The 55,111-nt window shown below is 50.9% G+C and carries 63 protein-coding genes (1 of these 63 running past the window's edge); 41 read left to right on the top strand and 22 right to left on the bottom strand.

The features are described from left to right. Positions 1-118: 118 nt before the first annotated feature. The 3 genes from BLQ16_RS06285 to coaD are packed head-to-tail and all read left to right on the top strand — an operon-like array spanning position 119 to position 4,595. Positions 119-3,601: a DNA polymerase III subunit alpha gene (locus BLQ16_RS06285; protein WP_091791896.1), complete on the top strand. Its 3,483-nt coding sequence runs from the start codon at positions 119-121 to the stop codon at positions 3,599-3,601. After that, the gene (locus BLQ16_RS06280; protein WP_091791895.1) at positions 3,598-4,080 is read left to right on the top strand and encodes a phosphatidylglycerophosphatase A family protein; all 483 of its coding nucleotides are present in this window, start codon (positions 3,598-3,600) and stop codon (positions 4,078-4,080) included. Before BLQ16_RS06285 ends, BLQ16_RS06280 begins: the two co-directional genes overlap by 4 nt. 8 nt (positions 4,081-4,088) lie before the next feature. After that, a complete protein-coding gene (gene coaD, locus BLQ16_RS06275; RefSeq protein WP_091791894.1) occupies positions 4,089-4,595 on the top strand; it encodes a pantetheine-phosphate adenylyltransferase in 507 nt (168 codons plus the stop codon). Between the two features lie 55 nt (positions 4,596-4,650). Here coaD and BLQ16_RS06270 read toward each other — a convergent pair whose 3' ends face one another. Continuing rightward, the gene (locus tag BLQ16_RS06270; RefSeq protein ID WP_159428014.1) at positions 4,651-5,286 is read right to left on the bottom strand and encodes an HAD-IA family hydrolase; all 636 of its coding nucleotides are present in this window, start codon (positions 5,284-5,286) and stop codon (positions 4,651-4,653) included. A gap of 79 nt (positions 5,287-5,365) precedes the next feature. On the opposite strand from BLQ16_RS06270, the gene BLQ16_RS06265 reads away from it, so the two are divergent. Genes BLQ16_RS06265 through BLQ16_RS06250 form a run of 4 tightly spaced genes read left to right on the top strand, consistent with a single transcriptional unit; the run spans position 5,366 to position 8,931 of the window. Continuing rightward, positions 5,366-5,842 (top strand): GNAT family N-acetyltransferase, encoded by a 477-nt coding sequence (locus BLQ16_RS06265; RefSeq protein ID WP_091791892.1) that lies wholly within the window; start codon positions 5,366-5,368, stop codon positions 5,840-5,842. Then, the gene (recG, locus tag BLQ16_RS06260) at positions 5,826-7,838 is read left to right on the top strand and encodes an ATP-dependent DNA helicase RecG (protein ID WP_091791891.1); all 2,013 of its coding nucleotides are present in this window, start codon (positions 5,826-5,828) and stop codon (positions 7,836-7,838) included. The genes BLQ16_RS06265 and recG overlap by 17 nt, the downstream gene beginning before the upstream one ends. 8 nt (positions 7,839-7,846) lie before the next feature. After that, positions 7,847-8,398 (top strand): 16S rRNA (guanine(966)-N(2))-methyltransferase RsmD, encoded by a 552-nt coding sequence (rsmD, locus tag BLQ16_RS06255; RefSeq protein WP_091791890.1) that lies wholly within the window; start codon positions 7,847-7,849, stop codon positions 8,396-8,398. Positions 8,399-8,415: 17 nt separating this feature from the next. Next, a complete protein-coding gene (locus BLQ16_RS06250; protein ID WP_091791889.1) occupies positions 8,416-8,931 on the top strand; it encodes an ATP synthase subunit B family protein in 516 nt (171 codons plus the stop codon). Positions 8,932-9,206: 275 nt separating this feature from the next. On the opposite strand, the gene hpf is transcribed toward BLQ16_RS06250, so the two are convergent. Further along, positions 9,207-9,773, bottom strand: a complete 567-nt coding sequence (gene hpf / locus BLQ16_RS06245) for a ribosome hibernation-promoting factor, HPF/YfiA family (protein ID WP_091791888.1) — start codon at positions 9,771-9,773, stop codon at positions 9,207-9,209. Between the two features lie 109 nt (positions 9,774-9,882). Next, the gene (locus BLQ16_RS06240; RefSeq protein WP_091791887.1) at positions 9,883-10,224 is read right to left on the bottom strand and encodes an ArsR/SmtB family transcription factor; all 342 of its coding nucleotides are present in this window, start codon (positions 10,222-10,224) and stop codon (positions 9,883-9,885) included. A gap of 278 nt (positions 10,225-10,502) precedes the next feature. Here BLQ16_RS06240 and secA point away from each other — a divergent pair, with 278 nt between their 5' ends. The 3 genes from secA to BLQ16_RS06225 all read left to right on the top strand — a co-directional run bounded on the left by secA (position 10,503) and on the right by BLQ16_RS06225 (position 14,479). Beyond that, a complete protein-coding gene (secA, locus tag BLQ16_RS06235; protein ID WP_091791886.1) occupies positions 10,503-13,037 on the top strand; it encodes a preprotein translocase subunit SecA in 2,535 nt (844 codons plus the stop codon). Between the two features lie 43 nt (positions 13,038-13,080). Beyond that, positions 13,081-14,206 (top strand): peptide chain release factor 2 gene (prfB, locus tag BLQ16_RS06230; RefSeq protein ID WP_341443783.1). Its coding sequence is split into 2 segments (ribosomal slippage): positions 13,081-13,149 and positions 13,151-14,206, totalling 1,125 coding nucleotides; the frame shifts between segments, so codons are not numbered across the junction. A 63-nt stretch (positions 14,207-14,269) separates the two neighbouring features. Continuing rightward, positions 14,270-14,479, top strand: coding sequence for a hypothetical protein (locus BLQ16_RS06225; RefSeq protein ID WP_091791885.1), 210 nt, complete (start codon positions 14,270-14,272; stop codon positions 14,477-14,479). A 91-nt stretch (positions 14,480-14,570) separates the two neighbouring features. Here the strand turns inward: BLQ16_RS06225 and folK are convergent, their stop codons facing one another. Genes folK through BLQ16_RS06200 form a run of 5 tightly spaced genes read right to left on the bottom strand, consistent with a single transcriptional unit; the run spans position 14,571 to position 18,558 of the window. Then, positions 14,571-15,398 carry a 2-amino-4-hydroxy-6-hydroxymethyldihydropteridine diphosphokinase gene (gene folK, locus BLQ16_RS06220; protein WP_159428013.1) on the bottom strand — a complete coding sequence of 276 codons (828 nt, stop codon included), beginning with the start codon at positions 15,396-15,398 and terminating at the stop codon, positions 14,571-14,573. Further along, positions 15,385-16,206, bottom strand: coding sequence for a dihydropteroate synthase (gene folP / locus BLQ16_RS06215; RefSeq protein WP_091791883.1), 822 nt, complete (start codon positions 16,204-16,206; stop codon positions 15,385-15,387). The genes folK and folP overlap by 14 nt, the downstream gene beginning before the upstream one ends. A 29-nt stretch (positions 16,207-16,235) precedes the next feature. Further along, complete coding sequence (locus BLQ16_RS06210) at positions 16,236-16,712, bottom strand: HD domain-containing protein (RefSeq protein WP_091791882.1); 477 nt, start codon at positions 16,710-16,712, stop codon at positions 16,236-16,238. Then, a complete protein-coding gene (gene folE, locus BLQ16_RS06205) occupies positions 16,709-17,263 on the bottom strand; it encodes a GTP cyclohydrolase I FolE (protein ID WP_341443784.1) in 555 nt (184 codons plus the stop codon). Before folE ends, BLQ16_RS06210 begins: the two co-directional genes overlap by 4 nt. Next, complete coding sequence (locus tag BLQ16_RS06200; RefSeq protein WP_159428012.1) at positions 17,263-18,558, bottom strand: bifunctional folylpolyglutamate synthase/dihydrofolate synthase; 1,296 nt, start codon at positions 18,556-18,558, stop codon at positions 17,263-17,265. The genes folE and BLQ16_RS06200 overlap by 1 nt, the downstream gene beginning before the upstream one ends. A gap of 261 nt (positions 18,559-18,819) precedes the next feature. On the opposite strand from BLQ16_RS06200, the gene BLQ16_RS09655 reads away from it, so the two are divergent. From BLQ16_RS09655 to BLQ16_RS06160, 9 genes are all read left to right on the top strand, one after another. Beyond that, positions 18,820-18,993 (top strand): hypothetical protein, encoded by a 174-nt coding sequence (locus BLQ16_RS09655; RefSeq protein WP_159428011.1) that lies wholly within the window; start codon positions 18,820-18,822, stop codon positions 18,991-18,993. 69 nt (positions 18,994-19,062) lie between these two features. Continuing rightward, positions 19,063-19,401, top strand: a complete 339-nt coding sequence (locus BLQ16_RS06195; RefSeq protein WP_091791879.1) for a CGGC domain-containing protein — start codon at positions 19,063-19,065, stop codon at positions 19,399-19,401. Positions 19,402-19,479: 78 nt separating this feature from the next. Beyond that, complete coding sequence (locus tag BLQ16_RS06190) at positions 19,480-20,841, top strand: MFS transporter (RefSeq protein WP_091791878.1); 1,362 nt, start codon at positions 19,480-19,482, stop codon at positions 20,839-20,841. A 55-nt stretch (positions 20,842-20,896) separates the two neighbouring features. Further along, positions 20,897-21,163: a TM1266 family iron-only hydrogenase system putative regulator gene (locus BLQ16_RS06185; protein WP_091791877.1), complete on the top strand. Its 267-nt coding sequence runs from the start codon at positions 20,897-20,899 to the stop codon at positions 21,161-21,163. Continuing rightward, the gene (gene hydE / locus BLQ16_RS06180) at positions 21,153-22,208 is read left to right on the top strand and encodes a [FeFe] hydrogenase H-cluster radical SAM maturase HydE (protein WP_091791876.1); all 1,056 of its coding nucleotides are present in this window, start codon (positions 21,153-21,155) and stop codon (positions 22,206-22,208) included. Before BLQ16_RS06185 ends, hydE begins: the two co-directional genes overlap by 11 nt. Before the next feature lie 59 nt (positions 22,209-22,267). Then, entirely contained in the window at positions 22,268-23,707 is a 1,440-nt protein-coding gene (gene hydG, locus BLQ16_RS06175) for a [FeFe] hydrogenase H-cluster radical SAM maturase HydG (RefSeq protein WP_242868965.1), read from the top strand. 11 nt (positions 23,708-23,718) lie between these two features. Then, positions 23,719-24,906: a [FeFe] hydrogenase H-cluster maturation GTPase HydF gene (gene hydF / locus BLQ16_RS06170; protein ID WP_242868964.1), complete on the top strand. Its 1,188-nt coding sequence runs from the start codon at positions 23,719-23,721 to the stop codon at positions 24,904-24,906. Positions 24,907-24,997: 91 nt separating this feature from the next. After that, a complete protein-coding gene (locus BLQ16_RS06165; RefSeq protein WP_091791874.1) occupies positions 24,998-25,810 on the top strand; it encodes a hypothetical protein in 813 nt (270 codons plus the stop codon). Between the two features lie 157 nt (positions 25,811-25,967). Further along, positions 25,968-26,381 carry an OsmC family protein gene (locus BLQ16_RS06160; protein ID WP_091791873.1) on the top strand — a complete coding sequence of 138 codons (414 nt, stop codon included), beginning with the start codon at positions 25,968-25,970 and terminating at the stop codon, positions 26,379-26,381. Positions 26,382-26,761: 380 nt separating this feature from the next. Here the strand turns inward: BLQ16_RS06160 and BLQ16_RS06155 are convergent, their stop codons facing one another. The 3 genes from BLQ16_RS06155 to BLQ16_RS06145 all read right to left on the bottom strand — a co-directional run bounded on the left by BLQ16_RS06155 (position 26,762) and on the right by BLQ16_RS06145 (position 28,415). After that, positions 26,762-27,694 (bottom strand): DMT family transporter, encoded by a 933-nt coding sequence (locus tag BLQ16_RS06155; RefSeq protein ID WP_159428010.1) that lies wholly within the window; start codon positions 27,692-27,694, stop codon positions 26,762-26,764. Positions 27,695-27,894: 200 nt separating this feature from the next. Further along, a complete protein-coding gene (locus BLQ16_RS06150) occupies positions 27,895-28,077 on the bottom strand; it encodes a hypothetical protein (protein ID WP_091791871.1) in 183 nt (60 codons plus the stop codon). A 155-nt stretch (positions 28,078-28,232) separates the two neighbouring features. Then, positions 28,233-28,415 carry a hypothetical protein gene (locus BLQ16_RS06145; RefSeq protein ID WP_091791870.1) on the bottom strand — a complete coding sequence of 61 codons (183 nt, stop codon included), beginning with the start codon at positions 28,413-28,415 and terminating at the stop codon, positions 28,233-28,235. 399 nt (positions 28,416-28,814) lie between these two features. Between BLQ16_RS06145 and BLQ16_RS09790 the strand changes: the two genes are divergently transcribed. Next, positions 28,815-28,925, top strand: a complete 111-nt coding sequence (locus BLQ16_RS09790; RefSeq protein WP_341443782.1) for a DUF2158 domain-containing protein — start codon at positions 28,815-28,817, stop codon at positions 28,923-28,925. 445 nt (positions 28,926-29,370) lie between these two features. Here BLQ16_RS09790 and BLQ16_RS09720 read toward each other — a convergent pair whose 3' ends face one another. The 9 genes from BLQ16_RS09720 to BLQ16_RS06110 form a co-directional block, all read right to left on the bottom strand. Then, the gene (locus tag BLQ16_RS09720) at positions 29,371-29,538 is read right to left on the bottom strand and encodes a hypothetical protein (protein ID WP_200781891.1); all 168 of its coding nucleotides are present in this window, start codon (positions 29,536-29,538) and stop codon (positions 29,371-29,373) included. An 891-nt stretch (positions 29,539-30,429) separates the two neighbouring features. Continuing rightward, a complete protein-coding gene (locus BLQ16_RS06140; RefSeq protein ID WP_242868966.1) occupies positions 30,430-30,633 on the bottom strand; it encodes a YjcQ family protein in 204 nt (67 codons plus the stop codon). Between the two features lie 50 nt (positions 30,634-30,683). Continuing rightward, positions 30,684-30,806, bottom strand: coding sequence for a hypothetical protein (locus BLQ16_RS09875; protein ID WP_278308568.1), 123 nt, complete (start codon positions 30,804-30,806; stop codon positions 30,684-30,686). 43 nt (positions 30,807-30,849) lie between these two features. After that, positions 30,850-31,032, bottom strand: a complete 183-nt coding sequence (locus BLQ16_RS06135; protein ID WP_091791868.1) for a hypothetical protein — start codon at positions 31,030-31,032, stop codon at positions 30,850-30,852. Positions 31,033-31,188: 156 nt separating this feature from the next. Then, a complete protein-coding gene (locus BLQ16_RS06130) occupies positions 31,189-31,371 on the bottom strand; it encodes a hypothetical protein (protein WP_091791867.1) in 183 nt (60 codons plus the stop codon). A gap of 333 nt (positions 31,372-31,704) precedes the next feature. Continuing rightward, positions 31,705-31,890 carry a hypothetical protein gene (locus BLQ16_RS06125; protein ID WP_091791866.1) on the bottom strand — a complete coding sequence of 62 codons (186 nt, stop codon included), beginning with the start codon at positions 31,888-31,890 and terminating at the stop codon, positions 31,705-31,707. A gap of 209 nt (positions 31,891-32,099) precedes the next feature. Next, a complete protein-coding gene (locus BLQ16_RS06120; protein WP_091791865.1) occupies positions 32,100-33,239 on the bottom strand; it encodes a 1-propanol dehydrogenase PduQ in 1,140 nt (379 codons plus the stop codon). 175 nt (positions 33,240-33,414) lie between these two features. Continuing rightward, complete coding sequence (locus tag BLQ16_RS06115) at positions 33,415-34,254, bottom strand: DNA-deoxyinosine glycosylase (protein ID WP_091791864.1); 840 nt, start codon at positions 34,252-34,254, stop codon at positions 33,415-33,417. Further along, positions 34,247-34,780, bottom strand: a complete 534-nt coding sequence (locus BLQ16_RS06110; protein ID WP_091791863.1) for a cysteine hydrolase family protein — start codon at positions 34,778-34,780, stop codon at positions 34,247-34,249. The genes BLQ16_RS06115 and BLQ16_RS06110 overlap by 8 nt, the downstream gene beginning before the upstream one ends. A gap of 223 nt (positions 34,781-35,003) precedes the next feature. On the opposite strand from BLQ16_RS06110, the gene BLQ16_RS06105 reads away from it, so the two are divergent. From BLQ16_RS06105 to BLQ16_RS06095, 3 genes are all read left to right on the top strand, one after another. After that, entirely contained in the window at positions 35,004-36,236 is a 1,233-nt protein-coding gene (locus BLQ16_RS06105) for a dicarboxylate/amino acid:cation symporter (RefSeq protein WP_091791862.1), read from the top strand. Between the two features lie 151 nt (positions 36,237-36,387). Further along, positions 36,388-37,035 (top strand): ABC transporter ATP-binding protein, encoded by a 648-nt coding sequence (locus BLQ16_RS06100; protein ID WP_091791861.1) that lies wholly within the window; start codon positions 36,388-36,390, stop codon positions 37,033-37,035. After that, the gene (locus BLQ16_RS06095) at positions 37,028-37,840 is read left to right on the top strand and encodes an ABC transporter permease (protein ID WP_091791860.1); all 813 of its coding nucleotides are present in this window, start codon (positions 37,028-37,030) and stop codon (positions 37,838-37,840) included. The genes BLQ16_RS06100 and BLQ16_RS06095 overlap by 8 nt, the downstream gene beginning before the upstream one ends. A gap of 23 nt (positions 37,841-37,863) precedes the next feature. Here BLQ16_RS06095 and BLQ16_RS06090 read toward each other — a convergent pair whose 3' ends face one another. Further along, the gene (locus tag BLQ16_RS06090; RefSeq protein WP_091791859.1) at positions 37,864-39,033 is read right to left on the bottom strand and encodes an FAD:protein FMN transferase; all 1,170 of its coding nucleotides are present in this window, start codon (positions 39,031-39,033) and stop codon (positions 37,864-37,866) included. Between the two features lie 132 nt (positions 39,034-39,165). Between BLQ16_RS06090 and BLQ16_RS06085 the strand changes: the two genes are divergently transcribed. From BLQ16_RS06085 to rbr, 13 genes are all read left to right on the top strand, one after another. Then, on the top strand, positions 39,166-39,801 hold the full coding sequence (locus BLQ16_RS06085; protein ID WP_091791858.1) for an IS1096 element passenger TnpR family protein: 636 nt from the start codon (positions 39,166-39,168) through the stop codon (positions 39,799-39,801). A 115-nt stretch (positions 39,802-39,916) separates the two neighbouring features. Beyond that, the gene (gene hisZ, locus BLQ16_RS06080; protein ID WP_091791857.1) at positions 39,917-41,104 is read left to right on the top strand and encodes an ATP phosphoribosyltransferase regulatory subunit; all 1,188 of its coding nucleotides are present in this window, start codon (positions 39,917-39,919) and stop codon (positions 41,102-41,104) included. Position 41,105: 1 nt separating this feature from the next. Next, positions 41,106-41,729 (top strand): ATP phosphoribosyltransferase, encoded by a 624-nt coding sequence (gene hisG / locus BLQ16_RS06075; RefSeq protein WP_091791856.1) that lies wholly within the window; start codon positions 41,106-41,108, stop codon positions 41,727-41,729. Beyond that, complete coding sequence (gene hisD, locus BLQ16_RS06070) at positions 41,726-43,015, top strand: histidinol dehydrogenase (RefSeq protein ID WP_091791855.1); 1,290 nt, start codon at positions 41,726-41,728, stop codon at positions 43,013-43,015. The genes hisG and hisD overlap by 4 nt, the downstream gene beginning before the upstream one ends. Then, on the top strand, positions 43,015-44,019 hold the full coding sequence (locus tag BLQ16_RS06065) for a pyridoxal phosphate-dependent aminotransferase (RefSeq protein ID WP_091791854.1): 1,005 nt from the start codon (positions 43,015-43,017) through the stop codon (positions 44,017-44,019). Before hisD ends, BLQ16_RS06065 begins: the two co-directional genes overlap by 1 nt. Continuing rightward, complete coding sequence (gene hisB, locus BLQ16_RS06060; RefSeq protein WP_091791853.1) at positions 44,019-44,597, top strand: imidazoleglycerol-phosphate dehydratase HisB; 579 nt, start codon at positions 44,019-44,021, stop codon at positions 44,595-44,597. Before BLQ16_RS06065 ends, hisB begins: the two co-directional genes overlap by 1 nt. A gap of 20 nt (positions 44,598-44,617) precedes the next feature. Then, positions 44,618-45,352, top strand: a complete 735-nt coding sequence (hisA, locus tag BLQ16_RS06055; RefSeq protein WP_091791852.1) for a 1-(5-phosphoribosyl)-5-[(5-phosphoribosylamino)methylideneamino]imidazole-4-carboxamide isomerase — start codon at positions 44,618-44,620, stop codon at positions 45,350-45,352. Then, a complete protein-coding gene (gene hisF / locus BLQ16_RS06050; protein WP_091791851.1) occupies positions 45,345-46,097 on the top strand; it encodes an imidazole glycerol phosphate synthase subunit HisF in 753 nt (250 codons plus the stop codon). Before hisA ends, hisF begins: the two co-directional genes overlap by 8 nt. After that, positions 46,097-46,429, top strand: coding sequence for a phosphoribosyl-AMP cyclohydrolase (hisI, locus tag BLQ16_RS06045; RefSeq protein WP_091791850.1), 333 nt, complete (start codon positions 46,097-46,099; stop codon positions 46,427-46,429). The genes hisF and hisI overlap by 1 nt, the downstream gene beginning before the upstream one ends. Before the next feature lie 8 nt (positions 46,430-46,437). Further along, positions 46,438-46,761, top strand: a complete 324-nt coding sequence (gene hisE / locus BLQ16_RS06040) for a phosphoribosyl-ATP diphosphatase (RefSeq protein WP_091791849.1) — start codon at positions 46,438-46,440, stop codon at positions 46,759-46,761. 59 nt (positions 46,762-46,820) lie between these two features. Then, positions 46,821-47,273 carry a 50S ribosomal protein L9 gene (rplI, locus tag BLQ16_RS06035; RefSeq protein WP_091791848.1) on the top strand — a complete coding sequence of 151 codons (453 nt, stop codon included), beginning with the start codon at positions 46,821-46,823 and terminating at the stop codon, positions 47,271-47,273. 225 nt (positions 47,274-47,498) lie between these two features. Further along, positions 47,499-47,777, top strand: a complete 279-nt coding sequence (locus BLQ16_RS06030; protein ID WP_091791847.1) for a Veg family protein — start codon at positions 47,499-47,501, stop codon at positions 47,775-47,777. 156 nt (positions 47,778-47,933) lie between these two features. Then, positions 47,934-48,503, top strand: a complete 570-nt coding sequence (gene rbr / locus BLQ16_RS06025; RefSeq protein WP_091791846.1) for a rubrerythrin — start codon at positions 47,934-47,936, stop codon at positions 48,501-48,503. Between the two features lie 128 nt (positions 48,504-48,631). Here the strand turns inward: rbr and BLQ16_RS06020 are convergent, their stop codons facing one another. Continuing rightward, entirely contained in the window at positions 48,632-50,479 is a 1,848-nt protein-coding gene (locus BLQ16_RS06020) for an AraC family transcriptional regulator (RefSeq protein ID WP_091791845.1), read from the bottom strand. Between the two features lie 209 nt (positions 50,480-50,688). On the opposite strand from BLQ16_RS06020, the gene BLQ16_RS06015 reads away from it, so the two are divergent. The 5 genes from BLQ16_RS06015 to speB all read left to right on the top strand — a co-directional run. Next, on the top strand, positions 50,689-52,152 hold the full coding sequence (locus tag BLQ16_RS06015; protein ID WP_091791844.1) for a serine hydrolase: 1,464 nt from the start codon (positions 50,689-50,691) through the stop codon (positions 52,150-52,152). A 24-nt stretch (positions 52,153-52,176) separates the two neighbouring features. Further along, complete coding sequence (locus tag BLQ16_RS06010; protein WP_091791843.1) at positions 52,177-53,397, top strand: hypothetical protein; 1,221 nt, start codon at positions 52,177-52,179, stop codon at positions 53,395-53,397. Between the two features lie 26 nt (positions 53,398-53,423). Next, complete coding sequence (locus BLQ16_RS06005; protein WP_091791842.1) at positions 53,424-53,654, top strand: hypothetical protein; 231 nt, start codon at positions 53,424-53,426, stop codon at positions 53,652-53,654. A 163-nt stretch (positions 53,655-53,817) separates the two neighbouring features. Then, positions 53,818-54,021: a hypothetical protein gene (locus BLQ16_RS06000; RefSeq protein ID WP_091791841.1), complete on the top strand. Its 204-nt coding sequence runs from the start codon at positions 53,818-53,820 to the stop codon at positions 54,019-54,021. Between the two features lie 485 nt (positions 54,022-54,506). Continuing rightward, positions 54,507-55,111, top strand: partial view of an agmatinase gene (gene speB / locus BLQ16_RS05995; RefSeq protein ID WP_091791840.1) — the 5' portion only. The gene runs 337 nt beyond the window's last position; the window shows 605 of its 942 coding nt (coding positions 1-605); it begins with the start codon at positions 54,507-54,509; its stop codon lies beyond the right edge, outside the window.

The raw sequence follows: 55,111 nt of genomic DNA, 5'->3' as shown, positions 1-55,111 counted from the left end.
GGTTTTTCCGCGCGGCGTATCTTTTATTGAATTGGTTTTATCCCTTTGATATAATCAAAATAACTTGTTGCGATGATTTTTCTGTTTTATCCTGGACCTAGTTATAGAAAGGACGACTATGAAACCGTTTGTTCATTTGCACAACCACACCGCTTTCAGCCTCTTGGACGGGGCGGGGCGGATAGAGGATGAGGTGAAGCGAGCAGCGGAACTGGGCATGCCGGCGCTGGCCATCACCGACCATGGTGTGATGTACGGCGCCGTTCAATTTTATAAGAGCTGCCGCGCCAACGGCATTAAGCCGATTATCGGCTGTGAGGTCTATGTGGCGCGCCGGTCGCGGTTTCAAAAAGAAGGCGGCCGCGACGAAAAGCCCTACCACTTGATTTTATTAGCGGAGAATGAAACCGGCTACCATAACTTGTGCAAGCTCGTCACCCTGTCCTACTTGGAAGGATTTTACTATAAGCCGCGGGTGGACCGGGACTTGCTGGCCGCCCATCACGAGGGGCTGATCTGTTTATCGGCCTGCTTAGGCGGAGAACTGCCTCAGTGCCTCTTAAATGGCGATGAAGAAGGCGCCCGCGAAGCGGCGATATGGTACCGGGATACCTTCGGGCCGGAGCATTTTTATTTGGAACTGCAAAATCACGGGCTGCCGGAACAGCAGGTGGTTAATGACGGCCTGCTGCGGTTGAGCCGGGCCCTGGGCCTTGAAACAGTCTGCACCAATGACAACCATTACGTCAAGCGGGAAGATGCCCAGGTCCAGGATGTGATGCTCTGCATTCAAACCGGCAAAAGGCAAGATGATCCGGACCGGATGCGCTTTGACAACAATGAGTTTTATTTAAAAAGTTATGATGAAATGGCGGCGGCTTTTCCCGGGCAGGCGGCGGCTTTAGACCGGACGGTGGCCATCGCCGACCGCTGTCAATTTGACTTTGTCTTTGGCCACAACCATATGCCCTATTTTGAGGTCCCGGACGGGCTCAGCACCGGCGCGTATTTGCGCCAGCTCTGCCTCCAAGGCTTGACCGACCGCTACGATACCGTCGATGCCCCCTTGCTGGAGCGCTTAGATATGGAACTGTCGGTTATCGGGCATATGGGGTATGAAGCCTATTTTTTGATCGTCTGGGATTTTGTGGACTACGCCAAGCGCCAGGGCATTTACGTTGGCCCGGGACGGGGCTCGGCGGCCGGCAGCCTGGTGGCCTATGCCTTGGGGATTACGGCAGTGGACCCAATCCGCTACAACCTGCTCTTTGAGCGCTTTTTAAATCCCGAACGGGTCAACATGCCGGACATTGACATTGACTTTTGTTATGAGCGGCGCGGTGAAGTGATTGACTATGTAACCCGCAAATACGGGGCAGACCACGTATCGCAGATCATCACCTTCGGCACCATGGCGGCGCGGGGGGCGGTCCGGGATGTTGGCCGGGTTATGGATGTGCCCCTGTCAACGGTTAACCGCGTTTGCAAGCTGATTCCCATGGAATTGGGCATGACCCTTGATAAGGCCTTGAGTGCCGCGCCGGACTTGCGTCAGGCCATGGCAGAGGATGAGCGGATTGATGCCATGATTCGCATGGCCCAGCGGCTGGAAGGCCTGCCCCGCCATGCCGGCACCCATGCGGCAGGCGTGGTGATCAGCCGTGAACCGATGGATTGTTACCTGCCTCTGCAAAATGGCGGTGAAGACGGGTCGGTGATCACCCAGTTTTCAAAAGATGAAGTAGAGGAAATCGGTCTTTTGAAAATGGACTTCCTGGGCTTGCGGACCCTGACGGTGGTCAATAAGACCATCGAATTGATTGCCGCCCGCCACGGGGTAAGGGTTGACTTCCAGACCATTGATGAAAATGACCCGGATACCTACGCCATGCTTTCCCGCGGCGATTCTTTGGGCATTTTTCAGTTGGAAGGCAGTGGCTTACGGGTCGTGCTTAAAGACTTGAGGCCCACTTCCCTGGAAGACGTCATCGCCTTGGTGGCCCTGTATCGACCGGGCCCCCTGGGCAGCGGTATGGTTGATGATTTCATTGCGCGCAAGCACGGTGAAAAAGAGATTGAATACCCCCACCCCCTCTTGGAAACCATTCTGGAGCCGACCTACGGGGTCATCCTTTACCAGGAGCAGGTGATGCAGATTGCCAGCCGCTTGTCCGGCTTCAGCTTAGGAGAAGCGGACATGCTGCGCCGGGCCATGGGCAAGAAAAAACCGGAAATCATTGAGGGCTTTCGGACCCAATTTATTGAAGGGGCTCAGAAGAACGGCGTCGAACGGGACCAGGCGGCGCATATTTTTTCACTGATTGAGTACTTTGCCGGCTACGGGTTTAATAAGAGCCACAGTGCCGCTTACGGGGTCTTAGCCTTTCAAACGGCCTGGCTTAAATGCCATTATCCGGCTGAATTTATGGCTGAATTGCTGAATTCCTTTGTGGACAATGCGGATAAGGTGACCTTCTACATTAAGGAATGTGTGGACTTGGGCATTCCCGTTTTGCCGCCGGACATTAACGAAAGCGGCAATGGCTTTACGGTGACCTCGACCGGCATTCGCTTTGGCCTTAAGGCCATCCGCGGCGTCGGCGATGGGCCGGTGGCAGCCATTATAGAGGCACGAGAAGCCGAGGGCCCCTTCCAATCGCTGCAGGATTTCTGCCGGCGGGTAGACCTGTCGCGGGGTGTGAACAAGCGGGTCTTGGAAAGTCTGATTCGGGGCGGGGCTTTTCAGTCGCTTACGCCGAATAAGCGGGCGCTTTTGGCGATTTTAAACGAGTGTGTGGCTGAAGGGCAGGCCCTGCAAAAGGCCACCCATTCAGACCAGGTCTCTCTTTTCGATGTGGCCGATATAGACCCGGCGGCCCAGATGGCGACCATTCCCCTGCCGGATGTGGCAGACTATGCCAAGGCAGAGCACCTGCGCATGGAAAAAGAGCTGCTGGGCATATACGTCAGCGGTCATCCCCTGGACAATTATCGGGACATCCTGCGGCGTCATCGGTCCGGCACCATTGCCGACTTAGAAGACCGGCAGGAGGGCCAGCGCATTACCCTGGGCGGGATTTTATCGGGTGTTCGTTTTCAAACCACCAAGAAGGGGGACTTGATGGCTTATGCCAGCCTTGAAGATGAAACAGGCAGCTTAAATTTGCTCGTTTTTCCGCGGGCCTTAAGCGATTTGCGCCGGTACTTGGAAGATGGCGAAATTGTCCTCATCAGCGGCAAGTATCAGCCGGAAGAAGACGAAAAGAAATGCTTTGTCAATGACATTCGTCCCTTAAACGAGCTTCAGTCCTCCTCGGCAGCGGTGGAAGAGGGGGCGGAACCGGCAGCTTCCAAGCTGCAGGGGAATCTGGCCCTTTTTGTCAAGGTGCACAGCAAGCACCAGGAGGAAGAACTTCTAGCGGTTTTGCAGGGGCACAAGGGCAGCCAGCCGGTGTATTTTTATTATCCGAGTGAGAAAAAATTGCTGCGGTTGGACGCCCAGTACAATGTGGCGCAGTCGGAGGCGGTATTAAAAGAGTTGCGTCTTTACCTGCCTTATGATGATGTTGCCTTTACAGCACAAGGGGGAGGTAAGGCATGAGTCAAGACCAGACGGATTTACGCCGGGCGGCTGTTCAGCAGCTGGAGGGACGCGGCATTGACCTTGAGGCCATCGCTGACTTGGTTTTGGATCTACAGAAGAAATATATTCCCGCCCTGACCCTGGCGGACTGTGTTAAAGCGGTCAATGCGGTCCTGGACAAACAGGATGTCCAGTATGCGGTGTTAACCGGCTTATTTTTAGATGAATGCTGTGAACAAGGAAAGATGCCGGCCGGGCTTCAGGAGGCCATGGTGTCCGATGCGGGCCTCTTCGGCATTGACGAGGCCTTGGCCATGTCCATTGCCAATATATACGGCACCATCGGCATCACCAATTTTGGCTATCTGGATAAGATGAAGCCCGGCATTATCGGTCAATTGGACCAGCACCCGCAGGCCGTTCATACCTTTTCAGATGACCTGGTCGGGGCCATTGCCGCAGCGGCAGCAGCGCGTTTGGCGCATCAAATTAAATGAGGTGACCTATGAAAATTGCAGTTTATTCCGGGACCTTTGATCCGGTGACCAACGGCCATTTATCCGTATTGGAGCGGGGTGCCAGGCTCTTTGACCATGTCTATGTTGCGGTGGCGCGGCAAAACTATAAGAGCAACCTCTTCAATACGGAAGAACGGCTGATTCTCTTGGAAGATGCGGTGCGGTGCATGGCCAATGTGACCGTGGAGGCCTTTGACGGCTTATTGGTGGACTTCGCCAAAGAGAAAGGCGCCGTCGGCATTTTGCGTGGCCTGCGGGTGATTACCGATTTTGAATATGAAATGCAGATGGCCTCTTTCAACAAATATTTATGCCCTTCAATAGACACGGTATACTTAACGGCGGCCCCGGAATTTTCCTTTGTCAGTTCAAGCATGATCCGGAACATCGCTGAGTTAAACGGTGATGTATCTGCCTTTGTCCCCAGCGGAGTGGCTGAAGCCTTACGGGAAAAATACGGTTATTCTGATGCGTCGTCAACGCCCTCCTTATAAGGGGGCGTCAAGGCAAGAGCCTCTGCGGCACAAGTGTGTCGCAGAGGCTCTTTGCTTAGCTTTTTAAGCTTAACAAGTCGGTCAGCCCTTCAATCATGTAGTCCGGCCGGGCCTTGGCTAAGGTCTCCTTACCGCAGGCGGCAAAGGCGACCCCGCAGGTCCTGATGCCGGCACGGCGGGCAGCTTCAATGTCGTGGGCTGAATCGCCAATCATCAGGGCTGTTTCCGGCGCGGCCTGTAAGCGGCCTAGGGCAATGTTAACCGGCTTGGGATCCGGCTTATGGACGTCCGTATCTTCAGGCCCTACAAAAACGTCTAAGTAGGGGGACAGGCCCAGGGCGTCCAGACTTTTATAAGCATTGACGCGTTTTTTTGAGGTGACCACGGCGATGCCGGCCTGTCGGGCCTTTAATGCGGCCAAGGTTTCCCGGGCCTGGGGGATGGTCACAATATCGCCCTGACCGCGACGGTCTGATTCGGCGCGGTAGGTCCGGAGCAAGTCTTGTGCCGCGGCGGGGCGCATCATCTGCAGGGCTTTTTCCAGGGGAATGCCGAAGGTGGCGGTGATTTCCGCCGTGCTGACAGACTCTCCCAAAACTTCCTGAAAGGCGTATTTGAAACAGCTGATCACGTGCTGATTGCTGTCGATTAAGGTGCCGTCTAAATCAAATAAAAAATTCTCGAATAGCATGGTGTCTCCTTTATGAGCTGGGTTCATTGCAGCAGTTCTTGAAATCCGTTACAATAAATTATAACAAGGAGGGTGAAATATGGAAACATCAGAAAAAATAACTATCCGCGAGGCTCAACCGTCGGATATGGATTTTATTTATGACTTGATTTACCAACTGGCCATTCATGAAGAACGGCCGGAAGATTTTACGGCGGATAAAGGGCATTTGGCAGACCTTATTTTTACCCGGCAGATGGCCCAGGTCCGCTTGGCCTTTTTAAACGATAAGCCCATGGCCTTTATGCTGTATTACCCGGTGGTGTCCACTTTCAGCGGTCATTTGAACTATTACGTGGAAGACCTTTTTGTCTTGCCGGCCGGGCGCCGGTATGGCATTGGCAAGCGGATGCTCACATCCTTGCGCGATGAACCGGGCATTGAGGGCCTCAAGTGGACCTGCTTGACCGATAATGAAGAAGGCCTGACCTTTCACCACGCCATTGGTGGGCAACAGGGTCTTGCCTGTTACCCCTTTTACTTGAACCGGTCGGAAGACGATGGTTCTGCTCAGTGACCCCATCACCACGCTGAAAGGCGTCGGTGACAAACGGGCGGCCCAGTTTGCCGGGCTGGGCATTCAGACGGTTTTTGAGCTTTTGCAGCATTATCCCTTTCGCTATGAGGACTACAGCCAAATGGCCCCTGTAGGCCAATGGCAGGAAGGGGAGACCGTGGCCTATGCGGGACGGGTGGTTACCGTTGAGACCAGCCGCACCAAGCGGGGCAAGACCCTTGTCAAAGCCCTGCTGGAGGGGCCGCAAGGGGAGGTCATCGCCACCTGGTTTGGCCGCTGGCAACTGGACAAGCGGCTGACCCGCGGCAAGGCCTTGTTTTGCGTGGGCCGGGTGAACGCACGGTTCACGCCGGAACTGGTCGTTGCCCGCCATGAATTTTTATCGGACCTGGAGCAAGCGGCTCACTACCGGCGCATTGAGCCGGTTTACGCTACCACAGAAGGCCTGACAAGCCGGACGATTCAAAAAAGCATAGACCAGGCCTTGAAGGCCTTGCCGCAGATGGCGGACCTGTGGCCCCAGGGGGCCGGCCTGATGCCAATTGATGCAGCTTGGCGGTGTATTCATAACCCGCCTGATGCGGAAGCCCTGGAAAAGGCACAAGTGGCGCTAAAGGTGCTGGAATTTTTGCTGTTAATCCTCTGGGCACGGGAACGGGGCGCCCCTGCGGCAGGCGGCATCGCCCATCCGGTGGCAGATGATTTAAGCCCCCGCTATTTGGCCAACCTGCCCTATGCCTTGACGCCGGACCAGGACCGCGCCGTCCAGGCCATTTGGCAGGACATGGCATCGCCGCATCAAATGCACCGGCTCTTGCAGGGGGATGTGGGTTCCGGGAAGACAACGGTGGCTGTTTTGGCCCTCTTGCGGGCCATTGCCAGTGGCCACCAGGGCGTCCTCATGGCGCCGACGGAGATTTTGGCAGACCAACATAAGATTACCTTAGAGACCGCCTTGGCCCCCTTGGGCGTCAGGGTCAGTTCATTGACCGGGAGCCTTTCCCGGAACCTTCGGGAGGACCGTCTGGCCCGGTTGCGTGATGGTCAGATTGACCTCATGGTTGGCACTCATGCCCTGTTTGAACCGGATGTTCACTTCCACAATTTGAGCTGTGTGGTGATTGATGAACAGCACCGGTTTGGCGTGCGTCAACGACGCTTGCTCACGGAAAAAGGTGTGAACCCGGACCTGCTGGTCATGACGGCTACGCCGATTCCCCGGTCGCTGGCCTTGACGGTCTATGGCGATTTGGATTTGACCTTGATTCGGTCCATGCCGCCGGGGCGGCAACCGATTCAGACTTACGCGATGGGCGGACATAAGCGGGCCGACCTCTACGAATTTATCCGCAGCCACTTGGCCGCCGGCGAAAGGGCTTACCTTGTCTGCCCCTTGGTGGAGGAAAGTGAAAAACTGGATTTGCAAAATGCGCAGAGCCTGTACCGGGAATTGGCGGAAGACGTTTTTCCCGAGTTTGGCATCGGGCTCTTGCACGGGCGGATGACGGCTGCCGAAAAAGCCGACGTGATGGCTGACTTTGCCGCTGGTGCCCTTCAACTGCTGGTGTCCACCACCGTCATAGAAGTGGGCATTGATGTGCCGGAAGCGACGCTGATGGTGGTTGAAAATGCAGACCGGTTCGGCCTGGCCCAGTTGCACCAGTTACGGGGCCGAGTGGGACGCGGCCGCCGGCAGAGCTATTGTTTTTTAATCAGCGACAATGACAGCCGGGAAGCCCGTAGCCGCCTGGCGCTTATGAGCCGGCATGCCGACGGCTTTGCCATTGCGGAAGCCGACCTCGCTTTACGTGGACCGGGTGAATTATTGGGCCTGCGGCAAAGTGGCGCCGGGGTATTTCGCCTGGCCGATCCGGTCCAGGATTATGCCCTGATTCCCAAGGCCCGGGATATTGCGGAAAGGATGGGGCAGGCAGAAGAAGTGCCGCCCTTACTGGCCTATTACATGGCCGACATGCGCAAACGGTTGATACCCTAGGAGGACAGATGAGAATTGTAGCAGGGCGACACCGGGGCCTAACCTTAAAAGCCCCTTCCGGTACCGGGACCCGGCCGACTGCCGACCGGGTACGGGAGGCCATTTTCAGCAGCATTCAAATGCGGCTGCCGGGGGCACGGGTGCTGGATGCCTTTGCCGGCACCGGCGCCATGGGTTTGGAAGCCCTTTCGCGCGGCGCCCGGGAGGCGGTTTTTTGTGAGCAGAACGGTGCCGCCGTTAAGGTTTTACGCGCCAATATTGAACGGGCAGATGAAGGCGGGCAAAGTATCCTCTTGCGCGGCGATCTTGTGCACTTGTTGGCAAGCGGCCGGGTACAAGGGCCCTTTGACATCATCTTTTTAGACCCCCCTTACCGGGCCGGACTCTATGAAGTGGTGCTGGACCGCATCAATGATGGACATTTTTTGGCAAAAGACGGCCTAATTGTCGCAGAAAGCGCAAAAAAGGCTTTATTTTCCGTCAACGATAAGGTATTCTTAGTGTATAAGCGTAAATCGTACGGAGATACAACGATTACCTATCTTATCCCACACAATTAACTCAGGAGGTATCGCCCATGGAAATTTTGGACCTCATTGATAAACTGGAGGACATGGTCAAAAATGCTAAGCAGCCGATTTTAAATAAGGATCAAGTGATTCTTGAACAAGATGAATTGTTTGGCGTCATTGATGATTTGCGCACCAATATGCCCACCGCCATTCAAGATGCCCAATGGGTCAAACGCGATGAAGAACGGATCATCGCCGCTGCCCAGGAAGAGCATGACCGCATCGTTGCAGAAGCAAAAGAGCGGGCGCGCGCCTTGGTGGAACAGCATGAAATCACCATGATGGCCAATGCTGAAGCCGCGTCCATTGTGAATGATGCTCGTCAGCAGGCCCATGACATTTTTGAAGGGGCCTTTAATTACGCCCATGACATCATGAGCAAGTTGGAAAACCAGCTGACCGTTTATTATGAAGTAATCCAAGAAGGACGCAGCGATATCCAAAAATCACTGGACGCCATGAAGGCACAGGACTTTGAGATTGAATATCGGCCCGATGATGAATCGGACGACAACAGATAAAAAAAGCTCTGCAGATGTTTTGCCCGAAAAGTCGGCGACCTGTCCGACCTGAGAGGGGTAAACTTCTTTGCAGAGCTTTTTTGAAAAAAGCACCGGAATAGCCCTGTGAACGGCTATCCCGGTGCTTTTGTTTTATTGATCTTGAACTTTTTTATAAATGGTGTAGAGCATATACAAAACGGTGACAGGTATGAGAATGGCTGCTAAAAATCCGATAAACATACCTATCATCATCGGCATTTCAATAATCATTGCCCTCGCCACCTTTCGTGAGGCTACTTGGTTAGCGGTTGTAATAAACCATAAGTGCCGCCCTTGCGGCGGTAGACCACATCAATGGCATCGCTTTCAGAATTGAGGAAGATGAAGAAGTCGTGGTCCAGCAGTTCCATCTGCATAATGGCTTCTTCCGGGTCCATCATGCGGACGTGAAATTGTTTGACTTTGGAAATCTTTTCAGCCTGTTCGTTTTGCAACTCTGCAGCTGTGTCGGCCGTTTTTTGTTCAGCTTCTTCCTGCCGGAGCAATTCGCCGATGTTGACCTCAGTTTGTTTGGCTTTCCGGTTGAGACGCGTTTTATATTTGCGAACCTGGCGCTCAATCTTGTCAACCACCTGGTCAATGGAAGCGTACATATCCATGCCGGATTCTTCTGCGCGTAAGATAAAGCGATTGATGGGAATGGTGGCCTCAGCCCGTTGCTCGCCTTTTTCAACCAGGAGCGTTACCGTTCCTTCCAGCTCTTTAGAAAAATATTTTTCTAACTTGCTAAAGCGCTTTTCAACATAGGTGCGCAGGGCATCTGTCACTTCAACGTTTCGGCCTTTAATTGTGAGTCTCATACATCCTCATCCTTTCCTGGGTAAACCTGCATAAAATTGGCAGGTTCTTTTCATACTGTATACCCGCAAAAAAGCAGTCCACAAACATGCTAGCGGCAAGTGCTGCAGCTTATTCTTGTGAGCTGTTAAAAGCTTCTAAGGCCTTTAACAGCTCAATAATGCGGTCGTTGGAAATATAGTAGGTGGCGCGCTGGCCGTGCTTTTTGAAGTTGACAATTTTATAGGCGCGCAGCAAGGCCAGGTGCTGTGATAAAGAAGACTGGGATAATTTGGTGCTTTCGTTAATCAACTGGTGAATGGCGGTAACGGATTGGGGGGAATCGGCAAGGATGCTCAGGATCATTAACCGATTGGCATTGCCAAGGAGTTTTAAGGTTTCCGCCATTTGTCGAAAGGGAATGTCTTTTTCCGAAAGCGTAAGCGTACGCGCATGATTTTTTATCTGCGGCATGGTAACCTCCTTGCATCTTACTGCAGTTATTTTAGCTTGCCGGTGTTATAGCGGGCTACTTTATTCGTACATTTAGTATAGCATGGTTTCGAATACAATAAAAGAATGATTTACGAATTGTTACAATTTTTTTTCTATTCCGAGTGTTCCTTGTAACAACTATAAATATTAAGGAAAAGCGCCATTTGGCGGGGCCATCTTGTGACCTGGGCAATATTCGTGGTATACTATTAGAGTTGTTTCAATACCTGCAGCTATCATAAGAAAGTAGTGACGGAATGGGAATAGATACATTAATTCGCAAATTAGTTGATGATAATAAACGTGATGTCAAGAAATTGACCCGCCGGGCCGAGGAAATCGGCGGTTATGCGGAAGCCTATAAGGCCTTGGACGATGCTGCTTTGGCGGCCAAAACAGATGAGTTTAAATCCCGCCTGGCAGCCGGTGAAAGCTTGGACGATATCCTGGCGGAAGCCTTTGCGGTGGTGCGTGAAGCGTCCACGCGGATCCTGGGCATGCGCCATTTTGACGTGCAGCTGATGGGCGGTATTGTTTTGCACCAAGGCCGGATTGCAGAAATGAAAACCGGTGAAGGGAAAACCTTGGTGGCGACCCTGCCGGTCTATTTGAATGCCTTGGAGGGCAAGGGCGTTCACGTCATCACGGTCAACGATTACCTGGCCACCCGTGACGCCAAGCAGTTGAGACCCCTGTATGAATTTTTAGGCCTGTCTGTGGGCTTGATTGTCCACGGGCTAACGTATGAAGAACGCCGCGAAGCCTATGCTTGTGACGTGACCTACGGGACCAATAATGAGTTCGGCTTCGACTATTTGCGCGACAACATGGTTATGCACGTGGAAAATATGGTGCAGCGGCCCTTGAATTACGCCATCGTCGACGAAGTGGACTCCATCTTAGTTGACGAGGCGCGGACGCCGCTTATCATCAGCGGCCCGGCTGCCAAGGCCAAGGATCTGTATACGCCGATGGCCCAAGTGGTGCGTCGCTTGAAAGAAGAGGATTATACCTTTGATGAAAAGCTGAAGACCGTCGCCTTGACGGAAGAAGGCGCCCAGCATGTGGAGAGCATTTTAGGCTTGGAAGACCCCCTCACCGCAGAAAACAACATGGAAGTCGCCCACCATGTGAACCAGGCCTTAAAGGCACAGGTGCTGATGAAACGGGACCGGGATTATGTGGTGAATGACGGGGAAGTCATCATCGTCGATGAGTTCACCGGCCGTCTCATGTACGGCCGTCGCTACAGCGAAGGGCTTCACCAGGCCATTGAAGCCAAGGAAGGGGTCAAAATTGAAAAGGAAAGCCAGACCCTGGCCACCATCACCTTCCAGAATTATTTCCGCATGTACAAAAAATTATCCGGGATGACCGGTACCGCTAAAACGGAAGAAGACGAGTTCCGCTCCATTTATGGCATGGACGTTGTCATTATTCCGACCAATAAACCGATGATCCGTGAAGATAAGCCGGATATCATTTACCGGACAGAAGACGGCAAGTTTGAAGCCGTTGCCGATAAGGTGACTGAGCTTTATCAAAAAGGCGAGCCGGTCTTGGTCGGTACGGTTTCCATTGAAAAATCCGAAAAACTGTCCGATATTTTAAAACGCCGCGGTGTGCCCCACCAGGTTTTGAACGCAAAATTTCACAAGCAGGAAGCGGATATCGTTGCGGAAGCCGGTCAAGAAAAAACTGTGACCATTGCCACCAATATGGCCGGGCGTGGGACGGACATTGTCTTGGGTGACGGCGTGTCTGCTCTTGGCGGTTTGTACATTATCGGTACCGAGCGCCATGAAGCCCGCCGGATTGACAACCAGCTGCGCGGTCGGTCTGGCCGTCAAGGGGACCCGGGGGTTACCCAGTTCTATATCTCGCTGGAAGACGATTTGGTGCGCCGGTTTGGTGCGGAAAGCCTGCCGGGCCTTATGGATAAGGTGGGCATGGACGATACCATCCCCATTGAAAACCGGATGGTCTCTCGTGTGATTGAAGGCTCTCAAAAACGCGTTGAAAGCCGCAACTTTGAAGTGCGTAAAAATATTCTGGAATACGACGACGTCATGAACAAGCAGCGTGAAATCATTTACGCTCAACGCCGCCAGGTTTTGGAGGGCGAGAACATGAAGGCCTCCATTCACGCCATGATTGAACGCATTGCGGAAAGCTTGGTGGACGAGGCAGCCGGCGGAGAAGAATACCCGGAAACCTGGAATTTGGACAAATTCGCCGACCGGATCAATGAAGTCTTCGGCATCACCGATATAGTGGACAAGGCACGTTTTATTGAGATGGACAAGCAGGAAGTTGAAGACCTCCTGAAAGAACGGGCTTTGGCGCGGTATGAAGAAAAAGAAGCGGAAATCGGCGAGGACCTCTTCCATCAGATTGAGCGCAATGTATTGCTGCAGACGGTGGATGCCAGCTGGATGGACCACTTGGACGCCATGGATCAAATGCGGGCCGGTATCGGTTTGCGGGCCTACGGTCAGCACAAACCCATCAATGAGTATAAGAACGAAGCCTTTGATATGTTTAACGACATGATCTACAATATCCAGTATGAAACCGTTCGTTTGATGTACCATGTATCGGTGGCCCAGCCGGAAGAAACCGCTCGGGAAACCGCTCCTGAGGAAAGAACGGATATTCTAAATGCCCGCCATGGCGATGAGGAACCGGCTAAGAAACAGCCCATCGTCAAAGAACAGAAAATCGGGCGCAACGACCCCTGCCCCTGCGGCAGCGGTAAAAAATACAAACATTGCCACGGCCGCAACGCTTAACAGCAATACGCCGGTCGGTGGACATTACAAAGGGATGTGACTTATGGACTACGAAGTACACAAATTATTTCAACTGTCTCAAACACGTCTCAGAGATTTGAGTGAATCTCTTTGACCTGCCTCATTTAAAAGAGGAATTAGACCATTTGGAAACACAGACGCTGGAACCGGATTTCTGGCAGGATTCGGATGCGGCACAGAAGGTTATGCAAAAGAAGAAAAGCCTGGAGGGTCAGCTCCGTCGTTATGAAAAGCTTTCAGACCAGCTGGATGATGTAGAGGTGGCCTTTGAGCTTTATAAGGAAGAGCCGGACCCGGACTTGGAAAAGGACATTGACCGCACCTTAAAGGACATAGAAGCCGGTCTGGAAGCCTTTGAGTTGGAAACGGTTCTGAACGGCGAATATGATGCCAATAACGCCATTGTTACCATTCATCCCGGTGCCGGCGGTACCGAGAGCCAAGACTGGGCAGAAATGCTCTACCGGATGTACATCCGCTGGGCAGAGCGCCGCGGCTTTAAGGTCACGGTTTTGGACTATTTGGACGGTGACGAAGCCGGCTTAAAAAGTGCCACCATTCTGGTCGCCGGTGAAAATGCTTACGGCTACCTCAAGGCTGAAAAGGGCGTCCACCGGATGGTGCGTATTTCGCCTTTTGACGCTTCCGGCCGCCGCCATACCTCCTTTAGTGCAGTAGAAGTTATGCCTGAAGTGGAAACGGACACGGATATTGACATTGACCCGAAAGACTTGTCGGTGGATACCTACCGGTCAACCGGCGCCGGCGGTCAGCACGTCAATAAAACGGAAAGCGCTGTGCGGATTACCCACCTGCCCACCGGCATTGTGGTGCAATGCCAAAGCGAGCGGTCCCAAATTCAAAACCGGGCCACGGCCATGAAGATGCTTACCAGCCGCCTGGTCGAAGAAAAAATCAAGCAGCAGGAGGCGGAAATTGCCAAGCTCCACGGTGAACAACAGGAAATTGGCTGGGGGTCGCAAATCCGCTCCTATGTATTCCACCCCTACACCATGGTCAAAGACCATCGCACCAATACCGAAAAGGGCAACGTCCAGGCCGTGATGGACGGTGACATTGATGACTTTATCAATGCCTGGCTAAAAACAGAAGCGGCCAAACGGGCCAACCGCAGCTTAAAGGCATAATGGTCGTCAACCGATCTCCTCAAAGCAGGCTGAATGTCTGCAAGGGGAGGTCGGTATTTTTTTATGGTCGAATTTGCCTTTCTGAAAAATTGGCGGTGGAAACCGGCTTTGGATAAGCATGAAGAGCGATGGCCCACTGGGACACCCTTTTTAAGCCTTTTCACCAAGCTTATTTCAGCCCAGTTGATCGCAGCCGACAAGAAAACGGACCAGCAGAAACCCTTACCGGGGAGGCCGGCCGCCTATCGTCCAAGAATATGGCGGTTGATTTAAGCATTCAGGGTAAAAAAAGCCCCCAAAAGATGGCACTTAGGTCCAACTTTTGGGGGCTGTGTTATAGTTGCTGTACTTCTCCCGCGCTTTTTTAGCGGCCCTTTTTCAGTTGCCGGGCCTGAAGGATGGCCTGGATGTTTTCGCCTGTTAAGGGGTCCTTGTGGTAGGGGATGATGTCGTTGAGGGGCTTTAAGACAAAGTCCCTTTCCCGATACCGGGGATGGGGCAGGTAGAGGCGTGGATTTTCGCTGATCAGGTCATCGTAAAAAATCATGTCCAAGTCCAGGGGCCGGGTGCTCCACTTCTCACCAGGCTGACGGCCGGCGGCCTTTTCCAGGGCCTGGAGCTGGCGGAGGCATTCCCGGGGCAGGAGGCAGGTATCAAAGAGGACGGCACCGTTTAAGTAAGGCGGCTCATTGTGGCGGCCGGCCGCCGGCGTTTCAATAAAGCTGGCAATTTTTTTTACGCGGATGCCGGGTATCCGGTCTAAGGCCTCAAGGGCATCGCATAAGTTTTTCAACCGGTCGCCCTGGTTGCTGCCCATGGCCACGGTCACCGGATGCCAGCCACGGGTGATGTTGACGGATACCTGGTCCAGGGGCAGGCCGATGGGCGCCCAGGGCTTGGCAATGCGCAGGACGACCGTGTGTAGGGCCGGAAAGGACAAGAGCAAGTGGCGGGCCAATTGCTCTGCTGCCGTTTCAATCAGTTTGACCGGGTGGGCCTGAAAAAAGTCTTGGATGCTGTGGCAGACGGCACCGTAATCAACGCTGCGCGACAGGTCATCCTGCATGCCGGCATGGCTGGTGACCAGGTCCAGGCGGGCGCTGATTTCAAAGCGCTGGCCCAGCTTGTTCTCTTCCGGAAAAACGCCGTGGTGGGCAAAGACGACCAGGCCTTCAATGTTAAGATAATCCATGGCCGTCGTCCTCCAGGGCCATGGCCACGGCCAAGGCTTCTTTGTTGACTTTGACATTGTGAACGCGGAAGATCCGGGCGCCCTTCAAATAACCGTAAACGGTGGTGGCGGCGGTGGCAAGGTCCCTTTCCTGGGCCGGCAGGTCAACGATACTACCAAGCAGGCGCTTGCGCGAGGTGCCTAGGAGTACCGGATAGCCGAGGGCGGCCAAGTCATCTAAATGGTGGACGGCCTGGGCATCTTGCGGGCGGGTTTTGGCAAAGCCAATGCCCGGGTCTAGAATCAACTGGTCGCGGCGGCAGCCGGCGGCCAAGGCCCGGTCAACCTGGTGCGAGATATCGTCCCAAACGGCTTGTGGATAGGTTTCATACCGGGGCGCTTCGTCATTGTGCATCAGGCAGTAGGCGACGCCGGTTTCAGCGATCAGACCGGCCATGGCCTCGTCGTACTTTAAGCCCCAGATGTCGTTGATCATATCGCAACCGGCATCGATGGCGGCCCGGGCGGTTTCAGCCCGGTAGCAGTCAACGGAGATTGGCAGGTCAAAGCGGGCTTTGACCGCTTCAATGATGGGCAGGATACGGGCACATTCTTCAGCAACGGAAATTTGCTGGTGACCGGGGCGGGTGGATTCACCGCCAATGTCTAAAATGTCGCAGCCCTCGGCAATCATGGCCTCAACATGGGCCAGGGCCTGGTCCTGCTGGACCCATTGGCCCCCGTCGGAAAAAGAATCCGGGGTGACGTTTAAGATGCCCATGATGTAGCCATGGTGTTCAAAATCAAATGTATGTTGACCGATCTTCATAAGACCTCCTGAGGTGAGTCGGGGTGGCATTAGTAGATGGGGTGGGTGTTCTTGCGGTCTGGCGGCCAGAAGCAGCTGTCGGCCGCAGGGCAGTAATAACAGGCCCGTGAATAGGAATCCGCCAGGGAAAAGGCTTCGCTTAGATTGGCCGGCGCTTTTTTCCCCGGCCAGCCGTGTTCTTCAATCAAGGTTAGGACGACCTCTTGACGGTCTTTCGGAAAGCCGATGGCATCCAGCCATTGGGCAGCTAAGACGCTCCCGGCAACATTGTGGTCTGCTTCATCCCGATCCAAGCGGCCCAGGTCGTGCATCAGGGCGGCCAGGTAAACGCTGTCCCGGTCGGCTTCAATGTCATGGGCCTGGCAGAGGAGGAGGGTGATTCTGGCCACATCCAAAAAATGATCCAAGTCGTGTTTGCAATAGATGCGATCGGCTTCGCGGCGTTCCAGGGCCGTCAACGCTTGCCGATAAGATTCTAAGGCCATAAGGCGGGCAATGTAACTCATCTTGCAATCAGCGCCAGCACTTGGTCTTGGCGCGCCAGGTCATCGGTAAAACAGCCTCGGGTAGCAATGGTGGTGGTTTTGCTGCCCGGTTTTTTGACGCCGCGCATGGTCATGCAAAGGTGCTCGGCGGTGATGACCACCATGACGCCGGTGGTGGCCAATTCGGCCATCATGGCATCGGCAATCTGTTCGCCCATCTGCTCCTGGAGTTGCAGACGGCGGGCAAAGCTTTCAACGGTGCGGGCCAGCTTAGACAGGCCGACCACTTCCTTGCCCGGCAGGTAGGCGATGTGGGCTACCCCGTAAAAGGGCAATAGATGGTGTTCGCACAGGGAGTAAAAAGGAATGTCTTTTTCCAAGAGCAGGCCGCTGTGTTCAACGGGAAAGCGTTTGCTCAGGTGGACAGACGGGTCTGTATCCCGGCCGGCAAGGAGTTCGGCGTACATGCTGGCAACGCGCTTGGGCGTTTCCACCAGGCCGTCCCGGTCGGCATCTTCACCTAGGGCGACCAGCAAATCTCTCACCGCCTGCTCTGCTTTTTCTTGATTGATCATAGGGCCTCACTTTCTGCCAATAGCAATTGTCGAGCTTGTTCCAAATGAGAGAGCGACCCGCAAATGACGAAATAATCGTTCGCTTGGGCGCTCTTGTATAGATAGGTAACGGCGTCTTGCAGCTGCGGTTTCAGGGTGATGCGGCAGTGCGGCGCATATTGCCGGGCTAGGGCAGCCAAGCGGTCTGCAGCCAGGGACCGGTCGGTCTTGATTTCTGTAATGATCAATTCTGCCACTGCGCCGTTCAGATATTTGAGCATGGTTGCAGCGTCCTTGTCTTTAAAAATATGCAAGACCAGGCGCCAGGTCCCCTGAGGGGCAATTTGCTGCATGGTTTCCACCAAAACAGCCATGGCCGGCGGGTTGTGGGCGCCGTCCAAATAAACGGGCATCTCCACCGGCAGTTTTTCCATTCTGGCCGGCCAGCGGGTATCGGCCAGACCGGTGCGGCAGGCCTTGTCGTCAATGCAGTAGCCAAGCTTTCGCAGGGCTTCCACGCAGACCAGGGCGCCGGCGGCATTGACCGCTTGATGGACGCCCAGCAGGGCAGTCGCATAGGGATGACCCCGGTAGCTAAAGCCTTCCTGGCCGTCAACGACACCACAGGCCTCTACGTCACTTGGCGCCAAAAAGACGAGGGGGACCTCTTTGTCCGCCGCCTGCCGGCGCAAGACCGCCTCTGCTTCAGGGGCTTGCGGCCAACTGACTGCCGGTACGCCGGTTTTAAAAATACCGGCTTTTTCAGCAGCAATCGCAGCCAAGCTGTCCCCCAAGAGAGCGGTGTGGTCCATGCCGATGGCGGTGATCACGGTCAAAATCGGGTCTTGGACCACGTTGGTGGCGTCCAAACGTCCGCCCAGGCCGGTTTCCATAAGAAAGACGGCCTGGTCATCAACCGGTGCCAAGAGCCAGCTGGTGGCCAGCTCCATTTCAAATACGGTGGGATGGGGCAGGCCGTCATCGGCCATCCGCCGGGCCGCCTCGGCAACCCTTGTCAGGGCGGCGGCAAAAGCCGCCTCGGCAACCGGGGCCCGCTGGACCTGAAACCGGTCCAAATAAGTGCGCACTTCCGGTGATGTATAGGACGCGGTTACATAGCCGGCGGCCTCTAAAATGGCCGCCAGGTGCGCCCCGGTAGAGCCTTTGCCGTTGGTGCCGGCAATATGAATGATGTGCAGGTCTTCTTCCGGGTGGCCGAGGTAATCGGCCAGGTGGGCCATGGTATCGACGCCGTAAACAGAGCCGCGCCAGGCATGTTCTTCAATAAAATGACGCGCTTCTTGATAATTCACATTTCCTCCATAAAAAAAAGCCCCCTGCATGAGAGGACATTGATGGTCTTCGGGAGCGTTCATCATATCGCAGCTGACGCATTCGTTCAGCGGCACCCCCTCGTCCGGCTGACACTCACGGGATTTTCCCGACACGCATGATGAACTAAGATCTATTGCAATTGATGTAATCATAGCACGCTTGCGGCCTTGACGCAAGGCGATTTCACTTGCCAAAAAGAGAAAAAAGCCCTATGGTAAAGAGACAGAGGAGGGATGAGGATGGATGATCAAACAAGCGGTGAACATCAGCCGGCTTGCTCGGCTGATGAAGGGGATGAGATGACTTGTGCAGAAGACGTCCGCCGCGGCTTGTTGAATTTTTTTGCCGCCCTGGAGGCAGAGCCGGCGGCACAAGGGGCGACGGAGGAACCGGCAGCACCGGACGAGGACTAGTCGGCCGGTCTTTCTGCGGGGAAACCGCATAGCCGGCGGCCGGTGGGCCGATACAGAGGAGGTTTGGATATGAAACTGGGTATTATTCGCTGTCAACAGACGGAGCACCTGTGTCCGGGCACCAAATGCCTGCAAGGGGCTCAACACCACCTCTACAATTTTGAGCAATTTAAAGATGAACCGATTGAACTCATCGGGATGGTCAGCTGTGGTGGCTGTCCGGGCAAACAGGTCAATGCCCGCGCCGTCGAATTGGTCAAGCGGGGGGCAGATGCCATTGCCTTGGCGAGCTGTATCTCCCGGGGCAACCCCATCGGCTACCCCTGTCCTTTCAAGGCCAAGCAGAAGCAAATGGTGGAGGCCCAGCTTGGCGAGGGGGGCCGTTTCATTGAATTTACCCATGAATAGGGGGTCAAAGACCGCATGCAGCGGTCTTTTTTTGTGCCTAAGGTCGTGCTACAATAGGCATCGTTAGGAGGTTGTAAGATGAAAGCTACGCATATGCCGGCGGTGGCCGGTATGTCTTTGGGGGTGATGCTCAACCCTCTGAACAGCTCCATGATTGCCCTGGCACTGTACAACATTCAAAAGGACTTTTCCCTTTCCTTTGCCACGGTGTCTTGGCTGGTGACGGCATTTTATGTGGCCAGCATGGTGGGGCAGCCCTTGATGGGCCGCTTGGGCGATATGGCCGGGCATAAACGGCTCTTTATGCTGGGGCTGGTCCTTTCCTTAGCGGCGGCGGTAGGGGGCATGCTGGCGCCGACCTTTGTTTTCCTGCTGGTCATGCGCATTTGTCAAAGTTTGGGCACCAGTCCGCTTTTTCCTTGTGCCAATGCAACGGTGCGCCGGGTTTACAATGCTGAAAAAGGCGAGATGGTGGCCGTCATGGCCACAGTTAACTCGGCCATGGCTGCTTTTGGGCCGTCCATTGGGGGCTTGGCCATTGCCTTATGGGCCTGGCAGGGCATCTTTGTTGTGAACATACCGGTCACACTTCTGGCCTTGTTCCTCTGTTGGCGGTACTTTCCGAGTGATGCCCATGCCTTGCGCCTGAAGGCAGGGCTTTTAAAAGAAGTTGACCTGCCGGGTGTTTTTTATTTCACCATGGCGGTCTTGGCCTTTGTGGAATTTTTGCTGAGTTGGGAAAGGGGCGTGGCCTGGTGGCTCCTGATCCTGGGCCTTTCCGCCCTGGTCTACTTTGTGCGCCGGGAACAAAAAACGGCGACCCCCTTTATTGACCTACAATTGTTTCACGATCATCCGATGATCGGCGTGACCCTCTTGATGCATTGGTTTATGAACGGCTATTATTATATCATCTTTTTCGGGATGCCCCTGTATTTGCAGACGGTGATGGGCTTTCCGCCGGGGAAAACGGGACTGATCATGCTCTCCTGTGCCGGAGTCTCGATGGTCGCCGGGCCTTTGGCCGGGCGGCATTCAGACCGGTTCGGATACGCTAAGGCGATGGCCTTCGGTGTGCTGGTGCTGGCGCTGGCCGGGGGCTTGTTCCGCTGGGCTTTTTTAGGGCATGGGCTGACGGTCCTAGTGCTCTTGATGGCGGTGTCCGGGTTGGCCTACGGTGCGCTAAATGTCACCATTCAATTGGCGCTCATGCAGCATACGCCGCCGGCCTATATGGGCATGGCGACAGGGCTTTTACAGTCCTCTCGTTACCTGGGCGCCATCAGCGCCGGGGTGGCCCTGGCCCTGGTTGTCGTGGGCGATATGACGGCGGCCATGTTCGGCAGCCTCATCAATGTCATGCTGGTGGCCGGCCTCTTGCTCCTGGCCCTGTGGGCCCTGTCCCACCGCTGGGACAAAGAGGGAGACAAAACCTTTTAGAATTATCAGTCATATGCTACAATGGTCCTACCATCTAGAAAGAGGAGGGATTGACATGGAAACACGTGTGGCACTGCTCAGCATTATTGTGCACGATAAGGAAAAGGTCGACGAACTGAACGCCCTTTTGTCGGAATACAGCGACGCCATCATCGGTCGTCTGGGCTTGCCTTACCCGGCAAAAGAAATGAACATCATTGCCATTGCCTTGGATGCGCCGCAACCGGAGATCAGCGCCTTGTCGGGAAAAATCGGCGGTTTAAAGGGGATCAACGCCAAGGTTTGTTACGCTGAAAAATCAAATAACTGCGATGCGTGCTGACCTGGCTGGGGCACTGGATCGCCTGCTTGGCCAGGGCCGCCTTTCTGAAGAGGATTGGCGGCTGTTGTTAAATGAACGCAAGGCGGCGGACTTTTTAAGCGAACTGGCGCCCATGGCCCAGAAAACAGCGCAGAAGACTTATGGTAACCGCATCTATTTGCGCGGCTTAATTGAGCTGACCAATATTTGTGGGAACAACTGCTACTATTGCGGTATTCGCCGGGAAAATAGGGAAGTCCGCCGCTATCGGCTGACGCCGGAAGAGGTGTCGGCGGCTTGTGCCGAAGGCTACGCCGCCGGCTTCCGCACTTTTGTCTTGCAGGGGGGCGAAGATCCCTATTGGACCGATGACCGGCTCCGGCCCTTTATCCAAGACTTAAGGGCGCAATTTCCGGAGAGTGTGATTACCCTGTCCCTGGGAGAACGGCGTCGTGACAGCTATGAAGCCCTTTATGCCGCCGGCGCCCGGCGCTATCTTTTGCGCCACGAAACGGCAGACCCGGAGCATTACAGGCGGCTCCACCCGCCGGAGATGTCTTATGCCCGGCGGATGCAGGCCTTGACCGACCTGCGGGACATCGGCTTCCAGGCCGGGTGCGGTATGATGATTGGTTCGCCCGGGCAGGGCACTGACCAACTGGTCACAGATTTTTTGTTCATGCAGGATTTTCAGCCTCAGATGGTGGGCTTGGGGCCCTTTATCCCCCACCACGCCACCCCCTTTGCCGATGAACCGGCCGGGGGCATTGACGAGACCCTGGTGGTCTTGGCGCTGGTGCGCCTGCTCCTGCCCAAGGTCCTGCTGCCGGCCACGACTGCGCTGGCAACCCTGCACCCGCACGGGCACGCAGCCGGCATCGCATCCGGCTGTAATGTAATCATGCCGAACCTATCGCCCCCATCGGTGCGCCGGGCCTACAGCCTGTACGATGGCAAGCGGGCTTTCGGAACGGAGGCAGCTGAAAACGTGGCCCTTTTAACCGCTGAACTGGCCCAAATCGGCTACAGCGTGGCCGTTGACAAGGGCAACCACCCTGATTTTTGACAAGCTAGGAAGAGGACCTGATGAGGAAGCGAGAGCTGACTCGTAAGAGAGGAGTTTTAATGATGACAAGAGAACAGATAACTTATGATCCTGCGTCTATGGATGCAGACGCCTTTATCAACCACCAGGAAATTTTAAATTGCCTGGCCTGGGCGGATGCCCACCGTGATGATGTGGCGCTGATTGACCAGACCCTGGAAAAAGCCCGCCAGCGGAAGGGCTTGAACCACCGGGAAGCCCTTTTGCTGCTGGATTGTAACATTCCGGAAAAAGTAGAGGAAATCATGGCGCTGGCCAAAGAGATTAAGCGGGACTTCTACGGCGACCGCATTGTCATGATGGCTCCCCTGTACCTGTCCAACTACTGCGTGAATGGCTGCCTTTACTGCCCCTACCATGCGCCGAATAAAAACATCCGCCGCAAAAAACTGACCCAGGAAGAAGTGGCCAAAGAAGTTATCGCCCTCCAGGATATGGGGCATAAGCGCCTGGCCATTGAAGCCGGCGAAGACCCGGTCAATAATCCGCTGGATTACATTATTGACTGCATCCATACGATTTACAACACCAAGCATGAAAACGGTGCCATTCGTCGGGTCAACGTGAACATCGCCGCCTTATCGGTGGAGGACTTTAAGCGGTTGAAAGCGGCTGATATCGGGACTTATGTGCTCTTTCAAGAGACTTACCACAAAGAAAACTATGAAGAGCTCCATCCCAGCGGCCCCAAACACGATTACAAGTGGCACACAGAGGCCCATGACCGGGCCATGCAGGCCGGCATTGACGATGTGGGCCTAGGCGTTTTGTACGGCTTGGAAAGCTACCGGTATGAATTTGTCGGCCAACTCATGCACGCGGAACATTTGGAGGCCGTCTTTGGCGTTGGCCCCCATACCATCAGCGTGCCCCGGGTGCGGCCGGCAGATGATATTGATCCGGAAACCTTTGACAACAGTTTGACCGATGATCGCTTTGTCCAGCTGGTGGCGGCCTTGCGCATTGCCGTCCCCTACACAGGGATGATTATGAGCACCCGCGAGAGCCAGGAAACCCGGCGGCGGTGTCTGGAGGTGGGCATTAGCCAAATCAGCGGCGGTTCCCGGACCAGCGTAGGCGGTTATGCGGAAGAAGAAAAACCGGAGGACAACAGCGCCCAATTTGATGTGAACGACACCCGCAGCCTGGACGAAGTGGTCCATTGGTTGATGGATTTGGGCTATGTCCCGTCCTTTTGCACCGCCTGCTATCGCGCCGGACGGACGGGCGACCGCTTTATGGCCTTGTGCAAGAGCGGACAGATCCAGAATTGCTGTCTGCCGAATGCGCTGATGACCTTAAAAGAATACTTGGACGATTATGCGTCAGATGAAACCGTTGCCGCCGGCGAGAAAGTCATTGCCGACCAGCTGGCGCAAATTGACAACGAGGAAGTGCGTCGGATTACCATAGACCACATCAACGACATTGACGCCGGCCAACGGGACTTTCGCTTCTAATGGCCGGCCTTATGGAAACGCCTGCCGGTGAACGCCTGACCATCGGCTTATTCGGTCGGCGGAACAGCGGCAAGACGACTCTCTTCAATGCCTTACTTGGCCAGGATGCCGGCATCGTCAGCGATACGCCGGGGACCACCACGGATGCCTTACGGAAAAATTTCGAATGGCGGGGGGTCGGCCCGGTGACCCTGATTGATACGGCCGGGTTTGACGATGTGGGGGACCTGGGGGCCAAGCGGGTGGCTAAGACAGAGGCCCTGGCCCGTGGCATGAACCTGAGCCTGATGCTCTTCACCACAGGCGACGCAGAAGAAATGGCCTGGTGGCAGGCCTTGACCGCCGCCGGCCCAGCCTTGCCCCTTGTTGCCGGTGCAGACCTGCCCGGCCGGGCAGGTCTGGCGGAAACTCTTGCTGATGCGCTCGGTAGGCCTCCAGTCCTGGTCAGCAGCGTTACCGGGCAAGGCCTTGAGGACTTGCGGCAAGGCGTCGCCCAGGCACTGCCGGAAGAAGCGGAGGTATTTATCACCGGGGACCTGGTCCAGGCCGGCAGTCGCGTGGTCCTGGTCATGCCTCAAGACAGCGCGGCCCCCAAAGGACGCCTGATTTTGCCGCAAGTGCAGACCATCCGCGAATTGCTCGACCGTTCGGCCATTCCCATTTGCGCCACGCCGGAAACCCTGGCCGCCGTCCTGGCGGCCTTGCAAACGCCGCCGGATTTGATGATTACCGACAGCCAGGCCTTTCAGGCGGCGGCAGCCCAGTGCCCGGCGGAAACAGCGCTGACCTCTTTCAGCGTTTTATTTGCCGGCTACAAGGGACGTGCCGATGTCTTTGCCCGTGGCGCCCAGCGGCTCCTGGCCCAGCCGGCGCCCCAGCATATTTTAATTGCCGAAGCCTGCAGCCATGCACCGACGGCAGAAGACATCGGGCGGGTGAAGCTGCCGCGACTCTTGCGACAAAAACTGGGCGATGATCTTGACTTGACCATCGTCGGCGGTGAAGATTTTCCTGACGATTTATCGGCCTACGACATGGTCATCCACTGTGGGGCCTGCATGTTTACCCGGGCCTATGTCCTGGGGCGGATTGCTGCCTGTGAAGCCGCTTCCGTGCCGATGACCAATTATGGCATGGCTATTGCGGCCCTGACCGGTATTCTTTCCCGCGTGGTTTTGCCCGACGGTCAAGGGGTTTAGATTTTCTTGACAACGGTTGGTCGGTCAAATATACTAAACCTATGATACAAAGATTGTTGATGGATAATCTTATTGAAAGAAGGCGAAAATCATGTTGAAAAAAATTCTGGCCCTTAGCGTCGCGGCGGCCTTTATGCTGTCCCTCGGCTCGGCGACTGCCTTTGCCTCAACGCCGGCAGCCGATGCCACCAAGACCACGGGTACCGATACGCCGAAAACAAGCCAAACGGCCCGCGTGGAACAGCCGAATTTTTATTTGGATGTCCAGCCCGGCACCATGACCGACCGGCTGACCATTACAGCAAAAGTCAAAAGCGAAGACAAGCTGATCTTACGCCGGGCAAAAACAGACGGCAAATGGGAAAATGTCGGTGAGGCCATTAAAGTGACTGCCAACGGCAATACCTCCTGGCAGAATCTCTCGCGTCAAGACACCGATGGCAGCTACTTCAGCTACCAAGTGGTTGCCTTGGCCCAAGTCGGCACGACTTCACCTGCCATTCGTGTGAGCCTGGATAAAACTGGTGCCATTCGCTTGACTGCAGAAACGGCCACCCTAACGGCCCCCAAACCAGATGAGAAAAATCCGGCCAAACCGGGCGAGACGACCAAACCATCTGAATCTGATAAACAGTGCAACCAAACAACCGATCCGCAAAACAAAGATAAGCAAGATAACAAGGATAATAAAGACAACAAAGACAACAAAGACAATAAAGCGACTCAAACCACCCAAAAACCGGCTGCCACAACCACCAGTAGACCCACCGCAAGCACCAGCAGAACCACAACGCCGACCAGCAGCACCAAAGTTATTCCAAAAACAGGTCAAGTCGGCTCACTGGCCCCGCTCGGTCTTCTCTTGGTTTCCGGCGGCTTAGCCCTATTGCGTCGCCGTCAATAGTTCAAAAGCGCATCGAACTGCTCGATGCGCTTTTTCTGTGATTAAAATAAGACCTAAAAATTAAATCGGCTGATTAAAAAAGAGTGGCAGGGGTATATATGAACCGAAAGCAATTATTATTGAATATCAAAGGGAAAATATCGAGGAGGATATACACATGGCCGTACATTATGAAACTCAGTTTACCAACGTTGGTGGCCGCGTCGGCGAATCTGTTGCCATTGATAATACGTTTAAACTTGACCAGCCGGGCGAAGATGGAAAAATGGCACCGGGTGCCACCAATCCGGAACAGCTCTTCGCTGCATCTCTCGCATCCTGCTACAATGGTGCTTTCCTCTATCACATGGAAGCTGCCGGTAAGAAAAGCGATGTTAAATTTATTGTCACCGTTTACCTGGAAGATGACCCGAACTATGAAGGCACCATGCGCGTTCGTGCTGTTTGCAAGGTTAACGCTCCCGAGCTGACCAAGGAAGAAATCAAAGATTTCCTCGAAAAAGCACAGACCACGAGCCCTTACACAAAAATGTTTAATGGCGGCGCCATTTTGGAAAATGTGGTTGAATAAGAATTCGGTGTTTTGTTCTGCATAAAAAATAAGCCTGCAGTCGATATTTCGGCTGCAGGCTTATTTTTTTGGTAAGCGCTAGGGTATAAGAATACAGGTTTATTGCTCCGCTCTATAAGCCTTTCCAGGTGCGGGGATATGGCGGTCTGCGCCTCATTTTTACTGTTGACGTCTATGTTGATCGGTGATATAGTTGCATTATCAACAGGGTCGCTCACCTTAGCCACTCTGGTACCGCCTTGCGGAAACCAAACAGATTTTACATCTGTTGCTAGGGTGAAGTCCCTGTTTTTTTGTTCTTTCGGCAGATCTCTTGCTGTCATTATTTTCAGCTGGTTAACCTCAATAGTACAATCTTTGCTACGGGTGATTCCGGTGGGTCAATCCCTTTGCGCCGCTTTTTCAGCGGGGGTTGGACGGGTTAAGACCAGTACGGCAAAGATGATGATCACAAAGCCGGCAATGTCCATAGGTGTGAAGCTTGTGCCCATCCAAAAATGGGAAAAGAGGGCGGCGGACACCGGTTCCACACAGGCCAGGAGGGAGGCACGAACCGGGCCGATTAAGCTGACGCCGTATAGAAAGAGGCTGAAGCTCATGACCGTGCCGACCATGACCAAACCAAAGACGCCAAAAACCATGCCCCCATCCCAGGTGATGACCTCGCCAAAGGGGCGGACGAGTGGTGTGAAAACCAGCCCGGCGATGAGCATTCCCCAGCCGGTGACGACCATGGCGCTGTGACGGCTTAAAATGCCCTGGGGCAATACGGTGTAGAGGGCCAGGGCAAAGGCGGAAATTAAACCCCAAAAGAGGCCTTTAGGAGAAAGGGCGAGGTTGGTCGGGTTGCCGTGGGTGGCCAATAAAAATACGCCCACCAATACGCAGATAATGGACACCGCTTCAAAAGGGTAGGGAAATCGTTTAAAGGTCAGGCAGGACCAGGCCAAAATAAAGATGGGTGCCGAATATTGCAGGACGGTGGCGGTGCCGCTGTTGGTCAGGCTGATGGCGACCAGGTAGGTGTACTGGACGGTCATTAAGCCGAAAACGGCAAAAATAAACAGACGCTTGGCATCGTAGGCGTCCAAAATAATTTTCAAGGGATTTTCTCCCTTACCACGCCAATAAAAAATGAGCGTCAGCGTCAATAAAATAACGCCGGATACCAGGAGGCGAAAAGATGTTAGCCATTCGCTGGATACCCCGCGGGTTTTAAATAAAAATTCGCTGCAAGTGCCTGAAAATCCCCAACAAATGGCTGCAAACAGCGTTAAAAACATGCCGAGCCGGCGTTTTTGCTCTTTTGTCATAGAAGATTCCCCCTGTGAGTAGGGTAGCATAGCTGATGGGCGGTTTCAAGCGACCCATGGACGAAAAAAATAAAGAATTGTAGCTTTACAATATGTGAGACATCCGGGATAGAAAAAAGCGATTGAGCCGGTTAAAATAGTTTTTACCAAAGGCTCTCTCCTTTTAACACAAAAACCACCTGCCTTTTGGTAGGTGGTTTTTAGTCAAATACTAATGCAATTATCTCTTCTTTAATACCATAATGCCGTAGAACTTGTTTTGCATCTTCGTCGGGCAGCTCATTAAAAAGTTTAGCCCTTTCCGGGTCCCCTTCCTGGTCTTCAATTACAAGAATCTCTGGGTCAGGATATCTCTCTAAATAAGCTTTTGCTTTTTCCGTCATGCTAGAGCACTTCCTTAAGTGTGAAATTATATGCTCGACTTAAATCCTGCATTGCATTAAGCTGAGCTTCGTATTAATTATACCCCAAATTGACGTTTTTGGCTATGTGTTTCTCCTTTCAACACAAAAACCACCTGCCTTTTGGTAGGTGGTTTTTAGCTGCGTAAAAATGCAATTATATCCTTGGGAGCGCCTTCCTGTTCTAATACTGTGATTTGTTCCTCTTCTGTTAATGAGTTAAAAAAAGCAGCACGTTCAGGATCTCCAACTCCGTCTTCTTTACAAATATATTCAGGCTCTGGGTATCTACGAAAATATTCTTTCACTCTGGAAGTCATTTACTACAGCTCCTTAAAACCAAACTTATGTCTCCGATCTAGTTCTTTTAGCGCTTTTTTCTGAGCTTTGTATTCATTATACCCTAATTTTTTATACTTGACAATAATGAGAATGTCTTCATGGGGTAGGATCTTTTCAAATCCCTCGTGCACTTCATACACTCATACCCGCCCGTCATGCTCAACGACAACGTTGCGCTTATATTTATTCTTAGCGGCAGTGTTAATGTCGGATGCGCTCGGCGGCATGCCTCGTGGGTGGTTATGGATCGCCACAAGCCGGTCAGGCTTGTCGCTTAAGAGTTGCCGCATCTTTTTTGTATAGGTAATGCGTTGGGGATCACTGGACAGATTATTATGGTATACTATTGGCGTTGTCACCCTCCAATCTGACAATAGATGGGAGGTGGTCGCATGACGATTGCAATATCCTTTTTACTTTCCATCATGGCAAATGTAACTTGCCATTACATTTGCAAGTGGCTAGATGAAAAGCACAGTGACAACTAGCCCAACAAAAAACCCACCGACTTGCCCTCGGTGGGTTTTTCTGTTCGCATAACTGCAATATCCTTTTGACAGGCGGCAAAGGCTCTGTCTTACTTAGATTATACCACATTTTGAAAGGTTATCAAATATATTGTGCTCAACCCGACACGGGAGATAAGAGATAACTTCATTATAAATGATATCTGCTATGCCTTTTGTAAGGTTGGCGGATTTTTCATCATGGAATTTTCCTGTGGGTATTCTAAGCTTTTTTAAGTAATATGGGGGGGTTACTTTAAAAGGCTCGTGCGCCTACAATGGAGGCAATGGCCACGCCTTCAATGTATCCGTTTTTTGACCAACATAGCCATTAGCTGCTTCCATTTAGGTTTACTGATCCCTAGATACTCCGGCAAAATAGCCGTGCTGTCTCCTTTCAACAAAAAGCTACCCGGGTGAGGGTGGCTTATGCTACTAATTCAAAAAAATGAGCTGGATACCAGTAAGCCTCTCCGGAATCATCAATAATTTGATACCAAGTGGAGTGCTTAAAAGTTTTTTCATCTAATACTTCATAAACTTTATTTTTTGTGCAAACAAGAAACTCCGTTTCCTTGATGTATCGGACTTTCACTCTAACCACCTCTTCACCCTGAATTTGTACTTACCGACTGTCTTCTCCTGAAACCAGTGTACTTCAGCTTTAACTTCATCATCATAGACATCTAAAACCCCATAGGCTTTAGCATGTTGCCACTTCGGGGGTTCCACCATACTGTTGTGCAAGCCCCTCTTTTACCGCATTTCTTAGCGGCTTAACGCCTTTATACCCCACAAAAATTTTTACGTTTTGTAAATAGGTGCCCTCAAAGTTAAATACTTCCCCAGTCGCGGGAGCCAAAACGTCATAGTTTCTAGCTTTTGCATCTACTGATTTAGGGATAAATATAATGCCTTTATCCTTATTATAGCCATTATCAGAGGAAACAGATACCCACTCCTTATAATCCTTTGCCCCGGTTAAATACGTCTGTCCGTATCTATCTCTTGGCAGATGATGGAGGTGCGGATAGCGACGCTTTCGTACTGCTTGACGCCGGCGCTGCAGTTTCCTTTTACGCCTAGGCTTTTTAGGTCGTCGCCATGACCGGACGCTCCCGTTTTAGGTTAGGCAAGCAATTTTTGGCATACAAAAAAGACCTTTTACCGACTTGTCCAGGTCGATTATGGTATACTATTGGCGTTGTCATTCCCATTCCGGCAACGGAAGGGGGTGTCGTAAATGCTGGAAAACTTGATTTCGCTAATCTTTACTGTCATGGCAAGTGTAGTTAGCCGCTATATTTGCAAATGGCTGGACAGTGAAGAAAACAAATGACAGCCAGCCTAAACAAAAAACCACCGGATGGCCCCGGTGGTTTTTTGTGTCATAAATACTATGACCTTGATTTCGCTTGACAGGCGGCAAAGGCTCTGTCTTACTTAGATTATACCACATTTTGAAACGGTATCAAACACATTGTGCTTAACCCTGCACGGGAGATGGTGGATTACCTTGCTTAAATAAATGTTTCATGGCCTTTAAGGTCTCATAGGCTTTTTTCATCATGGAATTTTCCTGCAGGTAGGCGATGCCCGCCGGGGTAATGCGCATATCGTCTAAGCCGCGCAGTTGACTGGCATTGCGCTGGCCTAAAATGGGCACCTCATGTATGGATACCCCTTCAATTAGGCCGTCTTTCAGTAAATAGTCAAGAATATAGCGGTAGTAGTGCGGGTCTATCCCTTCCGAGTAGCTTCTAGCCGAATAACGTTCCTGTCCAAAAGCTTTCTACACTTGAGGCAGTCGTATAAATAGCTGAGCAGGTAGTAGACGATGACGTGGTAATCGTTTTTGGCCATAAACTCTCCTTTCAACGCAAAAACCACCCGGGTTGGGTGGCTTTTAATCAAATGCTATCGCTATAGCCTCTTCTTTTACACCATAGTGTCGCAGAACCTGCTTTGCGTCTTCGTCAGGTAGCTCACTAAAAAGTCTAGCCCTTTCTGGGTCTTCTTCTTGGTCTTCAATCACAAGAATCTCTGGGGTAGGATATTTTTCTAAATATGCTTTTGCCCTTTCCGTCATATTAAATCACTTCCTTAAGTGTGAAATTATATGATCGACTTAAATCCTGCATTGCATTAAGCTGAGCTTCATATTCATTATACCCCAAATTGACGTTTTTGGCCATGTGCTATCTCCTTTCAACGCAAAAACCACCTGCCTTTTGGTAGGTGGTTTTTAATCAAATGCTATTGCTATTTCTTTTTCAGTGGCGCCTTGTTTCCTCAAAACGTATTTAGCTTCTTCGTCCGTAAGTTCATGAAACAACCTAGCCCTTTCCGGATCGCCTTCTTGATCTTCAATAAACAGATACTCCGATTTAGGGTATTTTTTTAGATACGCCTCAGCGCGCTTTGTCACTTTACAACACTTCCTTTATCGAAAAATGATAAGATTCGCTCAAGCTTTTCAAAGCTTCATATTGGGCTACAAATTCATGATACCCTAATCTCTTATACTTTTCAATAATGAGAATATTTTCATGGGTAGAATCTTTTCGAATCCCTCGTGCACTTCATACACAAATACCCGACCATCATGCCCTGTGGGTGGCTATGAATCGCCACAAGCCGGTCAGGCTTGTCGTTTAAAAGTTGCTGCATCTTTTTTGTATTGTTTTTATATACTTTAAGAGAATATCTGCTTGTTGCATCACTATTATTAGTATTAATGACCAACTTGTCAAGTTGGCTCTTAATCAATTATCTTAACTATATCTTCCGCAGGGATATCGTCTGTTTCCCACTCTATGTTCCCATCTGACAGGGGTATGTCTATATCGCCTAAATAAAATATCTTACCCTCGACGTTAAAGATTTCTATAATTTGAGCCGTGCGACCGTCTTTTAATAAAACCTTGTCGTACTGTTTTATTTTCATTTTTTTCTCCTTAATAGAGTTCTCTTTTTAGTTATTCTGGTACTGGTTTGGGGAAACCACATAGATTTTATATCTATGGAAGGAATGAAGGCTGGACAGGAAGTTGGTACTCATAGACAGCGTCCCCTAAGGCAAGGTAGGTTTTGCCTTAGGGGACGCTGTTTTTGCTGGGATAGTTTCGCTCCTGTATTGCCTGCTAATGCTTGCTTTTAGAAGGCGCGAATTAAAATGTTGCGCAGGTCTTCGGGGCTTGGGGTGCGTGGGTTGGTGGGGGTGCAGCGGTCGGCGAGGGCTTGGGTGACGAGGGTTTCCAGGGCGGATTCATAGTCATCCCAGGGAATGTCAGTGCCGGCAATGCCCAAGGGGACGTCGAGGGACTGCTTGAGGTTGGTGACGGCGGCAATGAGGTTGACTACGCCTTCACGGGCGGTGCGGGCCGGCAGGTCCAGGATTTTTGCCAGGTGGGCGTATTTGTCTGTGGCTCGGTTTTGGGCACTGCCGTTGAGGTCGGCGTTATACTGGATGACGCCTTCAATTAAAAGGGCATTGGCGCGGCCATGGGGCAGGTGCCAATATCCACCTAGGGCGTGGGCCAAACTGTGGTTAATGCCCAGGCCGGCATTTTCAAATGCAGCGCCGGCTAGGCAAGAGGCATTGTGCATCCGTTCTCTGGCGGTGTCGTCGTCCAGATTTTCTTTTAATTGGGGCAGGCAGTCAAAAACGACCTGAACGGCTTTTTCTGCCATGGCGTCTGAAAAATCTGTGGCGTTGACGGAGACGTAGGCTTCAAATGCGTGGGTGAGGACGTCCAGTCCGGTGTCCACGGTAACCTTATAGGGGATGGCATTGGTACAGGTCGGGTCTAAGATGGCCATATCCGGTGCCATCATGGCGTCGATTAAGGTGGTCTTTTTGCCGTCTGCATCGGTAATCACGGAAAATGAGGTGACTTCTGAGCCGGTACCGCTGGTGGAGGGAACGGCGACGAAGGTCGGCCGCTGGAAGCTTGTGCCCTGCTGGTCGCACAAGGCGCGCCACATATATAGGGCGGCTTTGGCAGTGTCGATGACGGAGCCACCGCCCAGGGCGATCAATAGGCTGGGGCTGATCCGTTGTAAGGTGGCCAAACAATCGGTAACCACAGCCACATCCGGGTTGGGCTTGGCCCCTGTCCAAACTTCAGCAGTTGAATGGGCTTGGTCCAGGTAAGCTTTGATTTTATCCACATAGCCAAATTGGGCCATGGTTGCATCGCTTACGATGACAGCACGTTCGTCTTGGCAATGGCTCAGCAGGGCTAATGACCCGCGGTTAAAATAAATTTCGGGACGCATATTAAATGTTTTCATTCGACAGGCACACTCCTTTATTCGGACCTTATCTTTAAAGACAGTATAGGATGGGAGCATAATTGGGTCAAGGGCCTAAGGATGCTCCCCTGCCGGTCGGATTTATTGGCGTGACAGTGGAGGTAATTGCCGGAGGATGCCACGCTGGGGAAGTGGAGGTGGTCGCTTGTCGGAGTTATGCTTCGGCAGATTTGCGGAAGCAGGCGAGCCAAATGCAGGGGTCGGTGGTGTCGATGACGCTGTGGCGCCGGTGGGGCGGCAAAAGGGCGTGATCGCCGGTATTGAGAACCATGCGGCGGCCGGTGTCATCGGCTAAAATGGCCCGGCCATCTAAGACGGCAACCCATTCGCAATCGGCTTGATCGTAAAGAAAACCTTCAGGTGAGCAATGGCCACGGCTGACAATGCGTTCAATCCGCCAGCCGGCGTCTTCCTGCAGGACTTCAACTTGCTCCGCTTGGTCAGCGTCTAGGGGGGACAGGTCAAATAAATTGCGGCCGCCCGGGAAAGGGGCCGGGGTGTGCAAGGCGTCTTTGATGACGGTGTAGGCGTCCGGCAAGGCGGCATCCGGCCAGTGGGCGCGGTTGGCCGGGCTGGGAGAGGGCAACAAGCTTGCCGGCAGGTCGATTGTATCGGCCCAGTTGGCCTGGTAGGTTTGCCAGGCCTTTTGCCCAGTGCAAAAGATGTGACCGATGGCGGTGCCCTTGATTTTAGCAGGGATATTGTTCAGCTCTGCATGGCGAATGCTGCTGTCGTCAGCGCCGTCAATATCCGCTTGGGCAAAGACATCCCAGAGGGCAATTTTATGACGCTTGGCAAATTCACGGCAGGCATCGGCATGCAAGGGCTGGGGTTCCTTAAAAAGCCTTGCCAGGGTTGGCCAAAAGCGGTTTTGCGGGTGACCGTAATAAAGACCCCGCCGCCGTGATTCAGGTGAGGGCAGGGTGCCTAAAATCAGGACTTCCGAATCATGCCATATCCAGGGCGCGAGGGGGTGAACAATGGTTTTACGCATGGCTGATGTTCACCTGGCATACCGCCATGGCTTCCAGTGCCCGCTCATGGCTTTCCGGTGAAACGCCGGCACAGGCGGAGGCATCGACATAGATGGGCACTTCCGGGAGGAAGGCCTTGATCAAGAGCGCATTGGAAATGACGCAGATGTCTGTACAGACGCCAACGAGGGTGATGGCGGTTAAGCGCTTTTCATCGTCTAAGGCCTTCAGGGCCATGGCCAGTTCAGGTGAGCCGAAGGTTGGCTTGTCAAAATAGGTGACTTGCCGGCCGGCCAGGGCATCGGCAACGGCGGGGACCAGCTGCCAGCCCTCGGTACCGGCTTCGCAATGGGGGACCGGCAAATGATGGCCTTCCTGGCGGGTCATGTAGTCATCCGCGTGGGTATCCCGGGTGACAAAAATATTCCCCTGGTGCTGGCGGATCCGGTCCGCCACCCGGTCAACGATGGCTTGCCCTTCGGCGGTGCCAAGGCTGCCGGTGATGAAATCGTTTTGCATATCTACAACCACTAAAATATCGTTCATGGTATCACTCCTGGTAAGATGACTATTCGCTATAGTAAAGTTGTGACCTACTCTGGCACCATCGTAACACGTTCGCCTGATGGGGTCGAGGGGGAACGTCAGCGGGGGACAATAAGTTTTCGAGAAAAGACAAATTGTACTTGCAAATACATGCATAGTTAGATACTATTTTTATGGTGCTTGTCTGTAAAAATAGCGTTTATGAATAAGGGAGGTATTATCTTTGTCCGAACAGAAAAAAACAAAATTTGGCTTGGTCCCACGGCTCTTACTGGGGATTGTCCTCGGTTTGATCGTCGGGAGCTTTGTCAATGAGCCAGTCATTCGCGTATTTACGACGGTGGCAAATATTTTTGCGCAGTACTTGGGCTTTATCATTCCGCTGCTCATCATTTCTTTTGTTACCGCCGGGATTGCTCAACTGGCCGCCGGTGGAGCCGGTCGCCTCTTAGGCTTTACCGTTTTACTGGCCTACTGCTCAACCCTTGTTGCCGGTACCCTGGCTTATGCCGTTGACTCAGCCATTTTTCCTCATTTTATCACCTCTGATATTATCAAAAATTTCACGGAAAGCTCGGCAACTGAAATTGAGCCCTATTTGGAATTTACACTAGATCCGATTTTTAGCGTAACAACGGCCATTGTCCTGGCCTTTATTCTAGGGATTGGGATTGTTACCCTGCGCATGAGAGACGATACTAAGTCTGTCGGCGATTTGCTGAAAGATATTTTTGTCGGCCTGCAGGAAATCGTTTACCTGGTCTTGGCCAAGACCATCATTCCCATTTTGCCTATCTACATCGGTCTGACTTTTGCCAAAATGAGCTATACCGGCGAAGTCTGGAGTGTCTTGAAGGTTTTCTGGAAGGTCTACGTGGTCATCTTGATCCTGCATTTCCTTTACTTGACCTTCCTGTTCTCCGTTGCCGGGACAGTCAGCGGCAAAAGCCCCTTGCGCTTGATGAAAAATCAGATTCCAGGTTATTTGACAGCCGTTGGGACCCAGTCCTCTGCAGTGACCATTCCGGTTAACCTGCAATGTGCCGAGAAAAATGGGGTCACCAAAGGGATTCGTGATTTTGTCGTACCCCTTTGCGCCACCATTCATTTGGCCGGTTCGACCATTACCATCACCAGCTGCGCTACAGGCGTGTTGATGATGAGCAATATGCCCCACAGCATGGGGCTGATGATTCCCTTTGTCTTGACCTTAGGCGTTGTCATGATTGCTGCACCGGGTGCACCGGGCGGCGCCATTATGAGTGCCCTTTCCTTCCTGCCGATGATTGGCATTCCGGTGGAAGGCGCTTTGGCCAGCTTGATGATTGCCCTCTACCTGACCCAGGATTCCTTCGGGACCGCCTGCAACGTCAGTGGCGACAATGCGATTGCTGTCTTTATTGACACCTTTAAGGACCGCATTACCGGCCGTCACCAGCCGGATGGCAATCAGTAAGACCTTATCGTCGGGTTAAGACACTTACAAACAACACCGGAAAAGGTGCGTCACTTTTGTGGCGTGCCTTTTTATTTTGGCAAAATAACCGCTGGGTGACGGTGGTCAGCAGGATTGGCAAAGGTGTATACTGGAGGGAGAGGTGAGGGCCATGTTTGAAATTTATGACGTGCAGTATAGGGGCATTTTAAGCATCCCGCGGCTCAGCATTGAAACAGGGCGGATCACGTCCATCGTTGGGCCGAGCGGCAGTGGCAAAACGACATTTTTGCGCATGCTGAATAAGATGGTCAGCCCAGACCGGGGCAAGATCTATTGGCAGGGGCACGACCTGGCCGATGTGGAGGCGGTCAAGCTGCGTCGACAGGTGGTCATGCTGGAGCAGACACCGGTTATTTTTACCGGCAGCATTGGGGATAACTTGCAGCAGGGCCGCCTTTTTGCTGAATTGCCACCGGTTGATGAAGAGGTTCTTCGGCAGGCCCTGGCGCAAGTGGCGCTGGACAAGTCACCGGCAGACAGGCCCGATGACTTGTCCGGCGGCGAGCGGCAGCGTCTGGCCTTGGCACGGGTGATGCTGATGCAACCGGAGGTCTACCTCTTGGATGAGCCGTCAGCGGCCTTGGATAGGGATACGGCGGATGAGGTCATCGGCAGGGTGGTGGCTCATATCCGGGACCAGGGTAAAACACTGGTCATGGTCACCCATGCCCAGTCCCTTGCCGAGCGCTATTCTGATGCTATGATCGAGATTGAGCGTGGGCGGGTGGCAGCTTGCCGGGTGGTGCAATATGGGTAAAGGCATTATGGAATTGGGCTTTTGGCAAATTTTTGCAGCCTATATTTTTATAGTGTTGGTGCTGTTCCTGGCCCATCGTCGCGGGATCCGGCGGGAAAAGGAACTTGTACTGGCTTCAGTGCGGATGACCTTACAGCTGATCTTGGTAGGGTACGTCCTGATTTATATTTTCGCCAATCCGGCGCCGATTATAACCTTGGTCATCCTGGCGATTATGGAAGTCTTTGCCATTTTTAATATTTTTAAACGGACCCACATGACTGGACAGCCGAAACTGCAGCACAGTGTGGCGGTGGCCATGTTGACCGGCACCGGACTTTGTATGGTGTATTTTTTGTGGGTTGTGATCCGCAACGACCCCTGGTATGACCCGCAGTATTTTATTCCCTTGGGTGGGATGATTGTGGGCAATTCGATGACGGCGGTGGCCTTAGGGGCCAACCGGCTTTTAGGGGACTTGCAGGCCAAACGAAGCCTGGTAGAAGGGGCGTTGATGCTTGGCGCCACGCCGCAAAAAGCCATTGCGCCTCTTTTGCGGGATGCCTTCGATGCGAGTCTTTTGCCGACGATTAATTCCATGCTGGGCATGGGCATTGTCTTTTTGCCGGGCCTGATGACCGGACAAATTCTGTCGGGGGTATCGCCCTTGGTGGCCATTACCTATCAAATTGCGGTGATGCTGGGCATTCTAGGCAGTGTGGCCCTTTCCGTATTCGTCTTTTTACAGTTGGCGCCGCGGGCTTTTTTCAATCGGTCCGCGCAGCTATTGCAGGACAAGGACCCATCAAAAAACGCCTTGCCGTAAAGGCAAGGCGTGGGCAAGTCAGTTTAGCTTTCGGCGGTGATCATATCCGGCTGGGGACGGTTATTGGCCGTGTAGTGTTTGGCGATGCCGCCGGTAACGGCGACTTGACCATCCTTATAATAGAGGATCATGTCAAAGTCCTTGGCGTGTTTTTGCCAATAGGCAATGGCTTCTTTGGGGCCGAGCACGTAAAGGGCGCGGGAAAGGGCGCTGGCGGTGGCACCGCTTTGGGCGATGACACTGACCGAATTCAGCCCGTTTTCTGCGGGCATGCCCGTTTGCGGATTCAAAATGGAATGCCAGGTTTTCCCGTCGGCTTCAAAGCTGCGCTGGTAATCGCCGGTGGTGATGACGGCCTTATTGTTCACATCGACAGAGCCGATGTATCCGGTATCGTTGGAGGGGTCTTGGATGCCGATCCGGAAATCCGTTTTATCCGGGTGACGGTGGAGCACTTGGACGTTCCCGTCAATGTTGACCAGGCCGGAACTGATGCCGGCATCTTGTAGGACATCCATGAGCCGATCTGAGAGGGCGCCCTGGCTGATGCCGTCAAAGTCAAGACCCATGCCGGCACGGGTAAAGCGCATGTTGCCCGTTTGCGGATTCACCCGGACCTCGTGGGGATTGGTCAAGGGCAAGGCCGCTTGCAGGGCCGGCTCATCCGGCTTGTGGTAATCGCCGGTGGGAAATCCCCACAGCTGGCTCACCGGATAGAGGGCCACGTTATAGGCACCGCCGGTGTCATCGTAAACTTGAAGGGCCTTATCAAACAAGGCCAGGACTTCAGGGCTCAAAGTGCCTTCGCCTGTTTTGTTTAACCGGGCAATTTCGCCGCTGTCTGTGGTGGCGGAAAAAATACGGTTAAAGCGGTTCACCTCGCTAAAAGCGGCCCGCATGGCTTTTTTGGCACTGTCTTTATCCTTGGCGAATAAGCGAATGTGAATGGTTGTGTCCAGTGCAAAGCCGTCCGCATCTGCGGCCACAGGGGCGGAGCTGTACCCGCTGTCACCGAAGGTGATGGTGGGCATGTCCATGTCGTCAAAGGCTGTTTTATCGACGACAGCTGTTGCCGGTTGCGGGCTGCTGTCAGATGTTGCCGGTGTATTTTTTTCTTGCGCATCGGTAGCGTTGTGGCAAGCGCTCAAGACGAGGGCGCTGAGCAAACAGAACGCAAGGACTTGTTTTTTCATGATTCCCTCCTGGATGATAGGTAGGGTTAAGGTAGCACAAGGGCAAGTCTTTTGTCAACCAAATGGCCGGGGAGTGGGCCGATTGTGGCCATATCTTAAAAATAACAATTGAGGATTGCAAAGGAGATAACTATGCAGGAAGCGATTAAATTACTCATGACCTTTGACGCCGGTGAAAGCCCCATCTGGCGGGAATTGCTTATTCCCAGACATGCCACTGCGGCAGACCTGGGGCGCTGGTTGGCGATTGCCGCCGGTTACAAGGGCACGGAAAGTTGGGAGATTCTTTGCCCGGAATTTAAAATGCGCATTACTGAAGACAGGGCCCTGCTGAATGAAGCCAAGGTGTTGAAGGCAGAACGGGCGGCTGAGGCTGAGGCCAAGGGAGAAGAAGTTGAAGAAACCCCCGGTGAAACCGTCATCGTATACGCCGGTGACCTGCCCCTGTGGCCTTTTTTAAAAGACCACCCGAACCTGACCTTTCTATATGATATGATCGATGAATGGCGCTGGCGCCTATCTGCAGAGCCGATGGATGAGGCGGTGGACGGTGACTTGCCACGCTTGGTCCAGGGCATCGGCACGGCGCCCTTTGTGGGGGTCGGCGGCTTGCAGGGCTACTACGACGTGCTGGCGCATTTAACCGAGAACGGTCCGCAGGCAGATGAGATTCGCGATTGGCTGGAGGACCAGGACCTGTACTTCTTTGACGCTGACCGGGTTCAGGCGGCGTTAAAGGTGTGTGCGGCCGAAAGAAAAAACAGATAAACGGTTGACGAACCGGCTGGACTGGGATAGAATATCATTGTGACGCAATAACACGTTACTATGCTAAAGTAAAAGCATGTACCAATAGATTGAGAGAGCGAAAGGAGCTTGAGCAATGAACATGGCACGCTTGACCCCGGAGGGCAGCAGCGATGTGCTGACCCCCTTGGCAGACCGTGAGTACAGGGTCGCCGGTCAGTTGCGCAACTTATTTCAAGCCTACGGGTATGAAGAAGTCCGGACCCCGGGCATTGAATATTACGATGTTTTTACTGCAGGCAAACGGTATTTTTCGCAGGAAAGCATGGTGAAATCCATTGACCGCCATGGCCGTTTGACGGTGATTCGTCCGGATGCAACGGTGCCGATTGCGCGATTGGTGGCCACCAAGCTTTCAGGCAGGGCGCTGCCGCTCAGACTCTTTTATGATGAGATGATCTACCGCAATTCCAGCACCCTGCAGGGCTTTTCCAATGAAATGCACCAATGTGGTGTGGAACTTTTGGGCAGCGATGGCTACAAGACCGATGCGGAAATGATCGCTTTAAGCTGGTCCGCCTTGCGCGCCATAGGGCTGAACCGGTATCGGCTGGAATTGGGACATGTGGGCGTTGTGGATGCCCTCTTGAATGCGCTGGGCGCTGAAGATGAAACGGCTGCTCAGATTCGCGCCTCCCTGGAAGGGAAGAACTTTTCCCGCCTGCGGGATATTTTGGCCCCGTATGGGGACGAACCGGTGGTGCGGGCCTTTCTGGCCCTGCCGCGCTTGTTCGGTGACCACCGGGTCCTGGAAAAGGCCCGTGAAGTGGTGGCACCGGTGGCGCCGGAGGTGGCCCAGGTTTTGGATGAACTGGAGCGCCGGTATGAATTGGCGCGGGCCCTGTGCCGCGATGAGCATATTATGCTGGACCTGAGCCTGGCCAACCAGGCGGACTATTACAGCGGGCTGGTCTTCCGCGGCTACATTGACGGCAGCGGCGAGGCGGTCCTGTCCGGCGGGCGCTATGACGGGCTCCTGAAAAACTTTAACTACCCAGTCCCGGCCATCGGTTTTGGTGTCCGGATTGATTTGATCGCCCAGGTGCTCAATCGGCGTCGGCCACCGGAGCGGGAGCCCTTTTACCTGCTCTTTGCAGCCCGGGAGGACTTATCTGAGGCGCTGATTTGGCGCAGTCAACGTCAGGAACGTTTGGTCCTGGCCATTTCCGACCGACGTGAAGACGTGGCGGCGGAAGCGGAGCGCTTGGGTGCAAAAGGCGTTATGATTTTTGAAAATGGCGATGTCCATTGGCAGGAGGTGTGACATGCTGAGAATAGCTTTAACAAAGGGGCGGTTGGAAAAAGAAGCGACGGCCCTTTTAGCCCGGGCCGGATACGATACCGCCGCCCTGGCCGACAAGGGCCGGCGGCTGATTCTGCCGGTGGGCGATGATATTGAAGTCATGCTCGCCAAGGCACCGGATGTGATCACCTATGTGATTCACGGGGTCTGTGATATGGGCATTGTCGGTAAAGATACCATTATGGAATACGGCGGCTCTTTTTATGAGGTCATGGACTTGGGCTTTGGCCGCTGTCGTTTTGCGCTGGCGGTGCCCAAGGGAACGGACTTTTATGCCGACTACACCGGTCACCGGCTGGCCAGTAAGTATCCCAATGTCACCCGCGATTATTTTGCGCGAAAGGGCATGGATGTGGGTATTATAAAAATAGAGGGGTCTGTGGAGTTGGCCCCCTTATTGGGTCTGGCGGACGGCATTATTGATATTGTTGAAACCGGTAACACCCTGAAGGAAAACGGCTTGGAAGCCATTGAAGATGTGGCGGCCTTGTCTGCTCGTTTGATTGTGAATACGGCCGCCATGAAGCTGAAGAACCATGACATTGAGGCCTTTATTGAAAACGTATCCCGGGAGGTGGCCCTATGATCCCCTGCCTGTCGACCAAGGACAAGGCCCACCTGGCTTACTTGCAGCGGCTGGAAAACCGGCTGGACGCACCGGATGCCGAGCTGGTCCGGCAGGTGCAGGCCATATTGACGGCTGTGCGTGAAGAAGGCGATGCGGCCCTATGCCGCTACAGCGAACGTTTTGACGGATTTGCCGGGCCGGTCCGTTTTTTGGAGCCGGCCGATTGCCAGGCCGCCTTGGCCCGGTTGGCGCCTGACCTGCGGGCAGCCTTGGAAAAAGCGGCAGCCCATATCCGCGCCTTTCATGACAAGCAGCGGCCGGAAGGCTTTGTTCTCCAAAAAGCCAACGGCGTCCAGTTGGAGCAGCGCCTTCTGCCCCTCAAACGGGTTGGCCTTTATGTGCCCGGAGGACGGGCGGCCTATCCGTCCACCGTGCTGATGAATGCCATTCCGGCGCGTATTGCCGGGGTGGAAAGCTTGATTGTCGCCACACCGCCGGATGCCCAAGGGCAGGTGAACGATATGACGCTGGCGGCCTGTGCCGTGGCCGGCGTGGACCGGGTGCTCTTGGCCGGTGGCGCTCAGGCCTGTGCGGCCTTGGCCTACGGGACGGCATCGGTGCCCAAGGTGGACAAGATCACCGGGCCGGGCAACGCCTATGTGGCAACGGCCAAACGGTTATTGTACGGCGTTGTGGACATTGACATGATTGCCGGTCCCTCTGAAATCCTCATTGTGGCCGATGGCGATGCCAATCCGACCTGGTTGGCGGCGGACTTGCTGGGCCAATGTGAACACGATCCCCAGGCCGCCGGCATTCTCCTTACGCCGGATGCGGCCCTGGCGGAAGCGGTCCGGCAGGCGGTTATTGACCAAGCTGCCCAAGCCCCGCGCCGTGACATCATTAGCCAGGCCCTGGACCGGTATTCGGCCATCATTGTAACCAAGGACTTGGATGAAGCCATGGCGATTGCGGAAAGGGTGGCACCGGAGCATTTGGAGTTGGTCGGTGAAGGACCGGAGTCCCGGATCGATATGGTGCGGTCTGCCGGATCCGTCTTCCTGGGGCCCTACACACCGGAAGCGGTGGGCGACTATATGGCGGGCACCAATCACGTCCTGCCCACCGGCGGCACGGCACGATTTTTCTCCCCCCTGGGGGTGGAAAACTTTATGCGGCGCATGCAGGTATCCCGCTATTCACAAGAAGCGTTGACAGAAGATGCGGCCGCAATCGTGGCGTTTGCCCAGGCGGAAGGCCTGTACGCCCACGCACGGTCGGTTGAGATAAGGGGTGAGGGCTGATGGCAACAATTTATTTAAATGCGAATGAAAGTCCCTTTAATTTAAGCGAAGAAAGTCAAAACTTGCTGTGCCACGCCTTGCGCACGGTGAAGTTTAACCGCTATCCGGATCCGGCTGTAGCCGGGCCCATTGAAGCCTTTGCAGACTACTATGGCGTTTCGCCGGACTTGGTGATTGGCGGCAACGGGTCAGACGAGCTGCTCATGCTGCTCATGCTGGCTTACGCTGGGGACAAGCGGCCGGTAGCCTTGAGCACGCCGGATTTTTCCATGTACGATCAATATGCGGCCCTGGCCGGTGTTCAAACCGTCAAGCTTGCTAAAGGGCCGGAGGGTCGGCTGGATCCGGCCGCCTACCTGGCGGAGGCGAAGGCCCAAGGCTGTGGCATGCTCCTCTTCTCCAACCCCTGCAACCCCCTTGGCAGCGGCCTTCTACGCCAAGAGGTCCTGGCTTTGGCAGCGGACTTTGAGGGCCTGGTTGTGGTGGATGAAGCCTACATGGACTTCTGGGATCAGACCGTGATTGACAAGGTAACAGCGACCGGGAATTTGGCGGTTTTGCGCACGGCCTCCAAGGCCTTTGGCTTGGCAGCCTTGCGGCTTGGCTTCGGCCTTTTTCCAAAAGAAATGCTAAGCCGCTTGGAAGCCATCAAAAGCCCCTACAATGTGAACAGTCTGTCCCAGTTATTCGGTACCTTGTTGTACGGCCAGCCGGACCACATTTGCGAACGCTGTGCCAGCGTGGTGGCCGGCCGGGAAAAATTACAGGAAGCCCTGGAAGCGCTGTTGGCCAACCGGGAAGGGGCCCGTGTTTTTCCGTCGGTGACGAATTTTATTTACTTTGAAGTGCCTGATGCGGAAAAAATAGACCTTGCCTTGCAGGCGGCAGGCATCGTGATCCGTCGCTTTGGTGCGCACGGTTTGCGGGTGACCTGCGGATTGCCGGAAGAAAACGACTGCTTTTTAGAAGCCCTGGCGGCTATTCTCAGAAAGGATGACTTGTGATGAGCATTGAACGCAGACGTCATACACGAGAAACAGATATCCATTTGCTCTTGGACCTGGATGGCACCGGCCATACCACCATTGAGACGGGCATCGGCTTTTTTGACCATATGTTGACCGCCTTGGCCGTTCATGCCGGCTGGGATTTGACCCTATATTGTGACGGTGACTTGGAAGTGTGCGGTCACCATACTGTGGAAGACTGCGGCATTGTCCTGGGTGATGCCCTGCACCAAGCCTTGGGCGCGAAAACCGGCTTGGCCCGTTACGGCGAAGCCTTCATCCCCATGGATGAAGCCCTGGCGCGGGCGGTGGTTGATGTGAGCGGCAGGCCCTACCTGGTCTTTGATGCCGACTTTACAGCCCCGATGATCGGTCAGCTGGACACCCAATTGGTGGAAGAATTTTTCCGCGCCTTTGTTATGCACGCCGGCATTACCCTGCACATAGCCGTTCTCTCCGGGCACAACGACCACCATCGGGTGGAGGCGATTTTTAAAAGCACGGCCCATGCCCTGCGCAAAGCCCTGGCTAAACGGGAGGGCATCCTATCTACAAAAGGCGTTTTTCACGCCTGATTTTTACAAGGAGGCGACACATGATTATTTTACCGGCCATTGATATTAAGGGTGGCACCTGCGTCCGCCTATATCAAGGCGATTTAGATACCGCCCATAAGGTGGCGGACAACGCATTGGACACGGCACGCCGCTTTGAAGCCGCCGGCTGTAAGTGGCTGCACATGGTGGACTTGGACGGGGCCTTACAGGGGATGGCGTTAAACAGCGGCATTTTTCTGGAAATCGGCAAGCGGACCAACCTGCGCATTGAGCTGGGCGGTGGGATCCGGACAGCAGACCAGATCCGGCACTATCTAAACAACGGCATCCGTCGGGTGGTGCTGGGGTCCATTGCCATTGAGGACCCCAATTTTGTTCGCCGGGCCATTAACAATTTCGGCCCGGAATCAATTGCCGTGGGCATTGACGCCAAAGACGGCTATGTTTGTGGCGATGCCTGGACCTCTAAAAGCGATATTGACTACATTGAAATGGCCGAAAAGATGGCCGAGCTGGGCGTCCACACCTTTATTTATACGGACATCAGCCGCGATGGGACCTTAACCGGTCCGGACCTGGACGGGCTCAAACGCTTACGAGAGGCCATGCCCGAATCTGAACTCATCGCCTCCGGTGGCGTGCACACAAAAGAGGACATTCGCGCCATCAAGGACTTGGGCATTGATGGGGTCATCTGCGGGAAAGCCTTATATGAAGGCACCCTTGACTTGGAAGACGCATTGGCGATTGCCAAAGGAGAGACACATGAATAAAAAACGTTTAATCCCCTGCTTAGACACCCGTGACGGTAAAGTGGTCAAAGGCGTTCACTTTGTAGACGTCAAAGACGTTGGCGATCCGGCAGACCTGGCCAAGCGGTACACAGAAGAAGGGGCCGATGAGCTGGTCGTTTTGGACATCACCGCCGGCACCGAAGGACGGGCCACCCGCTTGGATGTTTTGAAACGGGTTTGCGCCGTCACCGACCTGCCCGTAACCCAAGGCGGCGGCATGACCTCCCTGGCAGATATTGATGCCGCCATGGCCGCCGGGGCCACCCGGGTGGGCATCAATTCCGCAGCGGTGAAAACCCCGGATCTCTTGCGCCAGGGCGTAGAGAAATACGGCAAAGACGCCATTGTAGCTGCCATTGACGCCAAAGAAGTGGATGGCTCCTGGCACGTCTTTATAGGCGGTGGCCTGGAAGATACCGGTAAAGACCTTTTGCCCTGGGCTAAGGAAGTGGAAGCCCTGGGCGTCGGCGCCATCTTGCTTACCTCCATTGATGCAGACGGCACCAAGGCCGGCTATGACATTCCCATGACCCGTGCCGTTACCGAAGCGGTCTCTATTCCGGTCATCGCCTCCGGCGGCGCCGGGAAGGTCCAGGACATCATCGACGTGCTCAAAGAAAGTGACTGCGAGGCGGCCTTGGCTGCTTCCGTCTTCCATTTCGGGGAAATGTCCGTTGGCGAAATCAAAGCAGCCCTGAAAGAAGAAGGGCTGGACGTTTATTGATGCAGCCGCTCAGCCAATATTTTAAAAAAAGCAGCCTGGTGCCCGCCATCGTTCAAGATGCCCGGAGTGGCGAGGTCCTGATGCTGGCCTACATGAACGAAGAGGCCCTGCAGGCAACGCTGGATACCGGCGAAACGGTTTTTTGGAGCCGGTCCCGGCAAACCCTCTGGCATAAGGGAGAAACCAGCGGCAATACCCAGAAGGTGGTCTCCATCACAGCCGATTGTGACCTGGACACTTTCCTGATCAAAGTGTTGCCCGCCGGACCGGCCTGTCATACTGGCGCCGTCACTTGCTTTTTTAACCCTGTCTTACCGGAAAGTCATCAATAGGGGGATTTATGCAAAGTTTAGAACAGCTTTATCAAGTCATTGAAGAGCGGCGCATCGCTCCTTTTGAAGGCTCCTACACCGCCTATCTTTTTGATGAAGGATTGGATAAAATCTTAAAAAAAGTCGGTGAAGAATCGACGGAAGTGGTCATTGCCGCTAAAAATACCGATGCAGATGCCTTTGTTGGTGAAATTAGCGACCTGCTCTATCACCTGATGGTACTTCTGGCTGAAAAAGGCGTTTCCCTTGACGCCATTGACGCTGAATTGATGCGCAGGGCTGAACGCATCGGCAATAAGAAACCGGTGCATGCCAGCGACCACGAGAGCTGATCCTTGCGTCTGGGGCCTGATTCTGCTATGATGAAGCCAATTTCGAAAGGAGCATGCCAATGAAAGTTATTTTATTACAAGATGTTGCCAAGGTGGGTAAGAAAGATGACGTCGTTAATGCAAAAACCGGCTATGCGCGCAACTTTCTCATTCCCAATGGATTGGCCGTTGAAGCAAGCAAAAAAAGTTTGAAAGAGTTGGCAGAGCGTCAAGAAGCCCAAGCCGAAGAAGCCGCCTATGAATTGGCCCAAGCCAAGGCCATTGCCGAGCAACTCAAAGATGCAAAGGTACAAGTGTACACGAAAGTCGGCTCCGGCGGTAAGACCTTTGGCGCCGTCACCAATAAAGAAATAGCCGAAGCCTTACAACAGCAATACGGCGTTGATATTGACCGGCGTAAAATTATCCTCCCGGAACGCATTAAAGACCTAGGCGTTGCGGAAGTGACCTTGAAATTGCACCCGCAGGTGCATCCGACCTTGCGCGTACAAGTCTCCGCCGAAGAAAACTAAAGGCCTACCCTGCAGAGAAACCCCCTGCAGGGTATTTTTATGGGTCCAGAAAAAAGTAAATTAAAAAATGGCATAAAATGTTTGTTTTTTGTCAAAAAAGGCCCTTTTACATCTTGACAGGACTGCCATCTCTTTGTATAATTTTTGGTCAACTTGACAAACCCTTTCTGATGCACTATACTGTATATGATATGCTAAAGAGGTCATCGAAAGGGTGAAGGTTGTATGTCCAAGAGAACCATTGAGCGTTTGCGCAAAGCACTGACCCCATTTGTCGGGTGCGACATAGACGTGGACGCAAATGTCGGTCGAAAACGCATTGTACCGTATGAAGGTGTCCTGGAAAATACATATCCCAATTTATTTGTTGTCCGTGTTGGGGATGATAGCGATGAAGAAGAGCGGCGTTTATCTTTCAGCTACGTGGACTTGTTCACGGGGAATGTCGTTATTTCATTGCACAAAGACGGACACACCTATTCATTAACCCCCAATATTAACTAACCAGCAGAGGACCCTCAAGGGTCCTTTTTGCAACAGCTGAATAAAATGCAAGAATTTGTTTGGAATTTACAAGAGCGGTTATATAAAGGGTAGGTGAAATTGTCACCCTGCGATGATTTTTTCGGAGGAATTCACTTTAAGAAGAGGAGAATGAGTATGAAAGACATTAAAGGTACCAAGACTGAAGCAAATTTACAGGAAGCTTTTGCCGGTGAATCCATGGCACGCAACAAGTACGACTTTTTCGGCGCACAAGCCAAAAAAGACGGCTATGTTCAAATTCAAAATATCTTTTTTGAAACCGCTCGCCAGGAACATCAACACGCAAAACTGTGGTTCCGCTTCCTGAACGGCGGCAAGATTCCGGCCACGGCTGAAGCCCTCACCATGGCAGCAGAAGGCGAAAATTTCGAGTGGACCGACATGTATCAACGCATGGAAAAAGAAGCTCGTGAAGAAGGCTTTGATGAAATTGCCGATCGTTTCAAACACGTTGGCGAAGTTGAACGTGAACACGAAAGACGCTATCTGGCACTTCTTGAAACCGTCAAGAATGACACCGTCTTTAAACGTGACCACGATGTGCGTTGGAAATGCAACAACTGCGGCTACATTTATGTAGGTAAAGAAGCACCGGAAAAATGCCCGGCCTGCCTGCATCCGCAAGCCCACTTTGAAGTGCAAGCAGAAGCTTACGCACAAGACAACAGCGACATCGTTAAATAAGTCTGTTCCTAATGTCAAAAATCCGTCGGTGGAGTGCCGACGGATTTTTTTATGAGCTTTTAAAAGGAATAGAATTTTAGTGTTATCATTCTTTCGAATATACTAGATTAATCATTAAAAAGGATAAATCACATCCTTTGCATATATATGGCTTGGCATCCTACTCCTCTCAAGGTACTGGTAATTAAGATATTATCGGTGATATCGGTTGAATATATGTCGGTCTGTGGAATAGTGCAATAATTTAGGATTTTAGTTATTGATAGGTCTAATGAGCTGGGAAAGTTAAGTTTACTCATGAAGTTAAAGATATTATTGTAGTAATCAAAAGTATGTTTAGTAACTATGTATTTACCTTTTTGGAGCTCTATTTTTACGGAAATATTTAATTCATCAATAAAAGAATCAATAGTGCTTTTGACCTCGTATATTGTTGGTGTTGTAGTACATAGTTTTTCTATAGATTCATTAAAGTTCATGGTTAACAATAAGTATGATGGAAATTTAGTGTGAATTTTGATTAGTGTGTGATATTGGCTATGAGAAAGTAATTCACCATTTAGCATAGATAAAATCTGAAATGCATAGTAACTTGGTTTAGGAATTTCAGTTGATGTTAATAGCGTGTATTGTCCGCTTAGAAAAATATCAGAATTGCATTGGTCACGTAACTGTAAGGTTATTTGACTATCGTCACTTAGTATATAACGCTTATATATATAGAACATTGATGCTATGGAATCAAATCCATGGCTTAGATTTGCAGTAGATTTATGTGAATCAAGTGTTACGTGGAATCCATGATTCAAAAAATAGTCACGAGCGGATACTACTTCTATAGCATTGTCTCTATCATTAATTTGTAAGATTACTTCCTGGCAATTCAAATCATATAGATATTTAAATAGGCGAAAATGCATAGAGTTGAAGTCATTCATTGTGATTAACACTCTAGGGTGATGCATAATCTCCCTTATAGGAACTGTTTCGTTATTAATTTTAATCGATACATTTTTATTATTCGAAATACTTGTTGAGGAATCATAAATACCCATCTGTGATAATAAAGAGTTGATTAGATAAATAGCATCAGTCTCGTTAAGTACAAATGATAAATCTAGATTATTTTCATTTTTTATGAGCGGAGCATATTTTTTTCTATAATTTTCTGGAGTATCTCCAAACCAATATTTGAAATATTTTCGATAGTAATTTGTACTTGAAAAGCCAACATCTCGCGCAATTTCACTGATTTTTTTCCTAGAATTTATTAGATTCACTTCTGACCATTCAACTCTTACGAAATAAAGAAATTGCGTAAAGCTGATTCCGATACTGTCTTTTATTAAATGAGATAGATAGTATTTATTTAGATGTTCAAGCTCTGCTAAATCATCTAAAGAAATATTAGATGAATGATTCTCATATGTATAATGAATAATGTCGCGGATTCTTTGTATTGTTACAATGTTAGAACTCTCGAATTTAGTGAGTTGATTTTTTGTGAACCCAAATACGTTAAAATTTTCATTTAAATACTCAATTATTCTAAAAGTATCATCTATACACTGTTGTTTGTAGTTATAGCCTTTTTTTAAATATTTATCTACTAAAGATAGAATCATAAGTTTTAGATGTTCTTGTTGCTTAACTTTATCTTTATCCGAATAATACATATAGGTGCTAGTAGACAGAGTAGGGAAAAAACGAGTAAAAAATCTATTGCTTATTTTTATACTTACAATTGCATTATCCTGATCGGTTGATTTCATGGAGTGAACTTCGTATCGGTTGTTTGTAAAAATATCCCCGGCTGTAAGTTTATAATTAAAAGGCCCATTTCTAAAGTTTAAATCACCATGTAGAACGAGCAAGATCTCAATATCTTCATGATAATGCGGCGGGTAATATCTGATGTTTTTTACTGATATATTTATCGGCAAATCATCATTATAAACATATTTTTCAGATCTCATATTAGTACCTCTAGAATTATATTGCTTTATAAATGTATTATCTTGCGTTTATTATACACAAATATGGAATAGATTTCAGGTTTATTGAAAAAATAGCAATGTAAAGATATTTTATAGCAATCTAAATGTTGAATAATTGAAGAATCAGGCTATTATGATTTTATATAATGCGTTTTATAGAAGGATGAAGAATAGAAGGAGGTAAGGAAATGCGTGAAATAGATATTATATCTAATGAGTATGTCGAAAATGAATTAAAAATTCATAACATTCCAGGAATGGCGATTGGGGTTATTAAGGATGGTAAAACAATCTTATCTAAGGGGTATGGAGTAGCAGATGTTGAAAAAAAGACGAAATTAGATTCCCAATCCTTATTTGGCATTGCATCTTGCACAAAGTCGTTTACAGCTGCGCTTATTGCAATGCTAGTTGACCAGGGGAAACTGGATTATGATGCTCCCATTATTGAGTATTTATCAGATTTTAGAATGTATGATGACTATTCAACTAAGACATGTACAATTAGAGATATGATGAATCATAGAACAGGCATTCCGGGGCATGATTCTTTGTATACAGATGAGATTGATAGAGCAGAACTCTTCAAACGCCTACGATATATCGAGCCAAATGCACCGATTCGAATGAAAACTCAGTATAACAATGTAGTTTATACGTTGGTTGGATATATTGCAGAAAGAATTAGTGGTATGCAATGGGATGATATGATCCGTGAATGGATATTCGAACCACTAGGCATGACAAATAGTAATACTACCATTTCTGAACTAAGAGCAAGCTGTAATATCGCTGAGCCACATTGGCGGCAGGACGATGGGACCATTGTGAAGATTAAAAATTGGTCGGTTAGCCCAGGGGAGCCGTGTGCGGCAATCAATTCTTGCCTTGATGACATGATGAAATGGATTCAATTTCATTTAAATATGGGAGAATGGAATGGAAAACAGCTAATTTCCAAACAGTGTATGGAAGAGATGCACAGATGGGCAGTGCCTTTTCCGATGTGGAGTGTCCAAATTGATGAAATTCCTCCAATCCAAGGATATAGTATGGGGTGGATTGAAGATTATTACAGAGGCAATGATCTTGTGTATCATGTCGGTGAAATAGAAGGATATTGCTCGCTGATGTGTTTCCTGCCAAAGAAAAACATTGGAGTTATGATTATGATTAATAATCATAACTCTGCAATATTAATTGAACAATCTATTCTATATACTATTTTAGATAATGTACTGGGACTTGAAAAAACACACGACTGGTCAGCGTTCTTTGAGTCTCAAAAGGGCCAATGGGGTGGATTCTATTTGGATGAGGTAATTAACCTTATGCCTGATAAGCCCGTTACTGGAACAAAACCTTCTCATGAATTGGAGAGCTATATTGGGGAATATTGGAATCCTGGGTATGGAAAAATCAAAATTTTAAAAGAAGAGAATCAATTAAAAGCTATTTTCCGTGGTATGGCGCAACCAATGGTGCATTATCATTATGATATCTTTAAGATGCCCAATATAAAGATGGATACTTTAGTGGTGACGGCACCAGTTACTTTTTATACTAATGCTTATGATGGTTCTATCGATCGTTTTGATATTCCGTTAGAGCCTTCTGTAAAACCAATTATATTTACTCGCCAAGCAAAGTAGTAATTTGCTAGAAAGGAGTAGAAGATGACTAGTTATATGTTGGCTGCCTGTGTAGTATTCGGCCTAGTTGCTGTCGGTGAAGTAATTTCATACTTGACGAAAGCAGTAGTTCCGTCAATGGCTGGTGCTTTAATTCTATACCTTATTTTAATTTGGTGTGGTATGCCGCAGACATATCCCGAAACTGCTGGATTTACCACAATGGGGGATATGGCTTTTTACATGCTTTGCGTTGGTGTAGGCACTGGTGTTGCTCCGGGAGAATATGTTAAGAACTTAAAAAGTGTTATTATGGCATTGGTTTCCGTAATCGTTGCTCTGATATTTACTGTAGGTATAGGCGGCCTAATCTTTGGATTGGACACTATGGTTGCAGGTGCAGGAGCTTGTTGTGGCGGCGGGGCAATTTCGGGGATTGCAACTATTTCACAGTTAAATAAATTGGATTTGGTTGCCTTAATTGGTGTCCCAACGATTATGATTGTAACAGTAGATCCTATTGGACAGCCAATTGCATCATTTATCCTCCGAAAATATGCTAAAAAATTAAATGCAGAAGATGCATATTTGTTACAAAAAGTTGCAAAAGTTGAAGATAAGCAGGAAGTACGTCTTACAAAGCGTGGGGATGCATACGGATCTCCAGAGAATCCAAGTCCATTTTTCCCGGCATGGCTTCCGAGTGAACTTGATCATAATGGGGTTGTTCTTTTAGAAATGGCATTAGCTGTATGGGGGGCTGTGGCATTAGAGTCTGTAACTGGGATGTCTGCTTTCTTGTGGTGCTTTTTAATTGGTATTTTGGGCTGCTTGTTTGGTGCCTTTAGACTTTATTTATTTGATGAAAGAGCAAACTCTTCCGGATTTTTAACAGTACTGATTATAGGGTATTTATTGACTTCTATGAATGGGTTAACTCCACAGGCGGTTATATCTGTTCTTCCTTCAATAGTGGCATTGATTGTACTATCTGCAGTAGGCCTTGGGCTTGGTGGATATATTTCTGGTAAATTTTTCGGATACGATCCCATTTTATCTGCTGCCGCAGGCGTTGGGATTATGTTCCTTTTCCCGGGGATTAGTATTGTGTCTACCGAAGTATCGGCTCGTGCTGCACGTAATGAAGAAGAACGGAAATTTATCTATGGACAGATTGCGCCATCTATGTATATTATGGGTAACACAGGGTTCTTGTTTGGCCTCTTGTTTACGGTAACTGTTTTGCTTCCAATGCTTGCGCGCTAAATAACTAGTATGTTGGAGGGCGGAGTATGTTTATCACATTAAAGAAAATACAAAAGATGAGAGAAGATGGCGTCAATTGTATTAAAATCGATGGCAATACTGTTATCACGAAAAAAGCATATAACTTTGCTGTTGCAAATGAGATTGATTTAATTGCAGTCAATGCTTCGGTGATTAATGAAAAACGAATGGATGTGATGAAAGATCCAGGTATAAAAATTGCCAAGTTTCTTCAAAAAATACGTGATAAAAATTGATTGCATATATAATTCACCTCGTTTTTCTTGATAATAAAAGACATATAGTTTTATACTTGATGAAGTGTGCTTATCCTTTCGAAGAAGAGAACTGGATAGGTATTGATGAATTTGCTTACGTTGAAATCGTATCGTTGCAATAGGTGTCAGGAGAATGGACAGAATGAAGAAAGGGAAAAATAAGAAATTAAAAAAAAGAGAGGCTCAATTTATAGTTGTTTTAAATGCTTTGCTCACATTAGTGTGTGTTATCCTTGCGGTGATATGTTATATAAAAGACCTAAACGGCTATGGCGTTTTTATGATTGGATTTGCATGTTTCTTTATGGCATGGGGAGTAAAATTTAAAAAAGCTAAAACTGAATAAATTAAGTTCAAAAATTTTACAATTTGATGGATATTGAAAAGTGGCTATATAAAAAGATACATCCTAAAAATAGGTTAATTCCTGATAGGATGTATCTTTATTTTTTAGCTTCATATAAATAAAGGTTGAAATAACTTATAATTGTATATTCCTTTTGTGGTTTTTATTTCTACGAGACTCTTTTGATTATTCTACTTTTATAATGGTATTTTAAAATTTGGAAAAACAATGTCTGTTCTTTTGATATTTTGACAGTCACAAAGTTTTCGAATTTTTCTGATTTAAGTATTTAAATAGACAATTTGTTTTTCAGCGTCAAAATAATTAAAATGAGAAATTATTTGACTTAATAAAATTAAAATGGATAAATTAAATTCAATATTCAATAAATTTATATGCGTATAATTTTCTTCTGATGGACAAAGTGATTTTAAGACTAGATAATTATCATAGAAAAAATAAATAATTATTAAGGAGGAATATTAATGAAAGACTATATTGATTCTTTGAACTCTCCTCGATTCTCAGGTATTAAGACATTTATGAGATTACCTTATGTTTCATCAACATCGGATTTGGACGCATTTGTTTATGGTATCCCGTTCGATACAGGGAGTAGCTTTGGTGTTGGAAGTCGCTTTGGTCCTCAAAAAATTCGTGAAGCGTCTGCGATTCTTAAACCGTATAATCCTATTTTAGATATTGATGTACAGGATGTGCTCAATATTGCAGATGTTGGGGATTTGCTTGTGGTCCCAGGATATATTGAAAAAACATATGATTCGATTGAACAAGAACTCATTCCGTTAATAGAAAAAGGGGCAACTCCTATTGCTTTAGGGGGGGATCACTCAATTACACTTGCAGAATTACGGGCAATTGCACGTAAGACTGGTCCTGTTGCTTTGGTTCAATTTGATTCACATAGTGACACAGGAGACTTATATTTTGGTGAAAAATATAATCATGGAACAACTTTTAGACGTGCAATTGAAGAAAATTTGATTATTCCAGATAAGTCTTTTCAAATTGGTTTGCGTGGACCGTTATATGCTAAAAATCAATTTGATTTTGCAGTTAAAAATGGCGT

Origin of the sequence: Peptococcus niger (assembly GCF_900101835.1) — a bacterium.
GTDB lineage: Bacteria > Bacillota > Peptococcia > Peptococcales > Peptococcaceae > Peptococcus > Peptococcus niger.
Note: the sequence above shows the minus strand (reverse complement) of the source record. Positions and strands in the feature narration are given on the sequence as shown.

What these genes read in the sequence shown, in the direction of transcription:
- rbr (WP_091791846.1), top strand. Translation starts at nt 47,934, where the DNA reads ATGAAAGACATTAAAGGTACCAAGACTGAAGCAAATTTACAGGAAGCT.
- BLQ16_RS06135 (WP_091791868.1), bottom strand. Translation starts at nt 31,032, where the DNA reads ATGACGGAAAGGGCAAAAGCATATTTAGAAAAATATCCTACCCCAGAG.
- folP (WP_091791883.1), bottom strand. Translation starts at nt 16,206, where the DNA reads ATGAAGATCGGTCAACATACATTTGATTTTGAACACCATGGCTACATC.
- BLQ16_RS06065 (WP_091791854.1), top strand. Translation starts at nt 43,015, where the DNA reads ATGGCAACAATTTATTTAAATGCGAATGAAAGTCCCTTTAATTTAAGC.
- BLQ16_RS06225 (WP_091791885.1), top strand. Translation starts at nt 14,270, where the DNA reads ATGGTCGAATTTGCCTTTCTGAAAAATTGGCGGTGGAAACCGGCTTTG.
- hydG (WP_242868965.1), top strand. Translation starts at nt 22,268, where the DNA reads ATGATGACAAGAGAACAGATAACTTATGATCCTGCGTCTATGGATGCA.
- BLQ16_RS06020 (WP_091791845.1), bottom strand. Translation starts at nt 50,479, where the DNA reads ATGAGATCTGAAAAATATGTTTATAATGATGATTTGCCGATAAATATA.
- BLQ16_RS09655 (WP_159428011.1), top strand. Translation starts at nt 18,820, where the DNA reads ATGGATGATCAAACAAGCGGTGAACATCAGCCGGCTTGCTCGGCTGAT.
- BLQ16_RS06015 (WP_091791844.1), top strand. Translation starts at nt 50,689, where the DNA reads ATGCGTGAAATAGATATTATATCTAATGAGTATGTCGAAAATGAATTA.
- secA (WP_091791886.1), top strand. Translation starts at nt 10,503, where the DNA reads ATGGGAATAGATACATTAATTCGCAAATTAGTTGATGATAATAAACGT.
- recG (WP_091791891.1), top strand. Translation starts at nt 5,826, where the DNA reads ATGGTTCTGCTCAGTGACCCCATCACCACGCTGAAAGGCGTCGGTGAC.
- hisE (WP_091791849.1), top strand. Translation starts at nt 46,438, where the DNA reads ATGCAAAGTTTAGAACAGCTTTATCAAGTCATTGAAGAGCGGCGCATC.
- hisG (WP_091791856.1), top strand. Translation starts at nt 41,106, where the DNA reads ATGCTGAGAATAGCTTTAACAAAGGGGCGGTTGGAAAAAGAAGCGACG.
- BLQ16_RS06085 (WP_091791858.1), top strand. Translation starts at nt 39,166, where the DNA reads ATGCAGGAAGCGATTAAATTACTCATGACCTTTGACGCCGGTGAAAGC.
- rsmD (WP_091791890.1), top strand. Translation starts at nt 7,847, where the DNA reads ATGAGAATTGTAGCAGGGCGACACCGGGGCCTAACCTTAAAAGCCCCT.
- BLQ16_RS06265 (WP_091791892.1), top strand. Translation starts at nt 5,366, where the DNA reads ATGGAAACATCAGAAAAAATAACTATCCGCGAGGCTCAACCGTCGGAT.
- BLQ16_RS06120 (WP_091791865.1), bottom strand. Translation starts at nt 33,239, where the DNA reads ATGAAAACATTTAATATGCGTCCCGAAATTTATTTTAACCGCGGGTCA.
- BLQ16_RS06250 (WP_091791889.1), top strand. Translation starts at nt 8,416, where the DNA reads ATGGAAATTTTGGACCTCATTGATAAACTGGAGGACATGGTCAAAAAT.
- BLQ16_RS06000 (WP_091791841.1), top strand. Translation starts at nt 53,818, where the DNA reads ATGAAGAAAGGGAAAAATAAGAAATTAAAAAAAAGAGAGGCTCAATTT.
- hisI (WP_091791850.1), top strand. Translation starts at nt 46,097, where the DNA reads ATGCAGCCGCTCAGCCAATATTTTAAAAAAAGCAGCCTGGTGCCCGCC.
- BLQ16_RS06115 (WP_091791864.1), bottom strand. Translation starts at nt 34,254, where the DNA reads ATGCGTAAAACCATTGTTCACCCCCTCGCGCCCTGGATATGGCATGAT.
- BLQ16_RS09875 (WP_278308568.1), bottom strand. Translation starts at nt 30,806, where the DNA reads ATGGCCAAAAACGATTACCACGTCATCGTCTACTACCTGCTCAGCTAT.
- hydF (WP_242868964.1), top strand. Translation starts at nt 23,719, where the DNA reads ATGGAAACGCCTGCCGGTGAACGCCTGACCATCGGCTTATTCGGTCGG.
- rplI (WP_091791848.1), top strand. Translation starts at nt 46,821, where the DNA reads ATGAAAGTTATTTTATTACAAGATGTTGCCAAGGTGGGTAAGAAAGAT.
- BLQ16_RS06210 (WP_091791882.1), bottom strand. Translation starts at nt 16,712, where the DNA reads ATGAGTTACATTGCCCGCCTTATGGCCTTAGAATCTTATCGGCAAGCG.
- BLQ16_RS06195 (WP_091791879.1), top strand. Translation starts at nt 19,063, where the DNA reads ATGAAACTGGGTATTATTCGCTGTCAACAGACGGAGCACCTGTGTCCG.
- BLQ16_RS06285 (WP_091791896.1), top strand. Translation starts at nt 119, where the DNA reads ATGAAACCGTTTGTTCATTTGCACAACCACACCGCTTTCAGCCTCTTG.
- BLQ16_RS06190 (WP_091791878.1), top strand. Translation starts at nt 19,480, where the DNA reads ATGAAAGCTACGCATATGCCGGCGGTGGCCGGTATGTCTTTGGGGGTG.
- BLQ16_RS06160 (WP_091791873.1), top strand. Translation starts at nt 25,968, where the DNA reads ATGGCCGTACATTATGAAACTCAGTTTACCAACGTTGGTGGCCGCGTC.
- coaD (WP_091791894.1), top strand. Translation starts at nt 4,089, where the DNA reads ATGAAAATTGCAGTTTATTCCGGGACCTTTGATCCGGTGACCAACGGC.
- BLQ16_RS06240 (WP_091791887.1), bottom strand. Translation starts at nt 10,224, where the DNA reads ATGCCGCAGATAAAAAATCATGCGCGTACGCTTACGCTTTCGGAAAAA.
- BLQ16_RS06150 (WP_091791871.1), bottom strand. Translation starts at nt 28,077, where the DNA reads ATGACGGAAAAAGCAAAAGCTTATTTAGAGAGATATCCTGACCCAGAG.
- BLQ16_RS06100 (WP_091791861.1), top strand. Translation starts at nt 36,388, where the DNA reads ATGTTTGAAATTTATGACGTGCAGTATAGGGGCATTTTAAGCATCCCG.
- BLQ16_RS06090 (WP_091791859.1), bottom strand. Translation starts at nt 39,033, where the DNA reads ATGAAAAAACAAGTCCTTGCGTTCTGTTTGCTCAGCGCCCTCGTCTTG.
- BLQ16_RS06165 (WP_091791874.1), top strand. Translation starts at nt 24,998, where the DNA reads ATGTTGAAAAAAATTCTGGCCCTTAGCGTCGCGGCGGCCTTTATGCTG.
- hpf (WP_091791888.1), bottom strand. Translation starts at nt 9,773, where the DNA reads ATGAGACTCACAATTAAAGGCCGAAACGTTGAAGTGACAGATGCCCTG.
- BLQ16_RS06005 (WP_091791842.1), top strand. Translation starts at nt 53,424, where the DNA reads ATGTTTATCACATTAAAGAAAATACAAAAGATGAGAGAAGATGGCGTC.
- hisD (WP_091791855.1), top strand. Translation starts at nt 41,726, where the DNA reads ATGATCCCCTGCCTGTCGACCAAGGACAAGGCCCACCTGGCTTACTTG.
- folK (WP_159428013.1), bottom strand. Translation starts at nt 15,398, where the DNA reads ATGGATTATCTTAACATTGAAGGCCTGGTCGTCTTTGCCCACCACGGC.
- hisB (WP_091791853.1), top strand. Translation starts at nt 44,019, where the DNA reads ATGAGCATTGAACGCAGACGTCATACACGAGAAACAGATATCCATTTG.
- BLQ16_RS06155 (WP_159428010.1), bottom strand. Translation starts at nt 27,694, where the DNA reads ATGACAAAAGAGCAAAAACGCCGGCTCGGCATGTTTTTAACGCTGTTT.
- BLQ16_RS06270 (WP_159428014.1), bottom strand. Translation starts at nt 5,286, where the DNA reads ATGCTATTCGAGAATTTTTTATTTGATTTAGACGGCACCTTAATCGAC.
- hisF (WP_091791851.1), top strand. Translation starts at nt 45,345, where the DNA reads ATGAATAAAAAACGTTTAATCCCCTGCTTAGACACCCGTGACGGTAAA.
- BLQ16_RS06010 (WP_091791843.1), top strand. Translation starts at nt 52,177, where the DNA reads ATGACTAGTTATATGTTGGCTGCCTGTGTAGTATTCGGCCTAGTTGCT.
- hisZ (WP_091791857.1), top strand. Translation starts at nt 39,917, where the DNA reads ATGAACATGGCACGCTTGACCCCGGAGGGCAGCAGCGATGTGCTGACC.
- BLQ16_RS09790 (WP_341443782.1), top strand. Translation starts at nt 28,815, where the DNA reads ATGGGAGGTGGTCGCATGACGATTGCAATATCCTTTTTACTTTCCATC.
- BLQ16_RS06280 (WP_091791895.1), top strand. Translation starts at nt 3,598, where the DNA reads ATGAGTCAAGACCAGACGGATTTACGCCGGGCGGCTGTTCAGCAGCTG.
- BLQ16_RS06125 (WP_091791866.1), bottom strand. Translation starts at nt 31,890, where the DNA reads ATGAAAATAAAACAGTACGACAAGGTTTTATTAAAAGACGGTCGCACG.
- BLQ16_RS06030 (WP_091791847.1), top strand. Translation starts at nt 47,499, where the DNA reads ATGTCCAAGAGAACCATTGAGCGTTTGCGCAAAGCACTGACCCCATTT.
- BLQ16_RS06145 (WP_091791870.1), bottom strand. Translation starts at nt 28,415, where the DNA reads ATGACTTCCAGAGTGAAAGAATATTTTCGTAGATACCCAGAGCCTGAA.
- BLQ16_RS06185 (WP_091791877.1), top strand. Translation starts at nt 20,897, where the DNA reads ATGGAAACACGTGTGGCACTGCTCAGCATTATTGTGCACGATAAGGAA.
- BLQ16_RS06095 (WP_091791860.1), top strand. Translation starts at nt 37,028, where the DNA reads ATGGGTAAAGGCATTATGGAATTGGGCTTTTGGCAAATTTTTGCAGCC.
- BLQ16_RS06110 (WP_091791863.1), bottom strand. Translation starts at nt 34,780, where the DNA reads ATGAACGATATTTTAGTGGTTGTAGATATGCAAAACGATTTCATCACC.
- hisA (WP_091791852.1), top strand. Translation starts at nt 44,618, where the DNA reads ATGATTATTTTACCGGCCATTGATATTAAGGGTGGCACCTGCGTCCGC.
- hydE (WP_091791876.1), top strand. Translation starts at nt 21,153, where the DNA reads ATGCGTGCTGACCTGGCTGGGGCACTGGATCGCCTGCTTGGCCAGGGC.